This window comes from Methylobacterium sp. 142-1Y (genome assembly GCF_057747795.1).
The window spans coordinates 2832431-2888544 of record NZ_CM173224.1; the positions used below are offsets into that span (position 1 = coordinate 2832431).

At 70.0% G+C, this 56114-nt stretch carries 54 protein-coding genes (2 of these 54 running past the window's edge); 29 read left to right on the plus strand and 25 right to left on the minus strand.

Annotated features, from left to right (window positions below):
- The 5 genes from rfbC to AC3AOF_RS12840 all read left to right on the plus strand — a co-directional run.
- On the plus strand, positions 1-330 hold the 3' portion of the coding sequence (gene rfbC, locus AC3AOF_RS12820) for a dTDP-4-dehydrorhamnose 3,5-epimerase (protein WP_236990434.1). It extends 225 nt beyond the left edge of the window; only the last 330 of its 555 coding nucleotides appear in the window; its start codon lies beyond the left edge, outside the window; it ends in the stop codon at positions 328-330.
- Positions 331-371: 41 nt separating this feature from the next.
- Positions 372-1424 (plus strand): dTDP-glucose 4,6-dehydratase, encoded by a 1053-nt coding sequence (rfbB, locus tag AC3AOF_RS12825; RefSeq protein ID WP_236990433.1) that lies wholly within the window; start codon positions 372-374, stop codon positions 1422-1424.
- A gap of 4 nt (positions 1425-1428) precedes the next feature.
- The gene (rfbD, locus tag AC3AOF_RS12830) at positions 1429-2331 is read left to right on the plus strand and encodes a dTDP-4-dehydrorhamnose reductase (RefSeq protein WP_488348730.1); all 903 of its coding nucleotides are present in this window, start codon (positions 1429-1431) and stop codon (positions 2329-2331) included.
- A gap of 13 nt (positions 2332-2344) precedes the next feature.
- Positions 2345-3232 carry a glucose-1-phosphate thymidylyltransferase RfbA gene (rfbA, locus tag AC3AOF_RS12835; protein WP_203153368.1) on the plus strand — a complete coding sequence of 296 codons (888 nt, stop codon included), beginning with the start codon at positions 2345-2347 and terminating at the stop codon, positions 3230-3232.
- Positions 3233-3442: 210 nt separating this feature from the next.
- Positions 3443-4975: an acyl-CoA carboxylase subunit beta gene (locus AC3AOF_RS12840; RefSeq protein WP_236990431.1), complete on the plus strand. Its 1533-nt coding sequence runs from the start codon at positions 3443-3445 to the stop codon at positions 4973-4975.
- A gap of 234 nt (positions 4976-5209) precedes the next feature.
- Here AC3AOF_RS12840 and mtaB read toward each other — a convergent pair whose 3' ends face one another.
- A complete protein-coding gene (mtaB, locus tag AC3AOF_RS12845) occupies positions 5210-6442 on the minus strand; it encodes a tRNA (N(6)-L-threonylcarbamoyladenosine(37)-C(2))-methylthiotransferase MtaB (RefSeq protein ID WP_488348731.1) in 1233 nt (410 codons plus the stop codon).
- Positions 6442-7326 (minus strand): diaminopimelate epimerase, encoded by an 885-nt coding sequence (gene dapF / locus AC3AOF_RS12850; protein ID WP_488348732.1) that lies wholly within the window; start codon positions 7324-7326, stop codon positions 6442-6444. The genes mtaB and dapF overlap by 1 nt, the downstream gene beginning before the upstream one ends.
- 262 nt (positions 7327-7588) lie before the next feature.
- On the opposite strand from dapF, the gene AC3AOF_RS12855 reads away from it, so the two are divergent.
- Positions 7589-8362 carry a GyrI-like domain-containing protein gene (locus AC3AOF_RS12855; RefSeq protein ID WP_236990428.1) on the plus strand — a complete coding sequence of 258 codons (774 nt, stop codon included), beginning with the start codon at positions 7589-7591 and terminating at the stop codon, positions 8360-8362.
- Between the two features lie 291 nt (positions 8363-8653).
- Here AC3AOF_RS12855 and AC3AOF_RS12860 read toward each other — a convergent pair whose 3' ends face one another.
- From AC3AOF_RS12860 to AC3AOF_RS12870, 3 genes are read right to left on the minus strand one after another with little or no spacing between them, the layout of a single operon-like run.
- Positions 8654-9268, minus strand: coding sequence for a DsbE family thiol:disulfide interchange protein (locus tag AC3AOF_RS12860; RefSeq protein WP_236990427.1), 615 nt, complete (start codon positions 9266-9268; stop codon positions 8654-8656).
- Complete coding sequence (gene ccmD / locus AC3AOF_RS12865) at positions 9265-9447, minus strand: heme exporter protein CcmD (RefSeq protein WP_442919284.1); 183 nt, start codon at positions 9445-9447, stop codon at positions 9265-9267. The genes AC3AOF_RS12860 and ccmD overlap by 4 nt, the downstream gene beginning before the upstream one ends.
- Positions 9448-9449: 2 nt before the next feature.
- The gene (locus tag AC3AOF_RS12870) at positions 9450-10217 is read right to left on the minus strand and encodes a heme ABC transporter permease (protein ID WP_488348985.1); all 768 of its coding nucleotides are present in this window, start codon (positions 10215-10217) and stop codon (positions 9450-9452) included.
- 135 nt (positions 10218-10352) lie between these two features.
- Here AC3AOF_RS12870 and AC3AOF_RS12875 point away from each other — a divergent pair, with 135 nt between their 5' ends.
- The 4 genes from AC3AOF_RS12875 (at position 10353) to AC3AOF_RS12890 (ending at position 11799) form a co-directional block, all read left to right on the plus strand.
- Complete coding sequence (locus AC3AOF_RS12875; RefSeq protein WP_048450062.1) at positions 10353-10526, plus strand: DUF1328 domain-containing protein; 174 nt, start codon at positions 10353-10355, stop codon at positions 10524-10526.
- A gap of 173 nt (positions 10527-10699) precedes the next feature.
- Positions 10700-11236: a GNAT family N-acetyltransferase gene (locus AC3AOF_RS12880; RefSeq protein WP_488348733.1), complete on the plus strand. Its 537-nt coding sequence runs from the start codon at positions 10700-10702 to the stop codon at positions 11234-11236.
- Positions 11217-11492, plus strand: coding sequence for a BrnT family toxin (locus AC3AOF_RS12885; RefSeq protein ID WP_488348734.1), 276 nt, complete (start codon positions 11217-11219; stop codon positions 11490-11492). Before AC3AOF_RS12880 ends, AC3AOF_RS12885 begins: the two co-directional genes overlap by 20 nt.
- Positions 11493-11610: 118 nt before the next feature.
- Positions 11611-11799 carry a BrnA antitoxin family protein gene (locus tag AC3AOF_RS12890; RefSeq protein WP_246775632.1) on the plus strand — a complete coding sequence of 63 codons (189 nt, stop codon included), beginning with the start codon at positions 11611-11613 and terminating at the stop codon, positions 11797-11799.
- 3 nt (positions 11800-11802) lie between these two features.
- Here the strand turns inward: AC3AOF_RS12890 and ccmB are convergent, their stop codons facing one another.
- Both ccmB and ccmA read right to left on the minus strand, forming a co-directional pair.
- Positions 11803-12471 (minus strand): heme exporter protein CcmB, encoded by a 669-nt coding sequence (gene ccmB / locus AC3AOF_RS12895; RefSeq protein ID WP_488348735.1) that lies wholly within the window; start codon positions 12469-12471, stop codon positions 11803-11805.
- On the minus strand, positions 12471-13118 hold the full coding sequence (ccmA, locus tag AC3AOF_RS12900) for a heme ABC exporter ATP-binding protein CcmA (protein WP_488348736.1): 648 nt from the start codon (positions 13116-13118) through the stop codon (positions 12471-12473). Before ccmA ends, ccmB begins: the two co-directional genes overlap by 1 nt.
- Before the next feature lie 377 nt (positions 13119-13495).
- Between ccmA and acnA the strand changes: the two genes are divergently transcribed.
- The 10 genes from acnA (at position 13496) to AC3AOF_RS12950 (ending at position 24055) form a co-directional block, all read left to right on the plus strand.
- Positions 13496-16195, plus strand: a complete 2700-nt coding sequence (gene acnA, locus AC3AOF_RS12905; protein ID WP_488348737.1) for an aconitate hydratase AcnA — start codon at positions 13496-13498, stop codon at positions 16193-16195.
- Between the two features lie 145 nt (positions 16196-16340).
- Positions 16341-16646 carry a hypothetical protein gene (locus AC3AOF_RS12910; protein ID WP_236990421.1) on the plus strand — a complete coding sequence of 102 codons (306 nt, stop codon included), beginning with the start codon at positions 16341-16343 and terminating at the stop codon, positions 16644-16646.
- A 286-nt stretch (positions 16647-16932) separates the two neighbouring features.
- Entirely contained in the window at positions 16933-18135 is a 1203-nt protein-coding gene (locus AC3AOF_RS12915) for a glycosyltransferase (RefSeq protein WP_236990420.1), read from the plus strand.
- Positions 18136-18241: 106 nt separating this feature from the next.
- On the plus strand, positions 18242-18919 hold the full coding sequence (locus AC3AOF_RS12920) for a metal ABC transporter permease (protein ID WP_488348738.1): 678 nt from the start codon (positions 18242-18244) through the stop codon (positions 18917-18919).
- 313 nt (positions 18920-19232) lie between these two features.
- A complete protein-coding gene (locus AC3AOF_RS12925) occupies positions 19233-19445 on the plus strand; it encodes a NepR family anti-sigma factor (RefSeq protein WP_236990418.1) in 213 nt (70 codons plus the stop codon).
- 171 nt (positions 19446-19616) lie between these two features.
- The gene (locus tag AC3AOF_RS12930) at positions 19617-20816 is read left to right on the plus strand and encodes an alpha/beta hydrolase family protein (RefSeq protein WP_488348739.1); all 1200 of its coding nucleotides are present in this window, start codon (positions 19617-19619) and stop codon (positions 20814-20816) included.
- Positions 20817-21069: 253 nt separating this feature from the next.
- Positions 21070-21675 carry a glutathione S-transferase family protein gene (locus AC3AOF_RS12935; RefSeq protein ID WP_488348740.1) on the plus strand — a complete coding sequence of 202 codons (606 nt, stop codon included), beginning with the start codon at positions 21070-21072 and terminating at the stop codon, positions 21673-21675.
- A gap of 153 nt (positions 21676-21828) precedes the next feature.
- Positions 21829-22035 carry a hypothetical protein gene (locus AC3AOF_RS12940; protein WP_236990415.1) on the plus strand — a complete coding sequence of 69 codons (207 nt, stop codon included), beginning with the start codon at positions 21829-21831 and terminating at the stop codon, positions 22033-22035.
- 104 nt (positions 22036-22139) lie between these two features.
- Positions 22140-22928, plus strand: coding sequence for an SDR family NAD(P)-dependent oxidoreductase (locus tag AC3AOF_RS12945; RefSeq protein WP_236990414.1), 789 nt, complete (start codon positions 22140-22142; stop codon positions 22926-22928).
- 239 nt (positions 22929-23167) lie between these two features.
- A complete protein-coding gene (locus AC3AOF_RS12950) occupies positions 23168-24055 on the plus strand; it encodes a DUF3313 domain-containing protein (protein WP_236990413.1) in 888 nt (295 codons plus the stop codon).
- 20 nt (positions 24056-24075) lie between these two features.
- Here the strand turns inward: AC3AOF_RS12950 and AC3AOF_RS12955 are convergent, their stop codons facing one another.
- The 3 genes from AC3AOF_RS12955 to AC3AOF_RS12965 all read right to left on the minus strand — a co-directional run bounded on the left by AC3AOF_RS12955 (position 24076) and on the right by AC3AOF_RS12965 (position 27524).
- Positions 24076-24549, minus strand: coding sequence for a DUF2269 family protein (locus AC3AOF_RS12955; RefSeq protein ID WP_488348741.1), 474 nt, complete (start codon positions 24547-24549; stop codon positions 24076-24078).
- Between the two features lie 3 nt (positions 24550-24552).
- Positions 24553-25848 (minus strand): NAD(P)H-binding protein, encoded by a 1296-nt coding sequence (locus AC3AOF_RS12960; RefSeq protein ID WP_488348742.1) that lies wholly within the window; start codon positions 25846-25848, stop codon positions 24553-24555.
- 491 nt (positions 25849-26339) lie between these two features.
- Entirely contained in the window at positions 26340-27524 is a 1185-nt protein-coding gene (locus AC3AOF_RS12965) for an amidinotransferase (RefSeq protein WP_442919282.1), read from the minus strand.
- Positions 27525-27834: 310 nt separating this feature from the next.
- Here AC3AOF_RS12965 and AC3AOF_RS12970 point away from each other — a divergent pair, with 310 nt between their 5' ends.
- From AC3AOF_RS12970 to AC3AOF_RS12995, 6 genes are all read left to right on the plus strand, one after another.
- On the plus strand, positions 27835-28908 hold the full coding sequence (locus AC3AOF_RS12970; RefSeq protein ID WP_236990410.1) for a lysylphosphatidylglycerol synthase domain-containing protein: 1074 nt from the start codon (positions 27835-27837) through the stop codon (positions 28906-28908).
- A 4-nt stretch (positions 28909-28912) separates the two neighbouring features.
- The gene (locus AC3AOF_RS12975) at positions 28913-29563 is read left to right on the plus strand and encodes an MlaC/ttg2D family ABC transporter substrate-binding protein (RefSeq protein ID WP_488348743.1); all 651 of its coding nucleotides are present in this window, start codon (positions 28913-28915) and stop codon (positions 29561-29563) included.
- 186 nt (positions 29564-29749) lie between these two features.
- Positions 29750-30934, plus strand: a complete 1185-nt coding sequence (hpnI, locus tag AC3AOF_RS12980) for a bacteriohopanetetrol glucosamine biosynthesis glycosyltransferase HpnI (protein WP_236990408.1) — start codon at positions 29750-29752, stop codon at positions 30932-30934.
- 77 nt (positions 30935-31011) lie between these two features.
- Complete coding sequence (gene hpnJ / locus AC3AOF_RS12985) at positions 31012-32448, plus strand: hopanoid biosynthesis associated radical SAM protein HpnJ (protein ID WP_236992806.1); 1437 nt, start codon at positions 31012-31014, stop codon at positions 32446-32448.
- 91 nt (positions 32449-32539) lie between these two features.
- Positions 32540-33394 carry a hopanoid biosynthesis-associated protein HpnK gene (gene hpnK, locus AC3AOF_RS12990; protein ID WP_488348744.1) on the plus strand — a complete coding sequence of 285 codons (855 nt, stop codon included), beginning with the start codon at positions 32540-32542 and terminating at the stop codon, positions 33392-33394.
- Between the two features lie 66 nt (positions 33395-33460).
- On the plus strand, positions 33461-34249 hold the full coding sequence (locus AC3AOF_RS12995; RefSeq protein ID WP_236990406.1) for a molybdate ABC transporter substrate-binding protein: 789 nt from the start codon (positions 33461-33463) through the stop codon (positions 34247-34249).
- Between the two features lie 181 nt (positions 34250-34430).
- On the opposite strand, the gene AC3AOF_RS13000 is transcribed toward AC3AOF_RS12995, so the two are convergent.
- A complete protein-coding gene (locus tag AC3AOF_RS13000) occupies positions 34431-37574 on the minus strand; it encodes an autotransporter family protein (protein ID WP_488348745.1) in 3144 nt (1047 codons plus the stop codon).
- 337 nt (positions 37575-37911) lie between these two features.
- Here AC3AOF_RS13000 and AC3AOF_RS13005 point away from each other — a divergent pair, with 337 nt between their 5' ends.
- On the plus strand, positions 37912-38337 hold the full coding sequence (locus tag AC3AOF_RS13005; RefSeq protein WP_236990404.1) for a DUF2852 domain-containing protein: 426 nt from the start codon (positions 37912-37914) through the stop codon (positions 38335-38337).
- 837 nt (positions 38338-39174) lie between these two features.
- Positions 39175-40479, plus strand: a complete 1305-nt coding sequence (locus tag AC3AOF_RS13010) for a GGDEF domain-containing protein (protein WP_488348746.1) — start codon at positions 39175-39177, stop codon at positions 40477-40479.
- Between the two features lie 22 nt (positions 40480-40501).
- Here the strand turns inward: AC3AOF_RS13010 and AC3AOF_RS13015 are convergent, their stop codons facing one another.
- From AC3AOF_RS13015 to AC3AOF_RS13065, 11 genes are all read right to left on the minus strand, one after another.
- Positions 40502-41080, minus strand: a complete 579-nt coding sequence (locus AC3AOF_RS13015) for an amino acid synthesis family protein (RefSeq protein ID WP_488348747.1) — start codon at positions 41078-41080, stop codon at positions 40502-40504.
- Positions 41077-41931 carry a UPF0280 family protein gene (locus AC3AOF_RS13020; protein WP_488348748.1) on the minus strand — a complete coding sequence of 285 codons (855 nt, stop codon included), beginning with the start codon at positions 41929-41931 and terminating at the stop codon, positions 41077-41079. Before AC3AOF_RS13020 ends, AC3AOF_RS13015 begins: the two co-directional genes overlap by 4 nt.
- Before the next feature lie 3 nt (positions 41932-41934).
- The gene (locus AC3AOF_RS13025) at positions 41935-42435 is read right to left on the minus strand and encodes a MarR family winged helix-turn-helix transcriptional regulator (protein ID WP_236990400.1); all 501 of its coding nucleotides are present in this window, start codon (positions 42433-42435) and stop codon (positions 41935-41937) included.
- The gene (locus tag AC3AOF_RS13030) at positions 42432-43934 is read right to left on the minus strand and encodes a 6-hydroxynicotinate reductase (protein WP_236990399.1); all 1503 of its coding nucleotides are present in this window, start codon (positions 43932-43934) and stop codon (positions 42432-42434) included. Before AC3AOF_RS13030 ends, AC3AOF_RS13025 begins: the two co-directional genes overlap by 4 nt.
- A complete protein-coding gene (locus tag AC3AOF_RS13035; RefSeq protein WP_488348749.1) occupies positions 43931-45619 on the minus strand; it encodes a hydantoinase B/oxoprolinase family protein in 1689 nt (562 codons plus the stop codon). The genes AC3AOF_RS13030 and AC3AOF_RS13035 overlap by 4 nt, the downstream gene beginning before the upstream one ends.
- Positions 45616-47652 (minus strand): hydantoinase/oxoprolinase family protein, encoded by a 2037-nt coding sequence (locus tag AC3AOF_RS13040; protein WP_488348750.1) that lies wholly within the window; start codon positions 47650-47652, stop codon positions 45616-45618. The genes AC3AOF_RS13035 and AC3AOF_RS13040 overlap by 4 nt, the downstream gene beginning before the upstream one ends.
- Positions 47653-47948: 296 nt before the next feature.
- On the minus strand, positions 47949-48659 hold the full coding sequence (locus AC3AOF_RS13045; protein ID WP_048429818.1) for an ABC transporter ATP-binding protein: 711 nt from the start codon (positions 48657-48659) through the stop codon (positions 47949-47951).
- A complete protein-coding gene (locus AC3AOF_RS13050) occupies positions 48656-49438 on the minus strand; it encodes an ABC transporter ATP-binding protein (protein ID WP_488348751.1) in 783 nt (260 codons plus the stop codon). The genes AC3AOF_RS13045 and AC3AOF_RS13050 overlap by 4 nt, the downstream gene beginning before the upstream one ends.
- Positions 49435-51321 (minus strand): ABC transporter permease, encoded by a 1887-nt coding sequence (locus AC3AOF_RS13055; RefSeq protein WP_488348752.1) that lies wholly within the window; start codon positions 51319-51321, stop codon positions 49435-49437. The genes AC3AOF_RS13050 and AC3AOF_RS13055 overlap by 4 nt, the downstream gene beginning before the upstream one ends.
- Positions 51322-51350: 29 nt before the next feature.
- The gene (locus AC3AOF_RS13060; RefSeq protein ID WP_236990393.1) at positions 51351-52598 is read right to left on the minus strand and encodes an ABC transporter substrate-binding protein; all 1248 of its coding nucleotides are present in this window, start codon (positions 52596-52598) and stop codon (positions 51351-51353) included.
- A gap of 169 nt (positions 52599-52767) precedes the next feature.
- A complete protein-coding gene (locus AC3AOF_RS13065) occupies positions 52768-52905 on the minus strand; it encodes a hypothetical protein (RefSeq protein WP_488348753.1) in 138 nt (45 codons plus the stop codon).
- 153 nt (positions 52906-53058) lie between these two features.
- Here AC3AOF_RS13065 and AC3AOF_RS13070 point away from each other — a divergent pair, with 153 nt between their 5' ends.
- Positions 53059-53331 (plus strand): hypothetical protein, encoded by a 273-nt coding sequence (locus AC3AOF_RS13070; RefSeq protein ID WP_236990391.1) that lies wholly within the window; start codon positions 53059-53061, stop codon positions 53329-53331.
- Between the two features lie 62 nt (positions 53332-53393).
- On the opposite strand, the gene AC3AOF_RS13075 is transcribed toward AC3AOF_RS13070, so the two are convergent.
- From AC3AOF_RS13075 to AC3AOF_RS13085, 3 genes are all read right to left on the minus strand, one after another.
- Positions 53394-54434: a PAS domain-containing protein gene (locus AC3AOF_RS13075; RefSeq protein WP_236990390.1), complete on the minus strand. Its 1041-nt coding sequence runs from the start codon at positions 54432-54434 to the stop codon at positions 53394-53396.
- Positions 54435-54533: 99 nt separating this feature from the next.
- Complete coding sequence (locus AC3AOF_RS13080) at positions 54534-55574, minus strand: PAS domain-containing protein (protein ID WP_236990389.1); 1041 nt, start codon at positions 55572-55574, stop codon at positions 54534-54536.
- Between the two features lie 124 nt (positions 55575-55698).
- Positions 55699-56114: the 3' end of a helicase HerA domain-containing protein gene (locus tag AC3AOF_RS13085; protein WP_488348754.1), read on the minus strand. Its footprint extends 2974 nt past the window's final position; only the last 416 of its 3390 coding nucleotides appear in the window; its start codon lies beyond the right edge, outside the window — the gene reads right to left on this strand; its stop codon occupies positions 55699-55701.

Consider the following 56114-nt stretch of genomic DNA (forward strand, 5'->3'; position numbering starts at 1 on the left):
GTCCTCTCCGGGGCGATCCTCGACGTTGCGGTCGACCTGCGCCGGGATTCGCCCACCTACGGCCGGCACGTCGCCGCCCGCCTCGACGCCGAGAACGGCCACCAGCTCTACGTGCCGATCGGCTTCGGCCACGGTTTCTGCACCCTCGAGCCGGACACGATGGTGGCCTACAAGGTCGCCGGCGGCGTCTACAGCCCCGAGCATGACGGCGCCGTGCTGTGGAACGATCCGGACCTCGGCATCGACTGGCCGGTGAGCGAGGCCGAGGCCCAGCTCTCGGCCAAGGACACGATCGCGCCCCGCTTCGCCGACCTGCCCCCGCTGTTCTGACGCCCTGACGGGCACCCACCTTTTCGGAGATCACCCACCCCATGCGCATCCTCGTCACGGGCGGCTGCGGCTTCATCGGCTCGGCCCTGGTCCTGCACCTCGTCCAGGAACTCGGCCACGAGGTCCTGACCCTCGACGCGCTCACCTACGCGGCGAACCCGATCTCGCTGATGCCGCTCAAGGGCGACAACCGGCACCGCTTCGCCGAGGCCGATATCTGCGATCACGAGAAGGTCGGTGCGCTCTTCTCCGAGTTCCGCCCCGAGGCGGTGATGCACCTCGCCGCCGAGAGCCACGTCGACCGCTCGATCACCGGGCCGGGTGCCTTCATCCGCACCAACGTCGTCGGCACCCAGGTGATGCTGGAGGCGGCCCGCGCCTACTACAACACCCTCGAGGGGCCTGAGCGCGACGCCTTCCGCTTCCTCCACGTCTCGACCGACGAGGTCTACGGCTCGCTACCCCCGGGCGGCTTCTTCACCGAGGACAGCCGCTACGACCCGCGCTCGCCCTACTCGGCCTCGAAGGCGGCCTCCGACCACCTGGCCCGGGCCTGGCACGAGACCTACGGCCTGCCGGTGCTGGTGACCAACTGCTCGAACAATTACGGCCCGCGGCACTTCCCCGAGAAGCTGATCCCGCTGATGATCCTCAACGCGCTGGAGGGCAAGAACCTCCCCGTCTACGGCGACGGCCAGAACGAGCGCGACTGGATCCACGTCGAGGACCATGCCCGCGGCCTCGTCGCCGTGCTGGAGAAGGGCCGGGTCGGCGAGACCTACCTGCTCGGCGGCCGCTCGGTGCGCAACAACCTCGACGTGGTCAAGACGCTCTGCGCGATCTTCGACCGTCTCCGTCCCGAGGCCGGCCCGCACGAGCGCCTCATCAAGTTCGTCACCGATCGCCCGGGCCACGACCGGCGCTACGCCATCGACCCGAGCAAGGCCGAGGCCGAGGTCGGCTACAAGCCGAGCCGCACGTTCGAGCAGGCGCTCGAGGACACCGTGCGCTGGTACCTCGACAACGAGTCGTGGTGGCGCCCGATCCGCGAGGGCCGCTATTCCGGCGAGCGCCTCGGCCTGAGCGCGGAGTAAGGCGATGGCGCGGCGGGAGATCTTGGTCCTCGGCGGCGGCGGGCAGGTCGGCACCGAGTTGCAGCGGCAATCCTTCGGGGAGGGCGTGGTGATTCACGCTCCGACCCGGGAGGCGCTGGACATCACCGACGAGGCCGCGGTCGCCCGCGCCGTTGCCGAGCGGCCTTACGCGGCGGTGATCAACACCGCCGCGTACACGGCGGTCGACAAGGCCGAGAGCGACGTGGCGGCGGCCTGGCGGCTCAACGCGCTGAGCGCTGCCTACCTGGCGGCGGAGACGGCGAAGGCCGGCATCCCGCTCATCCACGTCTCGACCGATTACGTCTTCGACGGGACCGGCACGGGGGCCTACGCCGCCGATGCGCCGGTGCACCCGGTCAGCGTCTACGGCGCCAGCAAGGCCGCCGGCGAGATGGCGGTGCGCACCGGCAACCCGCGCCACGCGGTGGTCCGCACGGCCTGGGTGGTGAGCCCGCACCGGGCGAACTTCGTCAAGACGATGCTGCGGCTTTCGGCCGAGCGCGACAAGCTGACGGTGGTCGACGACCAGCGCGGCTGCCCGACCTCGGCCGGCGACCTCGCGGCGGCCCTCGTCGCGATCGCGCTCCGGCTCATCGAGGACGAGGCGGCGCCCGCCGGCACCTATCACTGCGTCAATGCCGGGGCGACGACCTGGTACGACTTCGCCAAGGCCATCATGGCGGGTGCGGCGGCGCGGGGTGCGCGTGCGGTGCCGGTTGAGCCGATCCCGAGCACGGCCTTCAAGACCCCGGTCACCCGGCCGGCCAATTCCGAACTCTCGACCGAGACGCTGACCGCCACGTTCGGCCTCGTGCCGCGCCCGTGGCAGGCGGCCCTCGACGACATCCTGGACCAGCTGATCGGTCCCGCTGCGAAACAAGCCTGAGGAGTTTTCGATCATGAAGGGCATCGTGCTCGCCGGCGGATCCGGCACGCGGCTGCATCCGGCGACGCTGGCGATCAACAAGCAGCTGCTGCCGGTCTACGACAAGCCGATGATCTACTATCCGGTCTCGGTGCTGATGCTGGCCGGCATCCGCGACATCCTGCTGATCTCGTCGCCGGAGCACATCGACAATTACAAGCGCCTGTTCGGCACCGGCGAGCAGTTCGGGATCAACATCTCCTACGCGCTGCAGCCGAAGCCGGAAGGGCTGGCCCAGGCCTTCATCATCGGCCGCGAATTCGTCGGCGACGATTCGGTCGCGCTGGTGCTCGGCGACAACCTGTTCTTCGGCGCCGGCATGCGCCAGCTCCTAGCCAAGGCCAAGGCGCGCGAGACCGGCGCGACGGTCTTCGCCTACCACGTCGACCAGCCCGAGGCCTACGGCGTCGTCACCCTCGACAAGCAGGGGCGCGCCACCAAGCTCGTCGAGAAGCCGAAGAACCCGGAATCGCCCTGGGCGGTGACAGGCCTCTACTTCTACGACAACCAGGTGCTCGACATCGCCGCCGCGGTGAAGCCCTCGCCCCGCGGCGAATTGGAGATCACCGACGTCAACCAGGCCTATCTCGATCGCGGCCAGCTCCACGTCGAGTGCATGTCGCGCGGCTATGCCTGGCTCGATACCGGGACCCACGACAACCTGCTGGAAGCCGGCGAGTTCGTCCGCGTCATCCAGCACCGCCAGGGCATGCAGGTCGCCTGCCTGGAGGAGATCGCCTATCTCCAGGGCTTCATCACCCGCGAGCAGGTGGTGGCCCGCGGCCAGCTCTTCGCCAAGACCAATTACGGCCAGAGCCTGCTGCGGCTCGCCCGTGAGGAGGAGCCGGGCCAGGGCCTCTGATCCCATCCACCCGCCGTCGCATTGAGGGCCGCGCCACCCCCGCGAGGGGAGGGCGCGGCCCTTTGCGTTCCGGGCCGGCGCCGGCGCCGCCGAGACCTGTGCCTCGCCCAAAAAGACCGAGTTTTCGCCCTGCCCCGGCGCATGCTAAGGCCGCATCACGGTCAAGCCTCCCGGCGGGTGCGCGACTCTTCTTCAGGAATGGGCGACAGCATGAAGGACATCCTCGAACGGCTCGACCAGCGGCGTGCGCAGGCCCGGGTCGGTGGCGGCGAGAGCCGGGTGGCGGCGCAGCACAAGCGCGGTAAGCTCACGGCGCGCGAGCGCATCGAACTCCTCCTCGACTCCGGGTCGTTCGAGGAATTCGACATGTTCGTGCAGCACCGCTCGATCGATTTCGGGATGGAGAAGCAGAAGATCCCGGGCGACGGCGTCATCACCGGCTGGGGCACCATCAACGGCCGCGCCGTCTTCGTGTTCTCGAAGGACTTCACGGTCTTCGGCGGGTCGCTCTCCGAGGCGCATGCCCAGAAGATCATCAAGGTCCAGGACATGGCGCTCAAGATGCGCGCGCCGATCATCGGCATCTTCGATGCCGGCGGCGCCCGCATCCAGGAGGGTGTGGCTGCGCTCGGCGGCTACGGCGAGGTGTTCAAGCGCAACGTCACCGCGTCCGGCGTGATCCCGCAGATTTCTGTGATCATGGGACCGTGCGCGGGCGGCGACGTCTACTCGCCGGCGATGACCGACTTCATCTTCATGGTGCGCGACACGAGCTACATGTTCGTGACCGGGCCCGACGTGGTGAAGACCGTGACCAACGAGGTGGTGACGGCGGAAGAGCTCGGCGGCGCCAAGGTCCACACCTCGAAGTCGTCGATCGCCGACGGTTCCTACGAGAACGACGTCGAGGCGCTGCTGCAGATCCGGCGCCTGATGGACTTCCTGCCGGCCAACAACCAGGCCGGCGTGCCGGAGCTGGAGAGCTTCGACGATCCCGCCCGCCTCGACCGCAGCCTCGACACGCTGATCCCCGACAACCCGAACAAGCCCTACGACATGGGCGAGCTGATCCGGCGGGTGGTCGACGAGGGGGACTTCTTCGAGATCCAGTCGGCGTATGCGCGCAACATCATCACGGGCTTTGCCCGGATCGAGGGCCGCACCGTCGGAATCGTCGCCAACCAACCGATGGTGCTGGCCGGCGTGCTCGACTCGGACGCCTCGCGCAAGGCCGCCCGCTTCGTGCGCTTCTGCGACGCCTTCTCGATCCCGATCGTCACCTTCGTCGACGTGCCGGGCTTCCTGCCGGGCACGGCACAGGAATATGGCGGGCTCATCAAGCACGGTGCCAAGCTGCTCTTCGCCTTCAGCCAGGCGACGGTGCCGCTCGTCACCGTCATCACCCGCAAGGCCTTCGGCGGCGCCTACGACGTGATGGCCTCCAAGCATGTCGGCGGCGACGTGAACTACGCCTGGCCGACCGCCCAGATCGCCGTGATGGGCGCCAAGGGCGCGGTCGAGATCATCTTCCGCCAGGATCTCGGCGATCCGGAGAAGATCGCGGCCCGCACGGCCGAATACGAGGAGCGCTTCATGTCGCCCTTCGTCGCCGCCGAGCGCGGCTACATCGACGAGGTGATCATGCCCCACTCGACGCGCCGCCGCGTCGCCCGGGCGCTCGCCATGCTGCGCACCAAGGAGAGCGAGCAGCCCTGGAAAAAGCACGACAACATTCCGTTGTGATACGGAATCCGGAAGATGACTTCCGGATTCCGTATCACTCACACCTAGAGCACTTCACGATCGCGTTGCCATCGCGAAGCTCTCTAGGTTTTTGATTTTGCCGCATTTTCTGCGACGACCCGGCATCCACTTCGTCGGGAAATGCTCTAATCACTTCCGTGACGGCCGTAGCCCCGCGGGGAGAGGAGAGAACCCGCGCTTTTACGTTCTGGACTTGCCTTGCCGCCGCCGGGATCAGGCCGTGTGGAGCATCCGCCCGTCATGACCGGCAATCGACAGGTCGACGAGCGCTCCCGCCTCCATCCCCTCCGGCAGCCGCACCGGCAAGAATCCTTCCGTCCGCCCGATGCCGCCGCGCTCGGCCAGGATCCGTCGGGTCTCGCCGACCTCGCGGTCGAGGCGGCGGACGAAGGCGGTGGCGCCGGCCTCGCGCAGGCGGGTGGCGCGCTCGCGGATCTCGGCGGGCGCGACCTGAGGCATCCGTGCCGCCGGCGTGCCGGGGCGGGCCGAGTAGGGAAAGACGTGGAGCTGGGCGAGGCCGCATTCCTCGACGAGAGCGAGGGAGCGGGCGAACTGCGCCTCGGTCTCGGTCGGAAAACCCGCGATCAGATCGGCGCCGAACACCGCGTCGGGGCGCAAAGCGTGGATCTCGGCGCAGAACCGGATCGCGTCGTCCCGTCCGTGGCGGCGCTTCATGCGCTTGAGGATCAGGTCGTCGCCGGCCTGGAGCGAGAGGTGGAGATGCGGCATCAGCCGCGCTTCCTCGCCGAAGGCCGCCACCAGCTCCGGATCGGCCTCGACGGAATCGATCGAGGACAGGCGGAGCCGATCGAGCTCCGGCACCTCGCGCAGGATCGCCCGCACCAGGGCGCCGAGGGTGAACTCGCCGAGGTCGCGGCCGTAGGCCGTCAGGTCGACGCCGGTCAGCACGACCTCGCGGGTGCCGGCCTCCACCAGGGAGCGGACCTGAGCCACGACACTCGCCGCCGGCACCGAGCGCGAATTACCGCGGCCGAACGGGATGACGCAGAAGGTGCAGCGGTGGTCGCAGCCGTTCTGCACCGGCAGGAAGGCGCGGGTGCGCGCCCGCATCGGCGTCGCGTCGGGGAGCGGATCGGGCCTCTGCGCCATCACGTCGTCGATCCGCACCCGCTCGGGCGAGGGATCGGTCCAGATGCCTGCGTCGAGCTTGCGGCGGTTGCCGAGGATCTCGGCCACTTCCGGCATGGCGGCATAGGCCTCGGTCTCGACCTGCGCGCCGCAGCCGGTCACCACCACCCGCGCCGCCGGATTCGCCCGAATCGCGGCACGGATCGCCTTGCGGGCCTGCCGGCCGGCTTCGACCGTGACCGCGCAGGTATTGACGAGGAGGAGGCCGCTGCGGCCCGCGGCTTCCGCCTGCCGGCGCATCGCCTCCGATTCGGCGGCGTTGAGGCGGCAGCCGAAGCTCAGGACCTCGACGGACATCACGCCGCCCCGAACAGGGCCGGGGCGAAGGTGCCCTCGTGCTCCAATTCGGTCGGGCCGGTCATGCGGACGTGGTCGTCCTGACCCCAAGCGATGCGTAAGGAGCCGCCCGGCAGGGTCACGGTGGCCTCGCGATCGGTCAGGCGCAGGCGCGCGGCCGCGACGAGAGAGGCGCAGGCGGCGGTGCCGCAGGCGCGCGTGAGGCCGGCGCCGCGCTCCCAGACCCGCAGGCGGATGTGGCCGCGGTCGATCACCTGCGCCAGCGAGATGTTGGCCCGGTCCGGGAAGATCGGGTGGCATTCGAGCAGCGGGCCGATCCGGGCGAGGTCGTAGCTATCGGGATCGCGCTCGACGAAGAATACCGCGTGCGGGTTGCCCATGCTGACCGCGCCCGGCGAGTGCAGCACCGGATCGTCGATCGGCCCGATCTGCAATTCGATGCGGCGGGTATCCGGGAACGGCTCGGCGAGCGGAATCTCGTCCCACTTCAGGCGCGGCGCCCCCATGTCGACGGTGAAGTCCACCGGGGACACGCGCACCACCTCGAGAAGGCCGGGGCGGGTTTCGAGCATCAGGTTCTCGCCGAGCGTCGGGCGGGCCATGAGGGAATCGTCCAGCATCGCCCAGGCGACGCAGCGGGTGCCGTTGCCGCAGGCGCCGGCCTCCGAGCCGTCGGTGTTGTAGATCCGCACATAGGCGTCGGTGCCCGGGGTCACGGGGTCGTGCAGCACCATCATCTGGTCGAAGCGCGAGGCTGGATCGGCCGCGATGGCGCGGGCCTCCTCCGGCTGCACCCGCACGTCGCTCCCGCGCAGGTCCAGCACCACGATCTCGTTGCCGAGCCCGTTCATCTTCAGGAAGCGGCGATGGGCGAGGGGGGACACGGGCAGGAGACTCCGGAACGGCACCGCTCAGATGGGGAGCCGGGAGGGTATGGACCAGAACCGGTGCACAGGCGAGCCGACACCGGCCCGCTGGCGAGCCGACACCGGCCCGCTGGCGAGCCGACACCGGCTCGCTGGCGAGCCGGCAGGAGACCCGCCTCCTCACGCATCCGCGATTGGCCCGCAACGGCTTTGCGCTTGACGCGTTCGATCCGTCCGGCGATGCCGGCCCACGCTTGAAGCCCGGAAGGCTGCGCCCGTGATGAAGACCCGTCTCCCGACGATCGCGATCGGCCTCGCGGCCTCCCTGGCCTGCGGGGCCTCGGTACTGGCTCAAGCGCCGGCCCCAGCGCCCGCTCCTGCGCCGGCTCCCTCGCCCGCCGCGCCCCCGGCCTCCACGCCGTCGCCGGCGCAATCGACGCCGCTGCCGACCACCACGGCGCCGGGCCCCGGCCCCGGGACCAACCAGGCACCGACCCCGCCCGCGCCCGAGAAGGCGCTGCCGCCCGCGACCCCGGTGCCGCCGACGGCGGGACGCGCGCCGCTCGTCGCCAACCCGGGCGATCCGTCCGACGTGGACGAGGTGACGCTGCCGGCCAAGCCCGCCGCGATCCTGTCCGGCACTGGGAAATGGGACCAGGCGGTCTCGAGCCTCAAGGACGCGATCGCCAAGGTCGAGGCGGCCTTGGCCGCGGCCGGCATCAAGGCGACCGGAAAGCCGCTCTCGGTCTTCACCCGCACCGACGACGACGGCTTCCAGTACGAGGTGATGGTGCCGGTGGAAGCCGCCCCGAACCCGCGTCCCGCCGGCCTGCCCGACGACCTGCGCTTCGGCTCGACCCCGAGCGGCAAGGCCCTGCGCTTCACCCACAAGGGGCCCTACGAGGGGATCGACCAGACCTACGAGACGGTGACGGCCTATCTCGATGCCAAGGGCATCCTGGTCCAGGACGCTTTTGTCGAGGAATACCTGACCCCGCTCACCAGTCCTTCCGACGACGCGCTGGAGGTCAATATCTACGCACTGCCGAAGTGATCGGCCTGCGAGGGGCTGCTTATTGCCCCGACCGTGTTCACACCCTCCTCGTCATTCCGGGGCCGCGAAAGCGGAACCCGGAATCCAGACACTCAGGTCGTCGAGGAACGAGCGATCAGCATTCCGCTCGATTCTCTTCCATCCGCGGTTCTGGATTCCGGGCTCCGCTACGCGGCCCCGGAATGACGGGGAGGCTTTCAACAAGCTTCATGCAAACCGCATGAAAATCCGAGGAGCCGCAGCGTCCTTGGTTTTCCTGCACGGGCTCGGCTCAAGGGCGCGAGCGCGCTCCTACTTCATCGCCCTCACCCGCGCCAGGAACGCGTCGTAGTTCTCCGGCGTGATGATCCCGACCAGCTTCTCGCGGATCCGCCCGTCCGGCCCGATCACGAAGGTCTCCGGCACGCCGTAGACCCCGAGATCGATGCCGACCCGGCCGGCCTCGTCGGCGCCGACGGCCCGGAACGGATTGCCGTGGCGGCCGAGGTAGCGGCGGCCGTTCTCGGGCTGGTCCTTGTAGTCGATGCCGACGAGGTTCACGCCGTCGCGGGCGAGGCGGACCAGCATCGGGTGCTCGATCTGGCAGGGCGCGCACCACGACGACCAGACGTTCAGCACCGTCACCTTGCCCTTGAGATCGGCGGCGGTCAGGCCCGGCACCGCGGCGCCGTCCCGGGTCAGCCCCGCGACCGGCGGCAGGGTGAAGTCCGGAACCTGGCGGCCGATCAGGGCCGAGGGCACGGCCGAAGGGTCGTAACCGGTGGTGAGCAGCTTGCCGAGGAAGATGCCGGCGAGCGCGGCGAAGGCCAGGAGCGGCAGCAGGAACAGCAGCCGGGAGCGCCGCGGCGCCTCCTCGGCCTCCTCGATCGCGCCCTCTTGGACCGGCTGCACGGGGGCGTCGCTCACCGGCGGCTCCCCTGTGCGTCGTGCCTCTGCGGCTCCTGTGCGAGCCGGGCGAGCGCCCGCTCCTGCGCCCGCCGGTCGAGGATCGCGTGGGCGACGAGGCCGGCCACCACCAGGGCGGTGAAGCCGTAGGCGCCGAGGATGAAGGCGGCGTGCGGTCCGAGGTCCATGCCGAGGTTCATGGTCAGGCCGCCTGCGGTGCCATCAGCGCGGCATCGAGCCGCTCGGCTTCGAGGATGGTGAGCGTGCGCACGCGGCGGCGCAGGATCTCGGTTCGCATCGCCTGGAGGTGGAGCGCGATGCCGAGCACCGAGGCGGCGGCGATCATCACCAGCAGGGGATAGAGCATCGAGGCGTAGATGGTCGGCCCGCCCATCCGCAGGATCGAGGCCGGCTGGTGCAGGGTCGACCACCAGTTCACCGAGAACTTGATGATCGGCAGGTTGATGGCGCCGACGAGCGTCAGGATCGCGACCGCCCGCGCGGCCCGGTTCGGGTCCTCGATCGTGCGCCACAGGGCGAGAAGCCCGCAATAGATCAGGAACAGCACCAGCATCGAGGTCAGGCGCGCATCCCAGACCCAGTAGGTGCCCCACATCGGCTTGCCCCAGAGCGAGCCGGTGACGAGGCAGATCAGCGTGAAGGCCGCGCCGATCGGCGCCGCGGCACGCTGCGCCACGTCGGCGAGCGGATGGCGCCAGATCAGGGTGCCGAGCGCCGAGACCGCCATGGCGCCGTAGAAGAACACCGCCATCCAGGCCGCCGGCACGTGGATGTACATGATCCGCACCGTCTCGCCCTGCTGGTAGTCGGGCGGGGCCACGAACCAGGTCAGGTACTGGCCGACGGCCAGCAGCACGACCGCGAGGCCGGCGACCCAGGGCAGGAGAGCCCGAGACCAGCGCATGAAGTGGCCGGGCTGCGCCAGCCGGGTGAGGAGACCCATCGCCATGGCGCCGGTGTAGCGCGCGGGCGCCCGCTCGGGCAATGCGGACGAACGGCGCAGAGGGCTGTGGGGACCCCGGAACGAAGCGTGGCGGTGGCGGTTACCCACGCGACTTTTTTCGGCGACCGGAGTGCTCCCGCCATGTTGAAATGGGCGATCATCTTCTTCGTGATCTCGCTGGTGGCCGGTGCGCTCGGCTTCACCAACGTGGCGTCGGGCGCGCGCGGCATCGCGCGGCTGCTGTTCGGCCTGTTCCTGGTGATCGCGGTGGTGATCGTGATCGCGGCGGTGCTGCTGGGCCAGGCGGTGTTCTAAGCAGATTTCGCCGAAGTGGTTACCGGTTCGGCGCCAAAAATCTGCGACAGACAAGAACCTAAGCAGACTTGCGTTGGCCTGCCAACGCAAGTCTGCTTAGGTTCTTGTCTGTCGCCCTCCCCGGCGCGCGGCGCCGGGGAGGGGTGGCGATGGTCTGCGCGATACGCTTGGGCATGACGGACGATGCGGCAGAAATAAGCCGCGTCGTCCTCTCTGCGTTGCACGAGAGCAATGCGCGCGATTACGGTCCGGCGACCATCGCCCGCGTCGCCCGGGGCTTATCACCGGACGGGATCGCAGCGCAGATCGCGACGCGGCAGGTCTTCGTGGTGGTGGAAGGGGGCCGCATCCTCGGCACGGCGAGTCGCGATGGCGGTATCGTTCGCGCCATCTTCGTGGCTCCGGACGCGCAGGGACGCGGCATCGGCCGAGCACTGATGACCGAGATCGAGCGGGCGGCCGTGGCCGCAGGCATCCCGATGCTGACTCTGCAATCGTCTCTGGCCGCAGTGGGCTTCTATGGCAGCCTCGGGTTCCGGACGGTGCGGGAGCACCATCACGGCGAGGAACGGACGATCGTCATGGAATGTCCGATAGGGTCGCTGCGGCCGGAGCTTCGCGTGGTGGATCGTTGCGCCGCGTTGCCATTCTGGTATTTCTGTATATACTTATATCCTGAGGTCGAGGGCCATGAGGTTCATGTGGGGTGAACCGAAACGGCAGGCGAACCTTAAGAAGCATGGCTTCGACTTGGCGGCTTTCGAGGAGGCGTTCAGCTTCGAGCGATTCGTCACCCTTGATGCTGAACCGAGCAAGACCGGTCGAGCCCGGTTCAAGCTGATCGGCTCTTGGTACGATGAAGTCGTTGTCGTCGCGATCGTGTCCCCACTTGGATCGGAGGCGATCGACATCGTCAGCGTCCGTCCCGCCAACAAAAGCGAGAGGGCTCTCTATGCCATCCACTGAACATGCGCCCGGATACGTCCCGAACCCTTTGTACTCTCAGGAGGATTGGGATGAGGTATCCGACAACCCACCACTGACGGACGAGGAGTTGGCTCGCGCGCGTCCGGGAACCGGGAACATGCCCCCCGAGATGGCCGCTGCGTTCACGAGCCGCGCTGGACGGCCGAAGGCGGACGCCAAGCGTATACCGATCTCGCTGCGGATCGATCCGGACGTTCTGGAGACATTCAAGGCGACGGGTCCCGGCTGGCAGACGCGCATGCACGATGCTCTGGCCGAGGCGGCCCGGAAGCTGAAGGCCGCCTGAGCCCTACTCCCCCCACCGCAACGCCGCCGCCGCCGCCAGTGTCCCGACCACCCCGGCGACGAGGCTCAACGCCCCCAGGATCGCCAGCGGCGTCGCGAACGGCACGGTCCCAGCCAGCGCCGCATCCGCCGCCGAGACGCCGAAGATCAGGGTCGGCACCATCAGGGGCAGCACCACCACGGCGAGGATCAGGCCGCCGCGGCGGATCGAGGCGGTGAGGGCCGCGCCGACGGCGCCGATGAAGGTCAGCGCCGGGGTGCCGACCAGCAGCGTCAGGCTGGTCGCCGCCATGCCGGTGGGACTCAAGGCGACCAACAGCCCGAACAAGGGCGTGGCGAGCGCCAGCGGCAGGCCGGTGGTGAGCCAGTGCGCCGTGACCTTGGCGAGCACCAGCAGTTCGAGCGGGGCTGGCGCGCCGGTGAGGAGGTCGAGGGACCCGTCCTCCTCGTCGGCCTGGAACAGCCGGTCGAGGCCGATCAGCGTCGCCAGCACCGCGGCGATCCACAGGATGCCGGGGCCGATCCGGGCGAGCAGGTTCAGGTCGGGCCCGAGGCCGAACGGCACCAGGGCGACGATCATCAGGAAGAACACCAGGGACAGGGCCCCCGAGCCGCCGATGCGGCCGGCGAGCCGCAGGTCGCGGGCGACCACCGCCAGGAAGGCGCGACCCATCAGACCACCTCCGCGAAAGGATCGGCGGCGATGTCGGCGCGCCCGGTGCGGAAGGCTTCCACGGACAGGTCCCGGGCGTTGTCCAGACCGAGCGCCTGGTGGGTGGCGGCGATGACGAGGCCGCCCTGCGCCAGGTGCGCGCGCATCAGCCCGGCGAGCGCGGCTTGCGAGGCGACGTCGAGGGCGGCGGTGGGTTCGTCGAGGAGCCAGAGCGGCCGGCGGCAGACGAGGAGCCGGGCGAGCGCCACCCGCCGCCTCTGGCCGGCCGAGAGGTAGCCCACCGGCAGCCCCGCGGCATGGGCGAGGCCGAGCCGGGCGAGCGCATCGCGAGGCCTGAGATCGGCGTCGCCCAGAAGGGCGCGGGCGAAGGCGAGGTTCTCCTCGGCGGTGAGTGCGCCTTTGAGCCCGTCGCGGTGGCCGACGACGTGGAGGCATTCGGGAATGGTGCGCTCCCCGACCTCCTCGGCCCTGAGCCGTCCGGCCTCGGGCCGCAGCCGCCCGGCGAGGATGGCGAGCAGCGACGATTTGCCGGCCCCGTTGCGGCCGGTGACGGTCAGCGCCTCGCCGGCCCCCAGGGTGAAGGAGAGCCCGGCAAAGATGCGGCGGCCGGAGCGCCGGCAGGCGAGGTCCTCGGCGATGAGGCGCAAGGGCAGGGGGCTCCAGCGAGGGGGTGAAGCGGGGAGGGCGGTTTCCGCGTTTACGCGATGCCTGCCCCGGCGAGAATGACCGATTGCGCGGCCGACAGACCCGTAGCGGCCAGTTTCGAAGTGTTCTATACGCATCCCCGGCTGCGCCGCGCGACCTTCAGAGGCGTCCAAACCGTCCTTCGCGCATCCCAGTCCGGGCACCCCCGGGGCGGCGCGCGCACCGTTCGATTCTCGGCCGGCAAGGCGAGGGCGGGCGGCAGACGGGCGCGTTCCTTGCGTCGAGCAGGACCGACCCCGCAGCGCATCCGGCCGAACACTTACGTGTGGCGCAGGCCCTGCCTGTGCCGTGTTCGACAACCCCTCGCGAGGACCACGCCGTGGCATCCATCGACAGCTTCAAGGCCCGCCAGACCCTCCAGGCTGGGCAGAAGACCTACACGATCTACGCGATCCCCCAGGCCGAGAAGAACGGCCTGCCGGATGCGAGCCGCCTGCCCTTCTCGATGAAGGTGCTGCTCGAGAACCTGCTGCGCTACGAGGACGACCGCTCGGTCAAGAAGGCCGACATCGAGGCCGTGGTCGGCTGGCTCGAGAACCGCGGCAAGACCGAGGTCGAGATCGCCTTCCGCCCCGCTCGCGTGCTGATGCAGGACTTCACCGGCGTGCCGGCGGTGGTCGATCTGGCGGCGATGCGCGACGCCATGGTGGCGCTCGGCGGCGACCCGCAGAAGATCAACCCGCTCGTCCCGGTCGATCTCGTCATCGACCACTCGGTCATCGTCGACGAGTTCGGCACCCCGAAGGCGCTGGCCGACAACGTCGCGCTCGAATACGAGCGCAACGGCGAGCGCTACACCTTCCTCAAGTGGGGCCAGTCGGCCTTCGACAATTTCTCCGTCGTGCCCCCGGGCACCGGCATCTGCCACCAGGTCAACCTCGAATACCTGTCGCAGACGGTGTGGACCAAGCCCTTCGAGGGCCATGAGGTCGCCTACCCGGATTCGCTCGTCGGCACCGATTCGCACACCACGATGGTCAACGGCCTCGCGGTGCTGGGCTGGGGCGTCGGCGGCATCGAGGCCGAGGCCGCGATGCTCGGCCAGCCGCTGTCGATGCTGATCCCCGAAGTCGTCGGCTTCAAGCTGTCGGGCAAGCTGCCCGAGGGTACCACCGCCACCGACCTCGTGCTCACCGTCACCCAGATGCTGCGCAAGAAGGGCGTGGTCGGCAAGTTCGTGGAGTTCTACGGCCCCGGCCTCGACGACATGTCGGTCGCCGACCGCGCCACGATCTCCAACATGGCGCCGGAATACGGCGCGACCTGCGGCTTCTTCCCGGTCGACCAGAAGACCATCGACTTCCTCAAGGTCACCGGCCGCGCCGACGACCGTATCGCGCTGGTCGAGGCCTATGCCAAGGCGCAAGGGATGTGGCGCGACGCGACCACCCCGGACCCGGTCTTCACCGACACGCTCGCCCTCGACATGGGCGACGTGAAGCCCTCGCTCGCCGGCCCGAAGCGTCCCCAGGACCGGGTGCTGCTCGACGGCGCCAAGCCCGGCTTCGCCCAGTCGATGGAGACCGAGTTCAAGAAGGCATCCGACATCGCCAAGCGCTATCCGGTCGAGGGCGCGAACTTCGACATCGGCCATGGCGACGTGGTGATCGCCGCGATCACGAGCTGCACCAACACCTCGAACCCGAGCGTGATGATCGGTGCAGGCCTGCTCGCCCGCAACGCGGTGGCCAAGGGCCTGCGCTCGAAGCCCTGGGTGAAGACCTCGCTCGCCCCCGGCTCGCAGGTCGTCGCCGAGTACCTGGAGAAGGCCGGCCTGCAATCGAGCCTCGACGCGCTCGGCTTCAACCTCGTCGGCTTCGGTTGCACCACCTGCATCGGCAATTCCGGCCCGCTGCCGGCGGCGATCTCGAAGTCGATCAACGACAACGACGTCGTGGCCGCCGCGGTGCTCTCGGGCAACCGCAACTTCGAGGGCCGGGTGAACCCCGACGTGCGGGCGAACTACCTCGCCTCGCCGCCGCTCGTCGTCGCCTACGCGCTGGCCGGCTCGATGCAGATCGACATCACCACCGAGCCCCTCGGCACCGGCTCGGACGGCAAGCCGGTCTACCTGAAGGACATCTGGCCCTCGACGGCCGAGGTCCAGGAGTTCATCGAGGCCAACATCACCTCGACCCTGTTCAAGTCGCGCTACGCCGACGTGTTCGGCGGTGACCAGAACTGGAAGAATGTCGAGGTCACCGAGGCCGAGACCTTCGCGTGGAACGGCGGCTCGACCTACGTCCAGAACCCACCCTACTTCGTCGGCATGGAGAAGACCCCCAAGCCCGTGGAGGACGTGGTCAATGCCCGCATCCTCGGCCTGTTCCTCGACTCGATCACCACCGACCACATCTCGCCGGCCGGCAACATCCGGGCGGCGTCTCCGGCGGGTCACTACCTGCAGGAGCATCAGGTCCGGGTGCAGGACTTCAACCAGTACGGCACCCGCCGCGGCAACCACGAAGTCATGATGCGGGGCACCTTCGCCAACATCCGCATCAAGAACCAGATGGTGCGCGACGAGTCCGGCACCGTGGTCGAGGGCGGCTACACCCTGTACCAGCCGTCGGGCGAGCGGATGTTCATCTACGACGCCGCGATGCGCTACGAGCAGGAGGGCACCCCGCTGGTGGTGTTCGCCGGCAAGGAATACGGCACCGGCTCCTCGCGCGACTGGGCGGCGAAGGGCACCAAGCTGCTCGGCGTCCGCGCCGTGATCGCCGAGAGCTTCGAGCGCATCCACCGCTCGAACCTCGTCGGCATGGGCGTGGTGCCGCTGGTGTTCCAGGGCGACGCCTCCTGGGCCTCGCTCGGCCTCAAGGGCGACGAGACCGTGACGATCGAGGGCCTGGCCGGCGAGCTGAAGCCGCGCCAGACGCTCACCGCCAAGATCACGTCGGCCGATGGCTCGGTGAAGGAGGTCCCGCTGACCTGCCGCATCGATACGCTCGACGAGCTCGAGTACTTCCGCAACGGCGGCATCCTGCCTTACGTCCTGCGCCAGCTCGCGGCGTAAGGATTGGTCCTCTCCCCTCGGATGACAGCCGGAGGGAGAGCTTTTGGACACCCGGGAGCCCGTGACAGGCTCCCCGGGCACCGCCACGACGACGGGGGCCTTTCCGACGGGAAGGGCCCCCTTCCTGTTCTCGGGAGAGCCTGCGATGAGCCCGGACGACAAGATCAACGGCCTGACGACGCTCTCGGCCCGCCATGGCGAGATGATCGCCCGTCTCTCTGAGGCGCAATCCGACGTCGCCGCCAAGCAGGTGGCATTGCAGATGGCGGTGCGCTTCGTCGCCGGCATCCTGCGGGGGATCGATTCCGACCATTACCGCCACCAGCTCGGCGGCTTCCTCGCCATGCTGGAGGATGCGCTGACCCGCGAGGACCCGGATTCCGACCTCGCCCGGCGGGTGCTCGACACCGTCAAGGCGACGCTGGAGCCTGAGGAGGCGGAGGAGGAGTAGGGGGTCCGCTGCCGTTGGGCGCAGGACACGACGCAGCAGGCTGCCTGGATGCGGGGGCGACGGGCGCGACGCCGAGCCCTCCACCGCAGAGGGGGAGGATTCTTGCGCGGCGGCCGCCGCTCCCATCCGGTGACGTACAAGTACCGAGCCGGTCCCGGAAGATCAGCATGGAAATCCGGCGATCCGTGCATCACACTCGGATTGAGCAGGCCTGCGCCCGGCTTGGATCGTGCTACCTGCGCCCGCAGACATCGGATCCTATCCTGTACCCTTCGCGAGGCCTGTCGTGAGTCTTCCGGAAATCGTCGTCATCGGCCGCAGCGAATTCGAGATCAAAAGTCCCGGTCCCGATATCGACGTCGAAACGCGGCAATTGAACTGCTCGTTCTATCCGGACGACCATGATCTCGAACGCATCCTCATCGCGAAAAGGCCGCATGTGATCGCGACCTTCGGCGAGGAGGCGAAATTCCAGAATCTGATGCACGCCCCCTACGAGGTGCGCAAACGCTGGATCAATTTCGCGGGCCCTGTCGATGCCGACGAGGTCGGGCGGCAGATCTTCTACTGTTTCCTGGACAACGCGACGACGTTTCGCCGCTCACGCCCGCTGGTGAGCGTCTTCACGCCGGCCTATCGGTCGGGCCACCGGATCCTGCGCCCGTTCCATTCGCTGCGGTCCCAGACCTACGTCGATTGGGAGTGGATCATCGTCGACGATTCGGACGATGACGGCGCGACGTTCTCCGAACTGAACGCCCTGGCGGCACAGGACCACCGGATTCGCGTCTATCGCCCGCACCGCCCCTCGGGCCGCATCGGAGACGTGAAGCAGACGGCCTGCCGGCTCGCCGGCGGCGACATCCTCCTCGAACTCGACCACGACGACGAATTGACCTCGTTCGGCCTGGATGCGGTCGTGGGGGCGTTTCTCCAGCATCCCGAAGCCGGTTTTCTCTACACGGACTGGGCCGAGGTCTTCGAGGACGGGCGCAACGCGACCTACGGCCCGGATTGGGCCTTCTTCTACGGGCGGGACCGGGTCGAAAACTACAACGGCCGGGATTACATCGTCCACGAGGCGCCGAGGATCAATGCCAAGACGATCCGGCACATCGTCTCGGCCCCGAACCACATCAGGGCCTGGCGCAAGGATTTCTATCACAGCATCGGCGGGCACAATCCGGATCTGGCCGCGGCCGACGATTACGAGCTATGCGTGAGAACCTTTCTCCATACCCGCATGATCCTGCTGCGGAAATTCTGCTACATCCAATATTATAACGAAGCGGGAAATACGCAGAGGCTGCGCAACAGGGATATCCAGAGGCTCACCCGCACCGTCAGCGAGAAATACGACGCGCGAATCCATCAGCGCTTCGTCGATCTCGGGGTGTACGACTTTACCTGGGATGCCGGCCGCAACGCCACCGATTGGTCGCGCGCCAACCCGGTCATCGAGCCGCATTGCAGCCTGGTCGTCGGATAGGTCCGGGCCCTGGTTCACGTCTGCGCGAGACGAATGTCCGGCGCGGCGGGGCGAACCATAACGGGCGGGGCTCGGACCCTCGAGCCCTGGTTTTCGGAGTGTCACCATGCCCTTTCTCAGGACGATCGCGGCCGCCGGCCTGATGCTGGCCGCAGGCGGTTCCCTCGGCGCCGCCCTCGCCGCGCCGCAGGTCGAGCGCCTGCGCGGCACGATCGAGCGCGTCGAGGCGGACGCGGTCACCATCCGCACCCGTACGGGCACGGTCGAGACCGTCCGCCTCGGCTCCGGCACGCGGGTGGGGCAGCTGGCGCCCGCGAGTCTCGACCAGGTCAAGGACGGCAGCTTCATCGGCACCGCCGCCAAGCCCGGCGAAAAGCCCGGCGACCCGCCGGTCGCCCTCGAAGTGCTGATCTTCCCCGAGGCGATGCGCGGCGCCGGGGAGGGGCATTATCCCTGGGATCGGCTGCCCGACGGCGCCGGCCCGGCCGAGACGAGCATGACCAACGGCACGGTCAAGACGCCCGAGGTCGAGACCAGCATGACCAACGGCACGGTGGCGGGCGGCTCCGTGATCGGCAACGGCCGCACCCTCACGGTGTCGTACAAGGGCCAGAGCCTCGCGGTCGCCGTGCCGCCGGGCACGCCGGTCGTGATGCTGGAGCCGGCCGACCGGGCGGTGCTGGTGCCGGGCGCCAAGGTCTTCGCCTCGGCAGTCCGTGACGGGGATAAGCTCGAAGCGCGCAGCATCTCGGTCGGCAAGGACGGGCTGACGCCGCCGATGTAGGGCGGCGTCCGGACGGCCATCGTCATGGTTGATGAGGCTTAAACGACGCGGCCTGCGACGAAATCCGTCGCGGCCGCGTGCTCCCGCGCACGGGATCGCGTTCGGCCGGGCGGGTTGCTCGAAAATCGCGCGCAACTGCCCTCTCGGAAGCGCGTTGTTCATGGCGAGCCGACCTTCCGCCGCCCCGGATCGACCGCGAGCCATCGACCACAAGTCATCGACCGACCATCATCACCGCTCGTGTGCCGATTCTCGTCCCCGACCTCGCCCTTGTCCTCGCTGGAGCCGGGAACCCCGTTCCCGTCATCGTGCCATGAAGTTGATCCCGAGCAATCACGCTGCGATCTACGGACAGTCGCACTCGACTGCGTCGTCCCTGGCCGATGCGCTGCTGCTCGCCAAGCTCGGGCAGGACTTGCGGGCGATGTATACCGATGTCACCGACGAGCCGGTACCGCGGGAACTCGATACCCTGATCGGCCGGCTTCACACGGTGCTTGGGAACGAGCCGGGGGACGGCAACTAGAACTTGCCGCGAAACGACCCGGAACCCCGCTTCTGCTCTCCGAATCGCGAGCGTGACTGTACCGCGGAAGCGACAAGCCTCAGAACGGTCGGCCTCGCGCGCGATCACGCCTTGAGTGCGGGCGCGAAACAGTGTGGGGTGCGCCTCCCGAGCCGCCAGCCCCCCAGCCTCATGCCTCCGCTCTCCCGCCTCCACCTCGTCCTTCCGCTCGCCCTCGCCCTCGCGGTCGTCAGTGGCGCGTCCGGTGTGAGCGCCGCCACGCCGCCCGCCCAGCCGAAGGAGGGGCCGGGAGGCCAGGCCTACCTCGCCGCGAGCGTGGTGAAGCGGGTGCTCGGCCGGGCCGGCGCGGTGACCTTCGCCTATTACGGCAACGGCCCGGCCCCGGCCGAGGGGCGGCCGGTGGCGGTGCTGCTGCATGCCTGGGGGGCGGTGAACCCGCAGGCCTACGGGGCCTGGATCGAGCACCTGGCACGCTCCGGCTACCTCGTGCTGTTCCCGCGCTTCCAGGAAGTGGGCCGCACCCGGCCGGTCGATGCGAGCGGCAATGCGGCGACCCTGGTCAAGGAGGCGCTCGCCGAGCTCGCCGGCGACCAGGAGGTGAAGCCCGACACGAGCCGCGTGGCGCTGATCGGCCACCTCGCCGGCGTGCCGCTGGCGGCCAACCTCGCGGCCCGCGCCAAGGCGAACGGCCTGCCGGTGCCGCGGCTGATCTTCGGCGCCGTGCCGGGCGGCATCGCCCGGGACGACAAGGCCCGCGGCATCGCCCTCCACGACCTCAACGACATCGACCCCGCGACGCTGATCGTCACGGTGATCGGCGATCGGGACGCCCGCGCCGCCGACATCGCCGCAAGGCGCGTGATGCGGGAGGCCACCGCCGTGCCGACCGACCACAAGCTGATGGTCCGCGCACTCTCCGACGATCACGGCTTCCCGGCTCTCTCCGCCACCCTGGCGGCTCCCGCCGGCGGCAACCCGGCCTACGATGTGGCGCAGCTGAAGCTGCCGACCGCCGACCCGAAGCAGAAGCCGGCTCCATTCAAGTGGTCGGCCGACATGACGCTCACCGGCGAGCAGACCGTGCTCGTCGGGCAGATCAACGCCGCCGGCACCGACAGCCTCGACTACCTCGCCTTCTGGAAGACCTTCGACATGGCGGCGGCCGCCGCCTTCTCGGGCCAGAATGCCACCAGCCTGAAGAGCAACCCGCGCTTCATCGACATGGAGCGCTGGAGCGACGGCTGGCCGGTGCGCCGCCTCAGCGTCGAGACCCCGCGCCCGCCGGCGCCCCCGAAGCCCGCGGCGCCGGGCGCCGCGCCGGCCGTCGCGAAGCCTGCCGCGAAGCCGACGGCGTCCGGGCGGGGGCAGTGAGCAGGTACCATGGATCGGTGACGACGGCCTGTGATGCGAGCGGCACCCTCGTCCCATCCAGAACCGCATCCTGAGATGTTGGCGATCGCAGATCGCACGCGATCGAAGATCGACCAACCTCGAAAGGAGGGCTCCAGATGCGGCTTCGATCCCTGGAGCCCTCCTTCGAGGCTCGGCGATCCTCGAATCGCCCGTACCTCAGGGTGAGGTCGCGGAATGGATGATCGGTAACCAAAACAACAGGAGGAACCCCATGAAGCTCTTCTACGCCAAGACGTCTCCCTTCGTCCGCAAGGTGCTGGTCGTCGCCCACGAGCTCGGGCTGTTCGATAAGCTCGAACTGCTGCCGGCGGCCGCCCACCCGATCAACCGCGACGCGACCATCCGGGCACAGAACCCCCTCGGGCAGGTGCCGACCCTGCTCCTCGACGACGGCACGGCGCTCGCCGACAGCCGGGTGATCTGCGAGTACCTCGACCATCTGGGTTCGGGCGGGTTCTTCCCGGCGCCCGGCCCGGCGCGCTGGACGGCGCTCGCCGCCCAATCGACCGGCGACGGCCTGCTCGATGCGGCGCTGCTCTGCGTCTACGAGACCCGGGTGCGCCAGGAGACCGAGCGGTCGCCGGCCTGGGTCGCCGGGCAGCGTGAAAAGATCGTCGACGCGCTGGCGCGGATCGAGGCGGCGGCGCCCGGCTTCGGCGAGCGGGTCGACATCGCCACCATCACGTATGGCTGCTGCCTCGGCTATCTCGACCTGCGCCTGCCCGATCTCGGCTGGCGCGAGCGCGCCCCGGCGGCGGCGGAATGGTACGCGCGCGTCAGCGAGCGCCCGTCGATGCAGGCGACGCGGCCGGAGTGAGGACGGCGCGCGACGAGACACCGGCGGTCTGGCGCGGCTCTTGCTGAGCCTTCCGGGCAGACAGGCTTCGGGCAAGCTTGCCCGGGTCTGATGGTCGCGCCGCCGGCCCGCGGGACCCGGCGGTCGCATCCTCGCCCGCGGGGGATCTCGCTCATGAACGACTTCGTCGCGCTCCTGCTTGCCGCCCTGACCTTCTGTCTCGGCTACTGGGCGGCCGGATGGGCCGTGCGCTTCGCCGTGCGGCTCGATCTCGGCCACGCCCATCTGGGCGAGGGGAGCACGGCCCAGCTCTGCCTCGCGCTGGCGGTCGCCGTCGCGGCCTGGCGCCTCGCCAGGGGGCCTGCGCCCGTCCGGGCTTAGAACTCGCCCATCCATGCGGGCGGCTTCTGGCCGCCCTGCTCTGCCGCCCGTTGCGCGGGACGGGCCTTTTTCGCGACTCTCCGTCGAGGGACGGAGGTCGGGCCATGTCGACACGCCTGCTGCACAAGATCGCGATCGTGTTCGGGGCGGGCTCCGCCGGCACCGGCTGGGGCAACGGCAAGGCGGTGGCGGTCGCCTTCGCCCGGGAGGGCGCCCGGGTGATCTGCGTCGACCGCGGGCTCGCCGCCGCCGAGGAGACGGCCCAGATCATCGCCGAGGAGGGCAACGAGGCCGAGGCCTTGTGCGCCGACGTTACCGATTACGACGCGGTGGCGCGGGCGGTGGCCGCCGGCGAGACGCGGTTCGGCCGCATCGACATCCTGCACAACAATGTCGGCCTGCCGGAGGCCGGCGGCCCGGAGGACCTCGACGAGGAGACCTGGCGCCGGGCGATCGAGGTCAATGTCGGCGGGGTCTGGCGCACCTGCAAGGCGGTGCTGCCGGGCATGCGGGCCCGCCGGTCGGGGGCGGTGGTCAACATCTCGTCGGTCGCCTCCCGGCGCTGGACCGGCACGCCGGCCTTCGCCTACGCGGCCGCCAAGGCGGCGGTGAACCAGGCGACCGTGTCGGTGGCGATGCAATATGCCCGCGACGGCATCCGCGCCAACGCGATCCTGCCGGGCCTCCTCGACACGACGCTCGCCGACGAATGCCGGGGCGCCGGCACCCCGGAATCCGGCCGCGACCGCCGGGTGCCGCTCGGCCGTCTCGGCGAGGCCTGGGACATCGCCCATGCGGCGGTCTTCCTCGCCTCCGACGAGGCCCGCTTCATCACCGGCGTGTGCCTGCCGGTGGATGGCGGGCAGAGCTGCAGCATGGCGGCCCTCGCCTGATGGATTCCCATGGGGACCTGACCTTCGGAAACAATGTGGCCGAAGCGTTACAGCCGGGGCCGAAGCGACGGTCGCCGCCACGCTCGGCTTCCCCCTCCTCGCGGCGACGGCTAGGCTTCACGGCATAACGGCGCGGCGAGCCCGGACGGGCCCGGCCTTGCGCCGCCTGGAGCCGGCCTCCGGGAATCCCATCGGGGTTTCCGGTCGACCGGCTTCGCGTGATCCGGGAAAGCGACCGAATGCGGACGACAATCGAGGCTGCCTTGACCACGCGGGCCGCCCGCCGCGTCGCGGCCGTGGCGACCCTGGCCCTTCTCGCGGGCTGCGCCACGCCGGTGCTGACCCAGACCGGCCTGCTCACGCGCTACGACCACCTGACCTCGAGCGAGGCCACCGCGACGAAGTCGCGGATCTTCCTCGACAAGGCCGCGATGGCCCGGGTGCGCACGGTGCGCATCATCCCCACCACCTTCTCGGCGGCGGTGTCCGGCCCCGACGTGACCGAGCAGGAGCGCCGGGTCGTCGCCAACGCGGCGGACCGGGCGATGTGCTACGAGCTGTCCCTGCGCTACGACGTGGTCTCGTCCGGCCCCGCCGACCTGACCGTGCGCTCGACCATCACCCGGGCGAGCCTCACCAACGTGCCGGCCTCCGGCGTCGCGGTCGGCGCCTCGGCGGCGATCACCATCGCCGCGCAGGTCGGCGTCGGCTTCGCCGACACGATCGGCAAGGTGCCGGTGCCGCGCCTGCCGATCGGGCTCGGCGACCTCACGATCGAGGCCGAGGCCCTGGATGCCCGCCGCCAGCAGCGCGCCGCGATGGTGTGGGCCGGAGGCGCCAACTCCTTCACCAACCAGGCCCGGTTCTCCCCGGTCGCCGACATCTACGACCTCGCCGGCGATTTCGGCCAGGATTTCGGCTCGTATCTCGCCACCGGCGAGGACCCGTTCGAGTCCGAGCTCACCATCCCGACCTACGAGCGCATCCGCGTGACGATGCTGGGCGAGATGCCCCGCGATCCCGACTGCCAGGCCTTCGGCCGGGCGCCCGGCGTCGATGGCATCATCGGCGATTCCTTCGGCCTGCCGCCGGACTGGACCGACAAGGGGCCGACCGCCGGGCGCTGAGCGGGGCGGGGTGGGGTGGCTTAACAGAAAGATGGCTTGGCGGTCATGAGCCAGAGGATCGCCAGCATCGCCGCGAAGGCCGGCCAGCCGCAGGCGAACCAGACCCGGAACAGCCGGTCGTAGGTCGTCGGCAGCGTCCGCCCCTCGGCGGTCGCCGCCCGTGCCAGGTCGCGCATCCGCAGCTGGATCGCCACCACCGGCAGCCAGAACAGGCCGACGACGACGTAGAGCCCGATCGAGGCCAGGAGCCAGCCCTGGTTCAGCGGCCAGCCGGCGAGACGGGCAAGCGCCAGTCCGGTCACAGGCTGCATCACCGCGGCGGTCGCCGTGAACAGGGCGTCGGCGATCACCACCGTGCCGGCGACATGCGCGACGAGACGGGGATCGCGGGTCCGGTGCGCCACCAGCATGAAGAAGGCGATGCCGGCCCCGGTGCCGAACAAGACCGTCGCGCCGATCACGTGCAGCCAGCGCAAGAGGTCGATCCACGGCATCGCTCAGCGCTCCGCGGCGAGCGCAAGGGCGACCAGCGCCAGGAGCGCGGCGGGTAGCGTCTTCACGTAAACGCCAAGGGGATCGACCCAGAGATCGGGGGCGAGCCACGTCCCGGCCGCCCAATAGGCCAGCGTGCCGCCGATCATCCCCGAAGCGGCGAGCGGCATCAGACGCCGTACCAGCATCGCGGCTCCGAGGACCAGATCGAGGACGATGCCGGCCGCGACCGCGGCACCGGCGGCGGCCGGTCCGACGCCCCGATCGGTCAGGATCGTCGCCGCGGCATCGAACCGCACGAGGCCGACGAGGCCCGAGACCAGCCAGAACAACGCGAGACCGCCGATGACGGCCGGCTTCAGGAGCCAGAGCCGGCCGAACCAGCGCTCCTGGACGGTGGAGGGCAGGCGGCGCAGGCTGGCGCGCAAGCCCGTCGGTGCCGGGCCGCCGGCGCGCCGCCAGGGGCCGGGATCGCCGGTGACGCCCTCGGTGACCTGCACGAGGGCGGTCCTGCGCAGCGGCGAGCGCCAGCCGAGCCGCCCGAGCCCGTCGCAGAAGGCGACCGCCGGCCGGACGAGGAATCGCGGGACCGCCACGAGCCGGGCCGGGGGATGGCCGAGCCAGGCCCTGAACGCGGCGACGACCTCGGCCAGGCAGTGGGCCTCGTCCTCGACGAGGTCGTAGGCCGCTCGCGGCCGCACCCGCCCCTCGACGGCGAGGCGCACGGCCTCGGCGACGTCGTCGACATGCACGGTCTGGATCGGCCCGGCGCCGCCGACCAGGGCCATGACCAGCGGCATCGAGGCGAGCGCCCGAAGGAGGGCGGTGCCGCCATAGGCGGTGGGGGCCAGCACCAGGCCCGGACGCAGGATCGTCCAGTCGAGGTCGAGTTGCGCCAGCGCGGCATCGGCCGCGTCCTTGGTGCGCATGAAGGCGGTCCGCGCGTCGGCGGAGGCACCGACGGCGGAGATCTGCACGATCTTGGCGATCCCGGCCTCGGCGCAGGCCCGGAACAGCGCCCGCATGGCGATGTCCTGTACGGCGCGCACGTCGTCGCCGGGTCCATCCTGAAGCACGCCGGCGCAGTTCACCACCGCGTCGCAGCCGGCGATCACCGGGTGCCAGGCGGCCGGCTCGCTCAACGCCGCGATGTCGCGGGCGATCCAGGTCGCTTCCGGGAAACGCCGTCGCGCCGCCGTGACGTCGCGCCCGAGGGCGACCATCTCGTGACCGGCCTCGAGCAGCCGCGCGAGTACCGCGGCGCCGATCAGGCCGTAGCCGCCGAGTACCAGGATCCTCATCGGGCGACGGCTTTCGGGTGGCGGACGGCCCTGTGCCGCGTCACGCGCCGGCCCTCAGCATGGCCGATGGATGGTGAGGAAAGTGCGAATGGGGCAGGGGGCGTCGGAGGCGCTCGGCCTCCCGCTACGGCAGAAACACCGTCGCGATGACGAGTTTCGTCGGGAAAACAGAGGATTCGAGGAACGCCCCGGCACAAGAACGAGACGCGGGCTTTCCCCTCTCCCCGCGGGCGGGGAGAGGGCCGTGTCTCTGTTCAAGAGACGCGGCAAGCGGAGGCGGAGCCGGAGCGAGGGTGAGGGGGTGCTTCCGGAGGAGCCTCACTCGTCGAGACCCCCTCACCCTCGCCCTGCGGGCTTGCTGTGTCCCCGGCAAGGGGGACACAGCCCTCTCCCCGCCCGCGGGGAGAGGAGAAAGCCCGCGCCATTCCTGCTCCCGAACCGCCCCGCCGTAGGCGACGAGGGGAAGAGGTATCGACGACGCCGAACGCCGCCTAGAAATAGGACTTCAGCGGCCCACGCCGGCGCACGTCCAGCGTGGCGCAGTGGAACGAGCCGCCGAACGGGCCGTAGGACAGGAACGGCGTCGGGATCGGGTCGAAGCCCCAGTCCTTGAGCGCCTTGATCAGCGTCGGCTGGCTCGCATCGACCACGATCTTCTTCTCGTCGATGGCCAGCACGTTGATCGAGGTCCAGGGCGAGCACATCGAGATCTTGCTCATGAAGCCCTCGACGGGGTCGGGGCGGGGCGCGATCAGCACGTCCCACTTCTTGAGCACCGCCGGCAGCTTCTCGACGTCGATGTAGTCGGGATTGACCAGCACCTTGCCGGGGGCGAGCGGCATGAACGACGAATCGATGTGCATCGGCTGCGGGCAGCGGCTCTCGATCTCGTGGATCCGGAAGCCCGGGCCGAGATGGCGGCGCAGCCACTCGATGCCCATCAGGTTGGTCACGTTGGAGCGGGTGACGAACAGGTCGCGGCCGCAGCGCACGAAGTCGGCCGCGTCGAAGACCGGCTCGAACTCGTTGACCGTGAACTGCATCGGTTCGCCGGCCTTCAGGTTCGGCACCCGGTAGTCGTAATTGTACAGCTCGTCGGTGAGCTGGGGCCGCGGCGCCGAGGTCCAGCGCGCGCCGGCCCGGAAATACTCCTTGAACAGCGAGCGGTAGGCGTCGCCCTCGAAGTAGCGCGAGCGCCAGCACATCGGGCTCTCGATGATCTCGTCGCCGATCACCAGGTACGGATCGCGCGGGCAGGCGACGCAGAAGCCGCGCGACGACCAGCGCGGCGCACGGAACTTCTTCGAGAAATCCACGGAATCGGGACGGCGGATCTTCACGCCCTCGCCGGCCAGGATCTTGATGAAGCCGTCCAGCTCCTGTTGAGCCAGCTTCTTCATGAAGCCGGGATACTTCCAGCCGGAGGCGAGCCGGTAGAACGGCTGGGCGGCCCGCGGCAGGTTGAAGATCACCGTCAGGTGGTGGGTCGGGATCGTGGCGCCGTCGAGCGAGCCGACGATCACCTCCTCCAGCGGGTCCCACTCGTTCCAGGCCATGACGGGCGATTGCGGCGACGGGGCGCGGCCGGGCGCCTCGCCCCCGAGGGCCGTCAGGTCGTGCGCGGTCGTGTCGTCGAGCGCGCCGCGCTCGGCCTCGAAGGTCGTCTCCCGATCCATGCTGTTCGTCCCCTGGCGGCCGTCACGAGCGGCCTTCTTTCGCGTATCCGGCCCCCGCCAGCCGGAGCTGGGGCGGGGAGAACGATGCGCCGTAAAGTGAGCTTGCGGCGATGCTGGGGCGGCCTTGCTTGTGCCGAAAAGCCGCGCCGGTAGTGAGTGCCGGTTTCGCCGGCACTGTGTCCGGGCGGTGATAGACAGCGCCCATCAAAGCTGCAACGTGCCGGGGTGCAACGGCGCTGCTTTGTTTCGACTCCGTTGCCGGAATGGCGCGCCCCCTCGAGGCCGCCGCCGCTGCGACAGAAAGAGGGTCATGAAGCGACTGACGACACTGGGCCTGATCGCCGGCCTCTGCACCGTGATCGGCCTGTTCGTCTCCTCGGGACCGGAGGCGGTCGCGGCGGCCCTGTGGGCGTCCGGCTGGGGCGCCGTGCTGGTCGTGGTGGCGCGCGTCGTGGCCGTCGCCTGGGCGGGCCTCGGCTGGTGGATCGTGTTTCCCCGCGGCGAGAGGCCGCTGCTGCGCGCCTGCGTCAGCGTGCGCTTCGTGCGCGAGGGGGTGAACACCCTGCTGCCCGTCGCGCAGGTCGGCGGCGACCTGATCGGCGCCAGGCTCCTGACCCTGCACCGGGTGCCCGGATCCCTGTCGGGCGCCAGCACCCTCGTCGACCTGATGATCCAGGCGCTCACGCAATTCCTGTTCACCGTGGCCGGTCTCGGCATCCTGGTGGCGCTCGGGGGCGACGGGCCGATCGTGCATTACGTGGGCCTGGGCCTCGTGGTGGCGGCACCGGCCCTCGTCGCCTTCTACCTGGTGCAGCGCCGCTTCGGCCAGAGCCTGCTCCAGGCCGCCATCAACCGCTTCGCGGGCGGCCGCGAGTGGCGGATCTTCGGCGCGGTCGACGTGCTGTTCGAGCGCCTGCGCGGCCTCTACGCCGCCCGCGGCCGCATCGTCGCCGCCATCGGCACGCATCTGTTCGGCTGGGTGATCGGCACCTTCGAGGTCTGGATCGCGCTGCGCTTCATGGGCTACGAGGTCGGCTTCCTCGAGGCGATCGTGATCGAGAGCCTGGCGCAGGCCGTGCGCGGCGCCGCCTTCGCGGTACCCGGCGCGCTCGGCGCCCAGGAAGGCGGCCTGATCGCGCTCTGCGCGGTGTTCGGCATTCCGGCCGAGGCGGCTTTGGCCCTGTCGCTGATCAAGCGGCTGGCCGACCTCGCGGTCGGGCTGCCGAGCCTGATGCTCTGGCACGCCATGGAAAACGAAGCCGATCAGGGCCGCTCCCCCGCGGCCGGGATCGGCGCGGCCCTGCGGACATGGCTTCGTCCGCGGCAGGCCCATGTGGCCGCCTACGGCTACGCCGCGGCGCCCGTCGACGGCAAAGGAGAGTAACCTGGTGCAGACCCGACGCGAGACCCTGCGCAACCTGGTGATCGCAGGCCTCCTGATGCCGGCGCTGCCGGCCCTGGCCCAGAATGCCGCCGCTCCCGCCGCGCCTGCGGCCGGGGAGGGCGATCCGGCGGTCGCCACCGTGCGGCGCATGACCGATGCCCTCGAGGCGGCGCTGAAGGCCGCCGACGTGCGCGCCCGCGCCGAGACCCTGGCCGGCCCGATGAAGGAGAATTTCGACCTGCCGGAGATGCTGCGCCTCGGCGTCGGCACCCGCTGGAAGGAGATCCCGGCCGACAAGCAGCAGGCGCTGGTCGCCGCCTTCGAGCCCTACCTGGCGGCGACCTACGCCACCCGGCTCGGGGCCGCCAGTGGCAGCACCTTCGCCATCGACCCGAAGAGCGAGCCGCGCGGCAAGGGCCGCATCGTCCACGTCACGGTGACCGACGGCAGCGGCGACACCTCCCCGGTCGATTACGTGCTGAACGCCGACAACAAGATCACCGACGTCTTCCTTCAGGGCACGGTGAGCGAGGCGGGCACCCTGCGCACCGGCTTCACCGAGCCGCTGCAGGAGGGGCGAGCCGACGCCCTGCTGGCCCACCTGAAGAAATCGACCGAGACGATGCTCGCCGCCCCGGCGCCCAAGGCCAAGTAGCCTCGGCCAAGTAGCCTCGGCCACCTAGCCCCGTCCGACCAGCTTCGCCCAAGCCGCATCGGCCAGACTGCTTCGGAAAGTTGACGACCGACGAATACCGGCCGTCAACCCTTCGATCGCACCCTCAACAACATTGCCCGCCGCGCCCCCCGCGCCGCCAACTCCTCCCAGGGATCGCCCCTCGCCATGGAATGGACCTGGATCTCCGCCCCCCTGATCGTCCTGGCGCTCGCCGGGTGCGTGTACGGCCTGACCACCGCGTGGCTCGCTGGGCGCCTCGCCCGGCGCCCGGTGCCGCGCCTGCCCGCCGGCTCGGCCCGCCCCTCCGTGACCCTGCTCAAGCCGCTCTGCGGCGACGAGCCGAACCTGCACGCCAACCTCACCACCTTCTGCGCCCAGGCCTATGCGGGCGCCGTGCAGGTGATCTTCGGGGTGCAGAACGCCGCCGATCCGGCGATCGCCGTGGTGCACCGGCTCCAGGCCGAGCACCCCTCCTTACGCATCGACCTCGTCATCGATGCCCGCCAGCACGGCTCGAACCGCAAGGTCTCGAACCTCATCAACATGGCGGGGCTCATCGCCCACGAGGTGGTGGTGCTGGCCGACAGCGACATGGTGGTGGCGCCGGACTATCTCGAGCGCATCGTCGCCGAACTGGCCCAGCCGGGCGTGTCGGGCGTCACCTGCCTCTATCACGGCGTGCCGGCCAATCGCGGCGCCTTCGCGCATCTCTCGGCGCTCGCCATCGACACCCAGTTCCTGCCCAACGTCCTGATGGGGACGGGGCTTGGTCTCGCCGATCCCTGCTTCGGCTCCACCATCGCCTTCCGCACCGAGGTGCTCGCCCGAATCGGCGGCTTCGAGGCGATCCGCAACGATCTGGCCGACGACTACACCCTCGGGGCGGCGCTCCGGGCCCAGGGCGGGATCGTGGCGATCCCGAACTTCACCATCGGGCACACTTGCGTCGATACCTCGCTCGCTGGCCTGTGGCGGCACGAGACCCGCTGGAACCGCACGATCCGCAACGTCGATCCGGTGGGATATGCCGGCACGCTCGTCACCCACGCCTTCCCGCTGGCGCTGATCGCGGCTTTGCTGCCCGATTCGGGTCCCTACACGCTCGCCGCCGCCGCCCTGGCGCTCGCCTGCCGGATCGTGCTGTGCATGCGGGTCGAGCGGGCCTTCGGCCTCGAGCCGCACCCCTACTGGCTGCTGCCGATCCGCGACCTCCTGTCCTTCGCCGGCTTCGCCTGGTGCTTCATGTCCGGCGCCGTGACTTGGAAAGGTCATGATTATCGGGTCGTTGCGGATGGCACGCTGATCCCGGATTCCGGCCTCGCCCGCGAGTCCGGCGCTCCCTCGACTTAAAAGACATCTCATCGGGCCGCCCGGCGGCCTCTCCGGCCGCCGATGCGGCTCCCCTCTGTTGAGACACCTTCCCGATGATGCGGACCCTCTTCCTCCAGGCCCCCACCTTCGACGGCTTCGACGGCGGCGCCGGCTCGCGCTACCAGGCCAAGCGCGAGATCAAGTCGTTCTGGTACCCGACCTGGCTCGCCCAGCCCGCCGCGCTCGTGCCGAACTCCAAGCTGATCGACGCGCCGCCGCACGACATCAAGCTGCCGGAGATCGTGGCCCAGGCCAACGACTTCGACCTCGTGGTGCTGCACACCTCGGTGCCGTCCTTCAAGTCGGACGTGAAGACGATCGAGGCGCTGAAGGCCAAGAACCCGAAGCTGATCGCCGGCCTGATCGGCGCCAAGGTCGCGGTCGATGCCGCCGGCTCGATGGCCCAGGCCCCTTCGGTCGATTTCTGCGCCCGCAACGAGTTCGACTTCACCGTCAAGGAGGTCGCCGAGGGCGTGCCGATGGCGGAGATCAAGGGTCTCTCCTACCGCAACGCCGACGGTGTCGTGGTCCACAATCCGGACCGCGAGATCATGACCGACATGGACCAGCTGCCGTTCGTGACCTCGGTCTACAAGCGCGACCTGCAGATGGAGAAGTACTTCATCGGCTATCTCAAGCACCCCTACATCTCGTTCTATTCGGGCCGGGGCTGCAAGTCGCGCTGCACCTTCTGCCTGTGGCCGCAGACGGTCGGCGGCCACACCTACCGCACCCGCTCGGTCGCTCACGTGATCGAGGAGATCAAGTACTGCCTGAAGGAATTCCCGCAGACCAAGGAGTTCTTCTTCGACGACGACACCTTCACGGACAATCTTCCGCGCGCGGAAGAGATCGCCCGCGAGCTCGGCAAGCTCGGCGTGACCTGGTCGTGCAACGCCAAGGCCAACGTGCCGCGCGAGACCCTGAAGGTCCTGAAGGAGAACGGCCTGCGCCTGCTGCTGGTCGGCTACGAGTCGGGCAACCAGCAGATCCTGCACAACATCAAGAAGGGCATGCGGGTCGAGGTCGCGGAGAAGTTCACCCAGGATTGCCACGACCTCGGCATCGCGATCCACGGCACCTTCATCCTCGGCCTGCCGGGCGAGACCAAGGAGACGATCCAGGAGACGATCGCCTTCGCCAAGCGGATCAACCCGCACACCATCCAGGTCTCGCTCGCAGCACCCTATCCGGGCACCTTCCTGTACAAGCAGGCGGTGGAGAACGGCTGGCTCGACAAGGACAACGCCGAGCTCGTCGACGAGAACGGCGTGCAGATCGCGCCGCTGCACTATCCCCACCTGTCCCACACCGAGATCTTCAACTCGGTGGAGGAGTTCTACAAGAAGTTCTACTTCCGCGCCCCGAAGATCGCCTCGATCGTCAGCGAGATGGTGCGCTCGCCCGACATGATGAAGCGCCGCCTGCGCGAGGGCGTCGAGTTCTGGCACTTCCTGCGCGAGCGCCAGGGCGTGTCCAAGAAGGCGGCGTAAGCCCCGCAACCGACCGTCCCGCCTGATGGCGGGTGCGAGCCTCCCCGTCCCGCCGGACGGGGAGGCTCTTTCACGTCGAGAGACCGAGCCCATGCCCAAGCCCGCCAAGCGCCTCGTCGTCACCTCCGACGATTTCGGCCTCTCGACCCAGGTGAACGAGGCGGTGGAGCGGGCCCACCGCGACGGCATCCTCACCGCCGCGAGCCTGATGGTGTCGGCGCCCGGCGCCGCGGATGCGGTGGCGCGTGCCCGCGCGATGCCGTCGCTGCGGGTGGGCCTGCACCTCGTGATGGTCGAGGCCTGGCCGACCCTGCCGGCTGCCGACCTGCCCGATCTCGTGGACGCCGCCGGGCTGATACGGGCCGACCAGGGGCGGCTCGGGCTCGATCTGGCGCTGAAACGGAGCGCCCGCCACCAGCTCGCCGCCGAGATCCGGGCGCAGTTCGAGGCGTTTCGCGCGACCGGGCTGCCCCTCGACCACGTCAACGCGCACAAGCACTTCCACATCCACCCGATCATCGCCGGAATGGTTTTGGCGATCGGACGCGATTACGGGATGCGGGCGATCCGGGTGCCGCGGGAATCGCGCGAGGCCTTGCGCCGCGCCGAGCCCGGCGCCGATCCGGGCCTCGCCCTCGACACGGCGCCCTGGGCGGCCCTGCTGCGTTCCCGGGCCCGGCGCGCCGGTCTGCTCACCCCCGACGGCGTGCTCGGCCTCGCCTGGTCGGGCGCCATGAATCCGGCCAGGGTCGAGGGCCTGCTGCGCCACCTGCCGGACGGGCTGACCGAGCTCTACCTGCACCCCGCCACCGCGGGCGGCTTCCCGGGCGAGGCCCCGGGCTACGCCTATGCCGACGAACTCGCCGCCCTGACGGCGCCGGCGAGCCGGGCGGCGCTCGCGGCCTCGGGTGCGGCGACGGGCGGCTTCTCGGATTTCGCTCGCTGAAGCGCGTAGGCATCGGCTAACGGTGGGGGAGGGCCGGGCACGCGGCCTCCGTCCCGGGAGCCCGACATGCGCCGACTGACGACCTTGATCCGAGGCCTGCGCCGCGCGGGCGGCGGAGCCTCCCTCATCCTCGCCCTCGGCGCGCCAGCGCAGGCGGCGGAGATCACGCTGCTGACCACGGGGGCGTACAAGCCCGTCGCGGCGGTTCTGGTGCCGCGTTTCGAGCAGCGCACCGGCCACAAGGTCACGATGCGCAACGACACTGCCGGAGCGATCGCGCAGGCGATCCGCGGCGGCGCCCGGGCCGACCTCGTCATTCTGACGCTGGATGTCCTCTCCGACTTGATCCGCGAGGCCCGCCTCGCCGGCGCGCCGCCGGTGCCGCTCGCCAAGGTCGGGATCGGTGTCGCGGTCCGGGACGGGGCGCCGCTGCCGGACATCGCCACCCCGGCGGCTTTCCGCGAGGCGCTGCTGCGGGCGCGGGCCGTCGCCATGGTGGATCCGGCCTCCGGCGGATCGAGCGGGATCTACCTCGCGGGGCTCTTCGAGCGCCTCGGCATCGCGGACCGGATGAAGGACAAGCTCGTGCTGGTGCGCGGCGGCCTCGCGGCGTCGCGCCTCGTCTCGGGTGAGGCCGACCTCGCGCTGCAGCAGACGAGCGAGCTGCTGGCCGTCGCCGGCACACGCCTCGTCGGCCCGCTTCCGGCGGAGGTGCAGAACGTCACGACCTATGCGGGCAAGATCCCGGCGGGGGCCGAACAGGCTGAGGCCGCATCGGCGCTCCTGCGCGACCTTGCCGGCCCCGATGCCGCGCCGATCCTGGAGGAGAAGGGGATGGCGCCGCCGGGACGATGAGGCGGGGTGATGCGGTCGGCCAGGGGCCCGTCCGGCTCGTTCTGGAAAAAAGCACCATCCGCTTCGTCGGCCCAGGTTCGTTGCCGGTCCCGCCTCCCCGGTGGGGGCGACACCGCGAGCGCCCATTCACGATGAAAGGACGCGGCTCGCGCCACGCCCCCTTTCCCACCTGTGCCGAGGCTCAGAACCGGTAGGTGAAGGTCCCCTTCACCGCGTGGTCCTCGGCCCGCGAACCCACCTGGCCGGTATACGACACCCCGATCGTCGCCGCCCGCGACACCCGCAGATCCATCCCCGCCGAGGCCACCAGCGCGTCCCGGGTGATCGGGATCCCCGCCGTCACGAAGCTCGGGCCCGTCCCGAAGGCCAGCAACGCCGTCGGGATCACGTCCCCGAAGGCGCGCCGGTAGCCCACCAGCCCGTGCAGCGACACCGGGGCGCCGAAGCCCAGATCGACCTCCGTCTGCCCGCGCACGCCCGCCGTCAGCGTCGGGATCTCCGACAACCGCGAGGCGCCGCTCAGGGCCGCGACGCCACCCGTCTCGGCGAACCGGTCGCGATCGATGCCGACATAGGCCCCGCCCACGAACGGCTCGAGATACGAGCCCGGCGAGGCCTTGCCGAGCACGCCTGCTCCAAGCGCGATCCGGTAGCCGATCTCGCCGAAGCCCTGCACCGTCGAACCGCCGTAGCGGGCGCTCTCGGTCTCCGAGACACCGGGGAAGACCACGCTGCGGCGCAGGCGCAGGCTGTTGTCGGCATACACCGCGCCGAGCCGCAGGGCGAAGGGGCCGGCCTCGGTGCCGCCATAGACGCCGCCGAACCCGCTCTCGATCGTCCCGCTCGCCGTCTGGCCGGGCGCGTCGAGGGTGGTGCGGGTGTAGCCGCCGGCCACACCGAGCGTGATGCCGCTCTCCAGCCGCAGATCGGCGCCGAGCACGAAGCCGGCGGTGTCGCGGTCGAGGGTGACGGCGTTGCCATCGCTGCGGGCCTGGCCGAAGCTGCCGAAGCCCTGGCCCCACAGGCCGAACACGCGGGGATCGAGCACCCGCACCGGCACCGGGGCGACCGGGGCGGCGCGGCCGGGCAGGTCGGCGGTGTAGGTGGCGGGCAGGCTGCCGTAGTCGCGGTTGGCCTCGCCCGACCAGCGCAGCCGGTCGAGGATCGCCTCGCGGACGAAGAAGGCGGTCTCGTATGCGGCCGAGACCGAGCTGGCATGGATGTCGCCGGTGAGCGCCTGGAAGGCGGTGACGGCCTCCGGCGTGGTGAGGCCGACGGTCCGGTTGTAGAGGCCCGCGCCCGACCCGGCACCCTGGACGGCGTTGGCGACCGCCGCCTGGTTGCGGGACTGGGCGATGGTGGCGAAGGCGACGTCGTTGCGGGTGAGAGTGAGGTCGACTTCCGCCGGCTGGTAGCGGAGCGTCGGGGTGAGGAAGGCGAGGTTGGAGGAGACACCCGCGAAGGTGCCGGTGACGCCGCCGTTGGCCGACAGGATGGTGTAGCCGGTGCGGGGGTTGTAGCTGCCGTTTTGCGCCAGCACCTGGACGGTGCCGCCCTGGAGGGTTGCGGCGCCGGTGACGGCGAGGCGGTCGGACTGGCCGCTCGCATTGGCCTCGACCTGGAGCGTGGAGCCGGGTGCGAAGGCGGCGTTGCCGGCGACCGACAGGGTGCCGATGGAGTTGCCGGGGGCGACCGTGGCGCCGGATTGCGCCACGATCCCACCGACCGTGCCGGTGCCGCCGAGCAGGCCGCCGGCGCCGACCGTGACCTGGCCGGTGATGGAGCCGTTGGCGAAGAGTGCGCCGGTATTCCCGATGGCGACGTCGGTGGTCAGCCGGTCGGTGGCGGTCATCTGCAGGGTGCCGATGACGTTGCCGAAATAGCCGGCGGCCGAATACAGGTCGACGCGGCTCCAGTAGCTGAGCGGCGTGCCGTAGAGGGCGGTGAGCGCGGGCGACTCAGTGTTGACGACGATCTGGTTGATCGTGTCCGTGGCCAGCGTGCCGGAGAGCCCGCCATTCGGGGCGATCCGCTGGGCCGCCGCGGAGCTGCCGCCGTAGATCGGGGCGAGCAGGATCGAGGCATCGGGCCCGCCCGCGGGGGCCGTTTCGCGCGGTCCTTGAGCGAAGCTCAGGGTCGGCAGGCCGAAGCTCTGGCGCTGCTGGTAGAGGGCCTGGTTCGCCGCCGACGGCAGGTAGGGGTTGTTCGCGGCGACCCCCGCGCAGGCCGCCACCGAGGCGCCGCACTGGGCCGCGAGATAGATCTGCATCTGGCTCGAAGCCTGGTTGTACAGGCTCGGCAGGTCGATGGCGGTGCCGGTGGTCGCGGCGTTGTTGATGTAGAGCGGGTTGGTGAGACCTTGCGCCAGGTCGTAGGTCGCCAGCGCCCGGCCGCCGATGATGTCGAGCGGGTAGTGCACCCCGAGCACGATGCGGCTCTCGCCGTATTCGGAGGCCCGCATCAGCATGGACTGGTAGGCCTGCGGCGTGGTCATCGCCAGCAGGATGCCGTCGGTGAAGGCGTAGGTGGTGTGGCCGCTCGGGAAGGACGGGTTGGTACTGATGCCGTTCAGCGCCGTCGGGTCGAAGATATTGTAGCGGCCCTGCGCGACCTGGATCGGGCGCGACGAGCCGTAGACGTCCTGGCCTGCTTGCGTGTTGGTCACGCCGTAGGCCAAGTCGTAGACGCTGTCGCGGGTATTGGGCAGGCCGTTGAAGGTCGGCACGCTGTAGCCGGCCGGCGCGACGGCCGGGACCGGCACGTAGTTCGGCGGCGTCGTGCTCGGGTTGGTGGCCGCACCGTTGGCGAAGTAGTTCTTGGCGACGCCGAGATCGTTGCCGGTGAAGCCGTAGGCGCGCGCGAGCAGGTTCACCACGCTGCCGAGGGGGCCGTTCGTCCCCGCGGCGGTGCCGGCGACGTAGATCGGGCCGAGCACCGGGCCGAGGCCGCCGACCGGCTGCTGCGGCACGATGCCGTTGACGACGGTCTGGGCCGGCAGGCCGCCGGCCAGGTTGGCGCCGGCGCCGTAGGTGCCGAGGCCCGCCGACGACAGGGTGTTGGTGGCCGAGCCGAGCAGGTTCTTGTCGCTGATCGCGAGCTGCTGCTGCCGCAAGGTCGCGGTGTTGTTGGTGAAGACGGCCCGGTCGAGGTTCGCTTGCAGCGTCGCCCGGCCGGTCGCCGTGGCGTTCAGGCTCAGGAACGGGCTGAGCAGGTTCAGCACGTTGGCGCCGGTCGGCGCGATGGTGGCGGTCTGGGCACTGGCGCCCTCGGCCGAGAGCGCGGCCGCGGCGAGCGCGATGAGCGAGACGCTGTATCTGAAGAGCATGGCGCGAGATCCCCCAGGCGGCCGGCCGTCCGGCTCCCCCGCCCGTGCCGCACGCTTAAGAAATCGCTACGCTTCGCGCATATTCATAATCTCGTCACAATTTAAATTGCGGGCGTCTGTTGTCGCGACGGCACATTTTGTTTCTTGCTTGTACAAAAGTCATTTCTTGTTGCGCTGTCGGCTAAACGACTTTGCCGGCAACGGTCCCGGGCGCCACGGCCACGGACCCCGCCCGCCGCACCGTCCCGATTTTTAGCTGCGTGCTCCTCCTTGAAACCGCCGCGGCGACCCCGCATGTAAATGTCGTTCACATTCACATCCTGCGGGAGATCGTGACGTGTCGTATTCCTCTGCCCCCTGGTCGAGCGGCCGCGGCTGCCGCAATGGCCCCTTCCCGCGCCGCTCGCTCGAGATCGGCGCGATCGTCATCGGTTTCATCTATGCGTGGCCGTTGGCCGCGGCCTACGTGGTGTGGAAGCTCATGGGTTATCCGGCTCTCAACGAGATGAAGTCCTTCGCCGAGCGCTCCTTCCGCAACGGGTTCTCGGGCTTCTCCGGCTTCAGTGCGGCCCGCCACGACAGCGGCAACTGGGCCTTCGAGGAGTATCGCCGCAAGGAGATCGAGCGCCTCGAAGAGGAGCGCCGCCGCCTCGAGGAGGAGAGCCGGGCCTTCACCGAGTTCGTGGACGAGCTGAAGCGCGCCCGCGACCGCGAGCAGTTCGACGCCTTCATGGCCCGCCGCCGCGCCGGCTCGAACTACTGAGCCTCGAACGGCCGAACGAGGGGGCGCCGCGGCCTGGATGACGGGTCGGCGGCGCCCTCGGAGAAGATCGACCGAAAAGATGACGGGCCGCAGCGCGCTCCAGGCTTCGATCCTGGAGCGCGCTGCGGCCTTTTGCATGGGCGACGTTGCCCCGATCGTTCATGGCCTCCCTCGGATTGGCGGCGAAGGTCGCCTGCCTGGGGCCGCGGCAGGAGAGGGCGGTCCTGCCGGACGAGGCGGTGCCGGGATGAGCTTCTCGAGACGTCGGATCGATTCGCACCCGTCGCCCGGCGCCGGTCGTGCCGCGGCTTCCGGATTCCAGGCGGCGAGAAGGCGCGGCGGCTCGGCCGGGACGCAAGCGTGCCTTTCCGCCCACGATGCACGCTCAATCGAACCGGAGCGGTAGAATTCGCTTGAGCCGGCGACGCGTTCGCAGGAATGGAACGCAGTAAGTTGCGCACGTCCGTTCCGGTCGCTTTGCGTCGAGGCGGGCCGTTCCGGCCCGCACGCTCGGCCTGCCGCAGCGGAGGAGTCCGTTCGTATGGGTGGGATTTAGGAATTTATAGCTATGATGCGGCAGCCTCGGCGCTTAACCGGATCTTGAATGTCGGCCCCGAGTCTAACAGACTTGCGTGCGTCGGACAGGGCGGAGACAGACATGGGAACGGGACGCTGCCGTCTGCGGCTATGCACGACCGTCCTGTCCGTATCCGTCCTGCGGGTTCGCCTCGCCCGGAGCCTCGCCTAGGGCATGGCGATCCTTCGCTCGATCCGCAGGATCTTCGCCGCCGGCCCGCCGGCCCGCCGGCCCGGGACCCGGCGCTCGCCGGCCGTCTGATGCGGATGATCTTCGGCTGCTACATCGTGGTGGCCGTCGGCCTCACGGCCGTGCAGATGCTCGTGGCCTACCGGGCGGCGAGCCAGCGCCTGCAGGACGACGTGGCGGCGCTCCAGCGCACCTTCAGCCCCGGTATCGAGGACGCGATGTGGCGCTACAACGCCGAGGTGCTGCGGGGCATCCTGGCGGGCATGAAGGAGATCCCGGCGGTGGTGGGCGTCGAGGTCCGCGACGAGGCCGGCCGGCGGGTCCAGGCCACCGGCACCTTCACCGACGAAGCCGGCAAGATCCGGCATATCGGCCGCAACGACGAGATGCCGGCGACACGCAGCTTCGGCACCCCGTTCAGCCGCACCTTCCCGGTCGTGCATACCGACGAGAACGGCCGCCTCTATCCGATCGGATCCTGGACCGTCCATTCCGACGACAGCATCGCGATCGACCAGGTCAAGAACACGCTCTACGTGATCCTGATCAACTCGGCGATCAAGTCGCTGATGTTGTGGTTCATCTTCTATCTGGTCATCCGCACCATGGTGGGCCGGCCGCTCGACCAGATCCGCTCCTACCTCGCCCGGATCGACGCCGACACCCTGGCGGCGCCGCCGCTCACGATCGAGGCCGGCGGGCGCAACGAGCTGCATGCGCTCGCCAACGCGCTCAACACCATGCGCGACCGGCTGCGGCGCTCCTTCGAGGAGAACGCCGCCCTGATGCGCGACCTGCGCGAGATGAACGCGACGCTGCAGGACCGGATCGCCGAGCGCACCCGCGATCTCGAGGCCCTGGCCCATACCGACCTGCTGACCGGCCTGTTCAACCGGCGCAAGCTCGACGAGGCCCTGGCCGAGGCGGCGGAGCGGGCGGCCTCGAGCGGCGCGCCTTTGTCGCTGGTCCTCGGCGACGTCGACAACTTCAAGTCGGTCAACGACCGGCACGGCCACAAGGTCGGCGATCAGGTGCTGGTCGCCTTCGCGGCGCTCCTGCGCGACGCGGTGCGGCCCGCCGACATCCTCGGCCGCTGGGGCGGCGAGGAGTTCATGCTGCTCTGCCCGGACGCCGACCTCGCGGCGGCCTCGGTGATCGCCGAGCGACTGCGCCTGCGCGTCGAGGCGACGTCCCTGCCGGAGGTCGGCTCCCGTACCTGCTCCTTCGGTGTCGCGACGCTGATCCCCGGCGAGAGTACCGACAGCCTCGTCGCCCGGGCCGACGCCGCGCTCTACCGCTGCAAGCGCAACGGCCGCAACCGCGTCGAGGCGAGTTCCGGGCCGTGGCCGGAGGCCGTGGAGCGCGGGGCGGCCTGACGCCCCCGCGCGGCTCGTCCGTTCAACGCTGCCCGTCCCACTTCCCGATCGCGTCCTTCGTCAGCCCGCCGACCCGGGCATGCGGGCGCCCGCCGGTGGTCATCGCCAGCGCGAACAGGATCTCGTCGGCGCGCGGACCGTCCGCCACCGCCACGGTGACGCCGTCGAAATGCGAGCGGACATAGGCCGCGTCCTTGTGGTGGATCGGCACGTCGAGGGAGGCGCCCATCGGCCCGACCTTGGTCATCGACGGGACGATGGCGAGCGCCTGGCCCAGCAATTCGCGCATCGCGTAGCCGCCGGGCACATGCCACAAAGCCCCGTGCTCCAGCTCGCCGGACGCTCCCACCAGCGAGCCCTTGCCGTAGGCCTCGATCCGGCCGGGATCGCCGCCGAGCGCGTCGAGGAGCTTGCGGGCGCATTCGACGCCGAGCGGCTTCAACGCCTCCATCATCGGGGTGATCTCGGGCTCGTAGCGCCCGGCGAAGGGGTTCTTCACCAGGCAGGCGACGGCGCCCTTGAGGATGGGGTGGGCGAGGGCGGGGCCGCCGTCGTGGCAGACCTCCTCGACGGTGACGACGATCTTGCGGACCTCGATCATGGGCGGATCTCCCTTCTGTCCTCGAGAATGACGGAGCGGCCCTGGAGCATCAGGGCGGCGGAGCGGATCAGGCCGGCGGCGCGCATCGATGACGCTCGCTGCAGGCCGGCCGCGAGGGCGTCGTCGATCTCTCGTCCCGAGAGCGCCGGCACCGCAACGGTGACGAGGCGGGAGCCCAGATCGGAATCCGGGTCGAGATCGGTGGCGGGGACGCGCCGGACACCCGGATGACCGGGCAGGTCGACCGCGTTGGCGATCAGCGTCGCGGCGGCGTCGGCGCCGGCGGCGTCGCGGGCGAGCACCGTCACCGAATCGGCGAGCCCGAGGGAGAAGGAACGGCCCTGCCGCCCGGAGGTGGCGATGCCGCCGATGCCGTCTTCGTAGCGCAAGGTGACCCGGCCGTTCATCGCCGGCACCGGGCCGCGGGAGAAATCCGCCGCCACGCCCACCGCCAGGGTCTCGCCCTCGGTGAGGTGCAGCGCGATGTCGCCGCCATCGTTGACGAAGGCCTTGTCGAGGGGAGCGGCCTTGCACATCGCCGCCAGGATCTCGTCGGCCACCGCGCCGGCCACCGCGGCCATGGGCGTGACGAACGCCTTGTGCGGCCGGCACGCGGCGACCATCCGGCGGGCGATTCGACCCTCGACCCGGGGGTGCTCGCTCATGCCTTTGCGCAATTCCGGCAATTCGCCGACCAGCTCGCCCAGGACCGTCGCGAAGCGGGCGATGGCCGCATGGTGCGCCTCGGCGACCGCGGCGTCCACCCCGTAGGCGCGCAGCACCAGATCGATCGGGCCGTGCTGGAGGTGCAGCCGCCCATCCGCCAGGACCTGGTGCGCCGGGCCGTCCATCGCTCAGCCGAGCCGGGCAAGCAGGCGGGTCAGCTCGGCGGCCTCCGTGGCGGAGAGGGGCGCGAGCGTGCGGGCCGTCACCTCGGCGCCGCGGCTCTTCATCGCCTCGATCACCCCGATCCCCTCCGCGGTCAGGGTCAGCAGCACCAGCCGGGCATCGGATTCGTCGGAGGTCGGCCGCACCAGGCCGCGGGTGGTGAGGCGGCGGGCGACGCCGAACATCGTCGCCGGATCGACGCCGACGAGGCGCCCGACCTGGTTCTGCGAGGTCGCTCCGAGATCGTGCAGCTTGCACATCACGGCGTACTGCACCGGCGTGACGGAAAAGTCCCGCATCACCGTCTCGAAGATCGCCGAGGCGCGCTGATGCGCCCGGCGGATCAGGTAGCCGATCTGATCCTCGACCCTGTAGGTGCGGATCGCCTCGGGGTCGATCTCCGGATCGGGCAAGGATGCGGGCAAGGATGCGGGCAAGGGCGCGGCGCTCGCGCGAGGCGCGCTCATGCGACCGCCCCGGCGGGCCAGGGATGATCGGGATTCCAGCCGTCGATCCGGGCGGCCGGCCCGACCTCGCGCAGGACGTCCGTCATCGCCACCACGTCGCCGTCGTGCCCCCCCAAGCGGGCATAGAGATCGCGCGGCAGGGTGAATTCGATCGGAGCCACGATCGCCGGGGTCGGCACGGAGCCGAAGGCGTTCTTCGGCAGCCGGGTCACGTCGGCCATCACCGTGATGCCGCCGCCGGGCCAGACCGTGACCGGCGCGCCGCCCATCGTCACCCGGGTCTCGCCGGCGGCGACCGAGCGGGTGAGCAGCACCGGGTTCTCGGTGACCCCGGCCCGCAGGGAACCGCCGGCCCCGGCCATGAACAGCACGGTGCAGAGCGAGGGCTCGCAATTCTCGCCGATGCGGTCGACCACGGCCTGCACCGGGGCCGGCATCTCGGCCGGCACGGGCTTCAGGTCGTCGTCGAGGACGAGCCAGAGGGCGTGTTCCCCAGTGGTCGAGGTCATGAGGAGGCGCAGGCCCGGCCAGGCGGTGGCGGGATCGATCGCCTGGATGATGCCGAGGGGGTCGGCGATGTCGGTGCCGCCCCAGCCGATGCCGGGATTGGCGACCTGGAAGTAGCGTCCCGGCGTCGAGCGCCGGCCCTTCACCCGGATGCCGGCCGGGCGCATGCCCAGCACCTTGCCGGCCTGGTGCTCGGTGAGCACGCCGGTGATGTGGTCGTCGACGACGATCACCTCGTCGGCGTGTCCCAGCCATTGCTTCGCGAAGATGCCGACCGTCGCCGAGCCGCAGCCGACGCGCATGCGCTGTTCCGGCACCCCGTCGACGATCGGCGCGTGACCGGCCTGGACCACGACCTCGTGGCCGTTCTCGATCGTCATCGTCACGGGCTCGCCCGCGCACAGGCGGAGCAGCGTGTCGCAGGTGACGGTGCCCTCCTTCTTCGAGCCGCCGGTGAGGTGGCGCACGCCGCCGACCGACAGCATCTGCGAGCCGTATTCGGCGGTGGTGACGTGGCCGACCTCCTCGCCGTTGACCCGGATGGCGGCGCGCTCAGGGCCGAGATGGCGGTCGGTGTCGATCTTCACCTTCACGCCGCAATAGCTGAAGATGCCCTCGGTCACGACCGTGACGGTCTCGACGCCCGCGTGCTCGCTCGCCACGATGAAGGGAGCGGGCTTGTAGTCCGGATAGGTGGTGCCGGCGCCGATGCCGGTGACGAAGGTGCGCGAAGGATCGAGCACCCGCCCGTCCCATTCCGCCGCCCCGAACGGCACCAGCTTCCGGCCGGATTCCGCCGCGTCGTGCAGCAGCACGACCGGGTCGGTGCGCACGAGGTGGCCGTCCTCGTTGGCGTAGCGCGAGCAGGCGCCGGAGCGGCCGGGCCGGATCCGGCACAGGACCGGGCAGGCATCGCAGCGCACGATGCCGTCGGCCTCCTGCGCGCCGAATTTCTTGGAGCGGGCTTCCGTGGAGAGGCTGTCGGCGCTCATGATCGGCTCTCCCTCGGGTCGTTCGCCGCGTCGTCACGGTAATAGCCCCGGCGCAGGTCGCGGGCGACGAGGGCGGGGTCGCGGGTCTCAGGATTGCCGTAGCCGCCGCCGCCCGGGGTCATCACCTCGACCCGGTCGCCGGCCTTGATGGCGATGTTCTGGTCCTTCGACAGGTGGAGCGGGACGATCGTCTCCCCGTCGCGGTGGATCCGCACCACGTTCGGCGCCCCGTCCCCGCCGCCGAGCACCCCCGGCGGGCCGAAGCGGCCGTGATCCATCACGAAGGAGGCCCGGGCCTCGCCGCGCAGCAATTCCACCTCGTAATGCACGCCGAAGCCGCCCCGATGGGCGCCGGCTCCGCCGGAACCCTCGCGCAGCGCGAAGCGGCGGAAGAGGACGGGGTAGTATTGCTCCATCACCTCGACCGGGGCGGTCTTCGAGATGCCGATGGTCGAGCAGCCGTTCGACAGCCCGTCATGGGCGGCGTTGCCGCCATAGCCGCCGCCGGTGATCTGGTACATCACGTAAGGCGCGTTCTTCGCCGGATCGAAGCCGCCGAGCGCGAAATTGCCCGAGGTGCCGGCCGGCGCCGCCGTCACCTTGCCGGGAATGGCCTGGACGAGGGCCAGGAACACGGCCTCGGCGATACGCTGGCTGACTTCCGCGGCGCAGCCCGAGACGGGCCGCGGGTAGCGCGCATCGAGGAAGGTGCCCTCCGGCCGATGGATCGTCAGCGGCTCGAAGGTGCCGGCATTGATCGGCACGTCCGGGAAGACGTGCTTCACCGCGAGGTAGACCGACGAATAGGTCGTCGCCACCACCGAGTTCATCGGGCCGCGGCAGGGCGGTGACGAGCCCGAGAAGTCGAAGGTGAGGCCGTCGCCGGCCTTGGTCAGGTTGAGGGCGATGCGCAGGGGCTCGTTCACCACGCCGTCGGAATCGACGAAGGCCTCGGACGTGTAGGTCCCGTCCGGGATCTGGCGGATCTCGGCCCGCATCCGCTCGGCCGAGCGGGCGCGGATCTCCTTGATCGCCGCGTCGAGCGTGTCGGGGCCGTATTTCTTGAGCAGGTCGGTGAGCCGGCTCTCGCCGACCATCAGGGCTGCCGCTTGCGCCTTGATGTCGCCGATGCGCTGGTCGGCGACGCGGATGTTGGAGGCGATGATGGAAAAGATCTCCTGGTCCATCGTGCCGCGCTTGAACAGCTTGACCGGCGGCAGGCGCAATCCCTCCTGCTCGACCTCCGTCGCATGGGCCGAGAAGCCGCCCGGCACCATGCCGCCGATATCGGGCCAGTGGCCGGTATTCTGGAGCCAGCAGAACAGTTTTTCTTCGACGAAGACCGGCTTGACGAACCGCACGTCCATCAGGTGCGTGCCGCCGAGATAGGGATCGTTGACGATGTAGATGTCGCCGGGCTCCGGCGCTCCGACCCGGCCCTCGCGGATCAGCCGGATCAGCTCCCCGGTCGAATACTGCATCGTGCCGACGAAGACCGGCAACCCGTACTCGCCCTGCGAGATCAGCGCGCCGGTGTCGCGGTCGTAGATCCCGTCCGAGCGGTCGTCGGCCTCGGCGATCACCGGGGAGAAGGCCGAGCGCGAGAAGGCGATGTCCATCTCGTTGCAGACCTGCTGCAACCCGGCCTGGATCACCGCCAGGGTGAGGGCATCGAGACTGCTCATACCCGGATCCTCACATTGCCGATGGCATCGACCCGCGCCGTGGCGCCGGGCTCGATCACGGTCGTGGCGTCGATCTGCTGGATGACGGCCGGCCCGACGATCTCGGCGCCGAGCGGCAGGGCCTCGCGGGTGTAGATCGCGGCCTCGTGCCAGGCGCCGCCGGCATAGACCGGGCGGGTGCCCAGGCGGGCACCCGCCAGATCGGTACGACCCGCCTCGTCGATCAATGCCGCGAGCGGGAAGGGCTTTCGCCGTCCGATCACCGAGGTGACGAGGTTGACCAGAACCGCCCGGATCTCCGGCAGCCGGACCTGGAAGCGGCGGAAATACGCCGCCTCGAACAACTCCTGGAGCGTCGCGCGGTCGATCTCCGGGGAGGGCAGGGCGACGCGGATCAGGTGGGTCTGGCCGCGGAACTGCATGTCGGCCCCGTAGGTGACCGTGGTCTCCTCTATCTCGGCCTGCTCCTCGGCCACCATCGCGAGGGCCTCCGCCGCCTGCTCCTCGAGGACTGCGCGAAGATCCGCCATGTCGAGCCCGTCGAGGGGCCGGTTGAGGGTGCGGACCCGGTCCTGGCGTAAGTCGGCGACGAGGCAGCCGAGCGCGTTGGTGAGGCCGGGCCGGGCCGGCACCAGCACTTCCGGGATGCCGAGTTCCCGGGCGAGCGCCACGGCGTGGAGCGGACCGGCGCCGCCGAAGGCGAAGAGCACGAAGTCGCGCGGGTCGTAGCCGCGCGACAGGGACACCATGCGGATGGCGCCGCTCATATGGACGTTGCCCAGGCGGATCACCGCCTCCGCCGCTTCCTCGACGCTCATCCCGAGGGGCCCGGCGAGGTCGCGGGCGAAGGCCTCGCGGATCGTCTCGATCGAGACTCCCGCCCGCACGGCGGTGAGCCGGGCCGGATCGAGGCGGCCGAGGACCAGGTTGGCGTCGGTGATGGTCGGCCGGGTGCCGCCGCGGCCGTAGCCGATCGGGCCCGGCTCGGAGCCGGCGCTCTCGGGGCCGACCTGCAGCATCCCGGCCCGGTTGACGGAGGCGATCGAGCCGCCGCCGGCCCCGACGGTGTGCACGTCGACCATCGGCAGGTGGATCGGCAGGCCGTAATCGATGGTGAGTTCGGCCGAAACCTCCGGGACGCCGCCGGCGATCAGCGCCACGTCGGTCGAGGTCCCGCCCATGTCGTAGGTGATGGCGTTCGTGAGCCCCGACTGGGCGAGGGTGGCCGCCGCCGCCATCACCCCGGAGGCCGGGCCCGACATCACGGTCTTGGCCGCCGCCTCGACGACGAGCCCCGCCGGCACGGTGCCGCCATTGCCGTTCATCACCAGCAGGTCGCGGGAAAAGCCCTGGGCGCGCAGGTCGTCCTGGAGCCGGCGGATGTAGCGGTCGAGGATCGGCTGCACCGCGGCGTTGACCGAGGCGGTGGTGCCGCGCTCGTATTCGCGGAACTCCGACAGCAGCGCGTGGCCCAGCGTGATGTAGGCGTTCGGCCAGATCTCCCGGGCGATGGCGCCGGCGCGCAGCTCGTGGTCCGGATTCGCGTAGGCGTGCAGGAAGTGGATCACCAGGGCCTCGCAGCCCTCTGCCAGCAGGGCGCGCACGGCCTCGGCCACCGCCGCTTCGTCGAGGGGGGTACGGACCGCGCCGTCCGCCATGATCCGCTCCGGCACCTCGCGGCGCCACTCGCGCGGGATCAGCGGCTCGAAGGTGCCGAACAATCCGTAGGGCTTGGGCCGGGTGCGGCGCCCGAGCTCGAGGACATCGCGAAAGCCTTCCGTGGTGATGAGGCCGACCTTGGCGGTCTTGCGCTCCAGCACCGCGTTGGTGGTCGCGGTGGTGCCGTGGATGACGAGGTCGAGGGTGCTCGGCGCCACCTCGGCGGCGTGAATGGCCGCCAGCACGCCCTCGGCCTGGTTGCGGATCGTCGTCGGCACCTTGGCGAGGCGCACGCGCACGCCGGACTTGTCCGCCTCCGTCAGGAGAAGGTCGGTGAAGGTGCCGCCGACATCGATGCCTGCCACGCGTCTCACGTCACACCTCGATCATTCGCCTACGAACGGTTTCGTTGGGTGGCCGGCGTGGGCCGGCGCTGTGTCGATGCACTACCCTTTGAAAGTAGCGCGCCTCTCCTCCCCCTTGTGGGGAGGAGCTGGAGGTGGGGGTGGTGCCGGATAAAGCGCTGCGCTCTACGCGGCACCACCCCCACGCGGGATCTTCGATCCCCATAGCCCCTCCCCACAAGGGGGAGGGGAAAGCGCCCGCATTTATAACGGGTTAGTCTACTGGACGTGGGAGAGGGGATCCCGCGCCATCTCCGGAAAACCCCTCACACCGTCAGGTACGCTTCCCGCACCGCCTCATCCGCCTCCAACGCCGCCATCGTCCCCTCGAAATGGATCGCGCCCTTCTCGATCACGTAGGCCCGGTCCGAGACCGCGCCGGCAAAGCTCAAATTCTGTTCCGAGAGCAGGACCGCGATGCCCTCGCGCTTCATCCGGAGCACGGCGTCGGCCATCTGCTCGACGATGACCGGCGCCAGACCCTCCGAGGGCTCGTCGAGCAGCACCGCGTGAGGATTGCCCATCAGGGTCCGGGCGATGGTGAGCATCTGCTGCTCGCCGCCCGACATCGCGGCGGCGCGGCGGCCCCGCATCTCGGCGAGGTTGGGGAAGATCGAGAACAGTTTTTCGGGCGTCCAGGCCGCGCGGCCGTCCGCCGGCACCTTCCGGCCGACCTCCAGGTTCTCCATAACCGTGAGGTCGGTGAAGATGCGACGCTCCTCCGGCACGTAGCCGAGGCCGAGGCGGGCGACGCGAAACGGCTCCCAACCGGTGACCGCCCGGCCCTCGAACCACACCGTGCCGCCGGTCGGCGGCAGCACCCCCATGATGGCCTTGAGCGTCGTCGACTTGCCGGCGCCGTTGCGGCCCATCAGTGCCACGACCTCGCCGGGGCGCAGGCGCAGGGTCACGCCGAACAGCACCTGGGCCCGGCCGTACGACGCCGTCAGGCCCGAGACGTCGAGAAGAGCGTTCATGCCACCGCCTTCCGGCGCGCGCGCATCGCCGCCTCGGTGCCGGCCTCGCCGAGATAGACCTGCTTGACCCGCGGGTTCGCCCGGATCTCCTCCGGCGTGCCGGCGGCGATGATCTCGCCGCGCACCAGCACCAGCACCCGGTCGGCATGGGCGAAGACCGCCTCCATGTCGTGCTCGGTGTAGAGAACGCCGATGCCGCGCGTCCGCGCCACCTCGGCGGTGAGCGCCATCAGCCCCGAGCGCTCCCGCGGCGCCATGCCGGCAGTGGGCTCGTCCATCAGCAGCAGCTTGGGCCGGGAGGCGAGGGCCACCGCCAGTTCGACCCGCTTCACGTCGCCATAGGCCAGTTCCGAGACCGGGCGCTCGGCGTCCGTCCGCATCCCGACCCCGGCGAGCAGGGACAACGCCTCGTCGCGGTAGAGGGCGCCGGCGTCCCGGAACAGGCCGCGCGAGCGGCCGTGATGCGACAGGAGCGCCATCTGGACGTTCTCGGCCACCGTCATCGACACGAAGGTCTGGGCGACCTGGAAGGTGCGCCCGACCCCCGCCTTCCAGATCGCGCGGGCCGGCAGGCCGGCGATCGAGGCGCCGTCGAGGGTGATGGAGCCGGAATCGGGCCTGAGCTGCCCGCCCACCATGTTGAAGGTGGTGGACTTGCCGGCGCCGTTCGGCCCGATGATCGCCAGCATCTCGCCGGCCGCCAGGGTGAACGACACGTCCTTGGCGGCGGCGACGCCGCCGAAGCGCTTGGTCAGGCCCGCGACGACGAGGAGCGTCATGCCGAGGCCTCCACCGGTTTGGGGGCGATCTTGCGGCCGCGCAGGGCTTCCGCCGCACCGGCGAGCCCGCGCGGGAAGGCGAGCACGGTCGCGATGATGGCGATCCCCAGGAGAAGCCGCCAGAACTCGGTCAGCGGCATCACCGCGTCCTTGAGGGCGTGGAAGAAGGCGGCGCCGACGAGCGGGCCCATCACGGTCTGGATGCCGCCGACCAGCACCATCACCAGGAAGTCGATCGAGAGCGGGATGCCGGTCAGCGTCGGGTCGATCGAGCCCTTCATGAAGGCGTAGAGCCCTCCGGCGAGCCCGGCCGCGGCGCCCGCGAGCGTGAAGGCGAGCCAGCGATGGGTGCGCACGTCGAGGCCGATCGCCTCGGCCCGGGTGGCGGAATCGCGCGCCGCCCGCAAGGTGTAGCCGAAGGGCGCGTAGATCACCCGTCGCAAGAGCACGATCGCGGTGAGCGACAGGGCTGCGACGAGGTAGAAGTAGGTATTGCGGCCCGAAGCCCAGGAGGACGGCCAGACGCCGACGACGCCGTTGTCGCCCCCCGTCACCTCGACCCACTGGAAGCAGACCGCGTAGACGATCTGCCCGAAGGCGAGCGTCAGCATGGCGAGGTAGATGCCCGACAGCTGCACGATGAAGAAGCCGAACAGGGCCGCGCCGATGCCGGCGGCAAGCGGCGCCGCAACGAGGGCCAGCTCCATCGGCGCCTTGAACGGCCCGGTGACGAGGAGCCCCGCCGCGTAGGCGCCGAGCCCAAAGTAGGCCGCGTGCCCGAACGAGACGAGCCCGCCGACCCCGACCAGGAATTGCAGCGAGAAGGCGGCGAGCGCGAAGATCAGGATCTCGGTCGCGACCTTGACCTTGTAGGCGTCGCCGACGAGCGGCACCGCCAGCAGGGCGAGGATGGCGAGGCATGCCAGCGCGGTTTCGGCCGGGCGGAAGCGGCGTAAGGCGGGAATTCCCTCCGGCGGCATCACCCGGCCCGAGGCGGCTTCCGGCCGGCCGAACAGTCCCCAGGGCTTGACCACCAGCACCACCGCCATCAGGGCGAAGACGAGGACCAGCGTCACCTTCGGAAAGATCAGGATGCCGAAGGCCTGGAGCTGGCCGATGATGAGCGCCGCCACGAAGGCGCCCGGCACCGAGCCCATCCCGCCGATCACCGTGACCACGAAGGCATCGGTGATGACCGAGAGGTCCATATGGGCGTTGGCGGGGATGCGCGGGATCTGGAGCGCGCCGCCGAGCCCCGCGAGGCTGGCCCCGAGGAACAGCGTCAGGGTGAAGAGCCGGGCCTGGTTGACGCCGAGCGCGCCGACCATCTCGCGGTCCTGCGTCGCCGCCCGGATCAGCACCCCGAAGCGGGTGCGGTGCATGAGGAGCCAGAGGAGCCCCAGCACCAGGGGACCGACCGCGATCAGCACCAGCTCGTAGGCGGGGAAGCGTTGCCCTAAGATCTCGACGCCGTGGCGGAGCGAGGGCGCGCGGGGGCCGGCGATGTCGACCGGGCCCCAGACCTTCAGAACCAGGTCCTCGACGATCAGCACGACGCCGAAGGTGGCGAGAAGCTGGAAGAGTTCCGGCACCCGGTAGATGCGGCGGAGCAGCAGCACCTCGATCGCGACGCCGATCAGCCCGACGAGGAGGGCCGAGAGCAGCACCCCGAGGAAGAACGCGGCCGGTGAATACGACAGGTCGAGGAGCCGCGGCACGATCGTGACCGCGATGTAGGCCCCCAGCATGTAGAACGAGCCGTGGGCGAAGTTCACGATCCGGGTGACGCCGAACACGATCGTCAGCCCGGAGGCGATCACGAACAGCGACGAGGCGCTGGCGAGACCGGACAGGGCCTGGAGGACGAGGAAGGACGGGTCCATGGGGCCTTGTGCTCCGGCTCTTCGACGGGTCAGGCCTTGCGGGCCGCCTTCACCTCGGCCTCGGGGAACATGTAGTTCGCCCCGTCGGCGTAGCGGACGTTCTTCATCGTGCCCTGGCGGCCATTGAGCGCCGTCTCGCCGATCCAGGCCCCCAACGTCGACTGGTGGTCGAGCGCCCGCATCGTCACCGGGCCGGCGATGGTCTGGGAGGTCAGGCCTTCCAGCGCCGAAATCATCGCCTCGGTCTCGGTCGAGCCGGCTTTCTCCAGCATGTCGCGGATCATGCCGACGACGACGTAGCCGAGCAGCGAGCCGAGGCGCGGGGTGTCGTTGAACCGGGCCCGGTAGGCGGCGACGAATTCCTTGTGGCCGTTGGTGTCGATGGTCTCCCACGGATAGCCCGTGGTGATCCAGCCTTCCGGCGTCTCGTCGCCGAGCGGGATCATGTATTCCGGCTCGCCGGTGAGCAGGCTCGCGACCTTGCGCTTCTCGAACAGCCCGCGGGTGTTGCCCTCGCGCACGAAGGCGGTGAGGTCGGCGCCGAACAGCACGTTGAACAGACCGTCGGCCTTCATCTGCGACAGGGCGCCGACGGTGGCGCCGGCATCGACCTTGCCCAAGGCCGGGAACTGCTCGCCCACCACCTCGAAGCCCGGCACCGCGGCGGCCATCAGCTTCTTGAAGTTGGCGGCGGCCGACTGGCCGTACTCGTAGTTCGGCGCCACGATCGCCCAGCGCTTGACGCCGCTGCCCTTCACCGCGTCCACCAGCATGCGGGTCTGCATGTAGGTGTTGGGCCGCACCCGGAAGGTGTAGCGGTTGCCGCTGCCCATGGTGAGCGCGTCGGTCAGGGGCTCGGTGGCGAGGAAGAGCGCCTTGCGCTGGTTGGCGAAATCCGCGACCGCCAAGCCGACATTGGACAGGAAGGTGCCGCACAGGAAGGCGACGTTCTCGCGGGTCAGCAATTCCTCGGCGACCCGGGTCGCGTCGCCCGGGGTCGAGCCGTCGTCGCGAAAGACGATCTCGATCGGGCGGCCGCCGAGGGCCTTGATGCCGCCGGCCTTGTTGACGGCGTCCTGCGCGAGCTGCATGGCATTGCGGTAGGGCACCGCGAAGGCGGCCATGCGGCCATAGGAGTTCAGCTCGCCGATCCGGATCGGCCCTGTTCCTTGTTGCGCGACCGCCCGGGACGCCGCGAGCCCGAGCGGAGCGGCTGCGAGGCCACCCAGGACGGTGCGGCGGGACAGGGGACGAAACGTCTCGTCGCGGGTCGACATGGCGCGAACCTCCGGCCCATCCCGGCGCGACTTCGGCGACCGGAATGCAAACTCGTTCGTAGGCAAACGATACTGTGCCGGAGACGAGACGCAAGGCCCAAGTCTGAGGAAATTCAGGGCGCCACTTGTCGCCGAAATGCGCAACGTGGCGCTTTCGGAAGTCGGCTCCTCAGAATCCCGCCTCGCGGGCGAGCCAGGCATCGAGGGCGCGCTCGCGCTCCGCCTCGATCATCGCGGCGACCCAGGCCGCCTGCTCGATGCGCGTGGTCTCGGCCGGGTCGTCGTCGCGTTCGGGCGTCTGCTGCATGGCCTGTCCTCCGTTCTCATCCGTCGTCTCGATGAGAACAAATTAGGAACATGCCTCCGCGATGGCAAGTCGGGCCGCTTGTGGAAAATCGGGATCTTGGCCGGTCGGCTGCGCGTTGGGGCCTCACGATACCTCGGAGACGGAAAACACCCCATGCGCACGACGATCCTCGCCCTCGCCGCCACCTTCGCCCTCACGGGCGCCGCCCTGGCCCAGACCGGCGTGCCCGGCTCGGCCGAGAACAACATGAACAATCCGGGCAGCGTGAAGAGCAACGCCGAGAAGGGTATGCCGGGCCGCGAGATGCCCGCCACCACCGGCACCGTGACGCCGATGGCGCCCGGCGCCGCCACCCGCACCGACGACCTGCCGAGCCACAGCGGCGGCAACGCCGCGGCGACGAGCCCGGCCAACCGAGCCCGCTGAGCCCGGGCCCGCCGAATCCTTGCCACGGCGCGGGCGGGTCGCTCCCGCCCGCGCCTTTCGTCTCAGGTCTTCGCCACCGCCAGGGTGCCGTCATCCATCGCGATGAAGCGGATCCCGGCCCGGCGCAGGGCATCCATGGCCTTGTGGCGCGAGCGGGCGCCCTGACCCTCGGCATCCTCCTCGAGGCGCCGCACCGTCGAGAGCGACAGGCCGCTCGCCTGGGCGAGTGTCCCCCGCGACCAGTCGAGCAGGCCTCTCGCCGCCCGCAGGTGATCCGCCCGCACGGTCTGGTCGAGGGCGCGCCGGACCCGTCGGCTCGCGGGAATGTCGGCCGTCCGGATCGTCGCCGCCGAGAGATGGATCGGGTACTTCATGCCGGCCCGACCGTTGTAGCGCCCCGCCTCGTCCCAGACCGGCACACCGATGATGCGGAACTGCCAGACCTCGCCGTTGGCGAGGCGCTCGCGCGCCTTGCCCACAAAACGCACTTGCGGAGTGTGGACGGCCATGGCGCGCTCGCGGAACGCCGTGCGTTCCTCGGGCACGACCATGACGAAGGGGTCCAGGCTGATCTCCTGCAGGGACAGGCCATGCACCTGCGCCATCTCGGGCGGGAAATCGTGCGTCCGATCCACCCCCACCGCATAGGCCGTCGCGTAGGTCGTCCGGTAGAGCGCCCGGCCGCGCCGCTGCTCGGCGGCCTGCGCCTGACGCAACTGCTCGCGGTCGGTGACGTCGAGGGCGACCCCGCTCAAGGATAAAGGCCGGCCCTCCGGCGAGACGCGCAGTTCCGACAGGACCGACAGAATGCGCAGCTCGCCGGAGGGCCGGATCAGCCGAACGGTCGCGCGCGGCGAGACGTGGCCCTGAACCGCCTCAGACGGGCTTGCCAGCTGCACCCGGTCGTCGGGATGCAGAAGTTCGACGAAGAGGTCGTAGCTGGCGGTGGCGATGGACGGGTCCAGGCCGAGGAGCCGGAAGAAGCTCGGCGACCACCGCTGCTCATCCGACGCGAACGTCCAGCGCCAGCCTCCCACGAGGCCGTAGTCTTCGATCGTGCGCAGGAAGATGTCGGAACATGAGGTGAGGTCGGCAGCGTCCATGCGCACAGCGTTCAGTGGCGAATTTTCATCATTTTTAAAGCCGACACCATGGCCGCGATGTCAAGGCCGTCGCCACGTTCTCCGTCCGGACTTTCGTCATCAGACCCTGGCCACCGCGATCGCGCCGTCATCCATCGCGATGAAGCGGATTCCGGCCTGGCGAAGCGCGGTCACGGCCTTGTAGCGCGAGCGGGCGCCCTGGCCTTCGAGGTTGTCCTCAAGGCGCCGCACCGTCGAGAGCGACAGGCCGCCGGCCGCCGCGAGCGTCGCCATCGACCAGTCGAGCAGCCCGCGGGCCGCCCGCAGGTGATGGCCTCGCACGGCCTGTTCGAGGGCGCGCCGCAGGGCGGGATCCTCGGGGGTGTCGGCGCGGCCCGCTGGCGCGCCGGATTCGTGGACCGGATACTTCATGCCGGTCCAGCCGCGATACTCGCCCGCCGCACTCCACACCGGCACGCCGACGAGGCGGAACTTGACCACCTCGCCGCTGGCCAGGCGCTCGCGCGGCATTCCCTGGAAGCGCATGTGGCGATCGTGCATCTCCCAGCCCCGGTTCCGAAAGGCCGCGCGCTCCTCCGGCACCAGCATCAGGAACGGATCGACCTGAATCTCCTCCAGGGACAACCCGTGCACCTGCGCGACTTCGGCAGGGAAATGATGCACGAGGTCGAGGCCGAGGGAATAGGTCGCCGTGTAGGAGGTCAGGTAGAGCGCCTGGCGGCGGCGCTGCTCGGCGGCCTGCGCCTGACGCAGCCGCTCGCGATCGGTGACGTCGAGGACGACCCCGCTCAAGGATAAAGGCCGCCCCTCCGCCGAGACGCGCAGTTCCGACAGGACCGACAGGACGCGCAACTCGCCGCCTGGCCTGATCAGCCGGACGGTCGCGCGCGGCGAGACATGGCCCTGAACGACCTCCGACGGGCTTGCCAGCTGCACCCGGTCGTCGGGATGCAGGAGCTCGACGAACAGATCGTAGCGGGCGGTGACGACGGAAGGATCGAGGCCGAGGAGCCGGAAGAAACCCGGCGACCAACGCTGCTCACCCGACGTGAACGTCCAATGCCACCCTCCCGCGAGGCCGTAATCCTCGATCGTGCGCAGGAAAACATCGGAACATGACGTAAGATCGGCAGCGTCCATGCACCCGTCATTCAGAAAAACACATTCTTGTTGTAGCTATGGGATTCGCATGGCCGGCTCAAGCCGGATGAAATGGCATCACGGTTAGGCCGGGCCGGCCCGGGATGAGATCGCCCGTGCCGGCTCACCCACCGCGCTTGTCCTCCATCCCGGCGGCGGACGCCCTGGCCCGGGCGATCACCTGCTCGGGCGTCGGCGGGTTGGCCGGGTGGTGGCTGAGGCAGAGCGGCGTGCGGAGCTTCGCCGGCCGCCCCGAGCCCTCGGTGGCAAAGTAGAACTCGCCCGCCCCGAGCCGGCCGATATCGGGGGCCGCCCCGCCGCTCGCCGCCATGATCTCCTGGGCGGCCGCGATGGTCGCGGGGGCGCTCTGGCGGCCGAAGAACTGCGTCGTGCAGTTCGAGACGACCTGGTTGTGGATGCCCCGCGGCACCTGCGTCGCCACGATCATCCCCAGCCCGTATTTGCGCCCCTGCGCCACCAGCTTGATCCCGCTGCCGAGGCTCGGCGGCGTGCGCCCCGAGGGCAGGAAGGTCTGGGCCT

Coding starts and splice junctions, on each gene's coding strand:
- AC3AOF_RS13030 (WP_236990399.1), bottom strand. CDS start 43,934: ATGAGCGCCGACAGCCTCTCCACGGAAGCCCGCTCCAAGAAATTCGGC.
- AC3AOF_RS13055 (WP_488348752.1), bottom strand. CDS start 51,321: ATGGACCCGTCCTTCCTCGTCCTCCAGGCCCTGTCCGGTCTCGCCAGC.
- AC3AOF_RS13035 (WP_488348749.1), bottom strand. CDS start 45,619: ATGAGCAGTCTCGATGCCCTCACCCTGGCGGTGATCCAGGCCGGGTTG.
- AC3AOF_RS12840 (WP_236990431.1), top strand. CDS start 3,443: ATGAAGGACATCCTCGAACGGCTCGACCAGCGGCGTGCGCAGGCCCGG.
- AC3AOF_RS12920 (WP_488348738.1), top strand. CDS start 18,242: ATGCCCTTTCTCAGGACGATCGCGGCCGCCGGCCTGATGCTGGCCGCA.
- AC3AOF_RS13015 (WP_488348747.1), bottom strand. CDS start 41,080: ATGATCGAGGTCCGCAAGATCGTCGTCACCGTCGAGGAGGTCTGCCAC.
- AC3AOF_RS12855 (WP_236990428.1), top strand. CDS start 7,589: ATGAAGACCCGTCTCCCGACGATCGCGATCGGCCTCGCGGCCTCCCTG.
- AC3AOF_RS12910 (WP_236990421.1), top strand. CDS start 16,341: ATGAGCCCGGACGACAAGATCAACGGCCTGACGACGCTCTCGGCCCGC.
- AC3AOF_RS12880 (WP_488348733.1), top strand. CDS start 10,700: ATGACGGACGATGCGGCAGAAATAAGCCGCGTCGTCCTCTCTGCGTTG.
- AC3AOF_RS13025 (WP_236990400.1), bottom strand. CDS start 42,435: ATGAGCGCGCCTCGCGCGAGCGCCGCGCCCTTGCCCGCATCCTTGCCC.
- AC3AOF_RS12955 (WP_488348741.1), bottom strand. CDS start 24,549: ATGCCGTGGATCGACCTCTTGCGCTGGCTGCACGTGATCGGCGCGACG.
- AC3AOF_RS13010 (WP_488348746.1), top strand. CDS start 39,175: ATGCGGATGATCTTCGGCTGCTACATCGTGGTGGCCGTCGGCCTCACG.
- AC3AOF_RS12965 (WP_442919282.1), bottom strand. CDS start 27,524: ATGGATCGGGAGACGACCTTCGAGGCCGAGCGCGGCGCGCTCGACGAC.
- AC3AOF_RS13020 (WP_488348748.1), bottom strand. CDS start 41,931: ATGGACGGCCCGGCGCACCAGGTCCTGGCGGATGGGCGGCTGCACCTC.
- rfbA (WP_203153368.1), top strand. CDS start 2,345: ATGAAGGGCATCGTGCTCGCCGGCGGATCCGGCACGCGGCTGCATCCG.
- AC3AOF_RS13065 (WP_488348753.1), bottom strand. CDS start 52,905: ATGCAGCAGACGCCCGAACGCGACGACGACCCGGCCGAGACCACGCGC.
- rfbB (WP_236990433.1), top strand. CDS start 372: ATGCGCATCCTCGTCACGGGCGGCTGCGGCTTCATCGGCTCGGCCCTG.
- AC3AOF_RS13080 (WP_236990389.1), bottom strand. CDS start 55,574: ATGGACGCTGCCGATCTTACGTCATGTTCCGATGTTTTCCTGCGCACG.
- hpnK (WP_488348744.1), top strand. CDS start 32,540: ATGCCCAAGCCCGCCAAGCGCCTCGTCGTCACCTCCGACGATTTCGGC.
- mtaB (WP_488348731.1), bottom strand. CDS start 6,442: ATGTCCGTCGAGGTCCTGAGCTTCGGCTGCCGCCTCAACGCCGCCGAA.
- hpnJ (WP_236992806.1), top strand. CDS start 31,012: ATGCGGACCCTCTTCCTCCAGGCCCCCACCTTCGACGGCTTCGACGGC.
- AC3AOF_RS12885 (WP_488348734.1), top strand. CDS start 11,217: ATGAGGTTCATGTGGGGTGAACCGAAACGGCAGGCGAACCTTAAGAAG.
- AC3AOF_RS12875 (WP_048450062.1), top strand. CDS start 10,353: ATGTTGAAATGGGCGATCATCTTCTTCGTGATCTCGCTGGTGGCCGGT.
- ccmD (WP_442919284.1), bottom strand. CDS start 9,447: ATGAACCTCGGCATGGACCTCGGACCGCACGCCGCCTTCATCCTCGGC.
- AC3AOF_RS12930 (WP_488348739.1), top strand. CDS start 19,617: ATGCCTCCGCTCTCCCGCCTCCACCTCGTCCTTCCGCTCGCCCTCGCC.
- AC3AOF_RS13050 (WP_488348751.1), bottom strand. CDS start 49,438: ATGACGCTCCTCGTCGTCGCGGGCCTGACCAAGCGCTTCGGCGGCGTC.
- AC3AOF_RS13075 (WP_236990390.1), bottom strand. CDS start 54,434: ATGGACGCTGCCGACCTCACCTCATGTTCCGACATCTTCCTGCGCACG.
- AC3AOF_RS13045 (WP_048429818.1), bottom strand. CDS start 48,659: ATGAACGCTCTTCTCGACGTCTCGGGCCTGACGGCGTCGTACGGCCGG.
- AC3AOF_RS13000 (WP_488348745.1), bottom strand. CDS start 37,574: ATGCTCTTCAGATACAGCGTCTCGCTCATCGCGCTCGCCGCGGCCGCG.
- rfbD (WP_488348730.1), top strand. CDS start 1,429: ATGGCGCGGCGGGAGATCTTGGTCCTCGGCGGCGGCGGGCAGGTCGGC.
- AC3AOF_RS13070 (WP_236990391.1), top strand. CDS start 53,059: ATGCGCACGACGATCCTCGCCCTCGCCGCCACCTTCGCCCTCACGGGC.
- AC3AOF_RS12960 (WP_488348742.1), bottom strand. CDS start 25,848: ATGAGGATCCTGGTACTCGGCGGCTACGGCCTGATCGGCGCCGCGGTA.
- AC3AOF_RS12945 (WP_236990414.1), top strand. CDS start 22,140: ATGTCGACACGCCTGCTGCACAAGATCGCGATCGTGTTCGGGGCGGGC.
- AC3AOF_RS12950 (WP_236990413.1), top strand. CDS start 23,168: ATGCGGACGACAATCGAGGCTGCCTTGACCACGCGGGCCGCCCGCCGC.
- AC3AOF_RS12925 (WP_236990418.1), top strand. CDS start 19,233: ATGAAGTTGATCCCGAGCAATCACGCTGCGATCTACGGACAGTCGCAC.
- AC3AOF_RS12870 (WP_488348985.1), bottom strand. CDS start 10,217: ATGGCGATGGGTCTCCTCACCCGGCTGGCGCAGCCCGGCCACTTCATG.
- AC3AOF_RS13060 (WP_236990393.1), bottom strand. CDS start 52,598: ATGTCGACCCGCGACGAGACGTTTCGTCCCCTGTCCCGCCGCACCGTC.
- AC3AOF_RS12935 (WP_488348740.1), top strand. CDS start 21,070: ATGAAGCTCTTCTACGCCAAGACGTCTCCCTTCGTCCGCAAGGTGCTG.
- ccmB (WP_488348735.1), bottom strand. CDS start 12,471: ATGGGTCGCGCCTTCCTGGCGGTGGTCGCCCGCGACCTGCGGCTCGCC.
- AC3AOF_RS12940 (WP_236990415.1), top strand. CDS start 21,829: ATGAACGACTTCGTCGCGCTCCTGCTTGCCGCCCTGACCTTCTGTCTC.
- AC3AOF_RS12890 (WP_246775632.1), top strand. CDS start 11,611: ATGCCCCCCGAGATGGCCGCTGCGTTCACGAGCCGCGCTGGACGGCCG.
- AC3AOF_RS12970 (WP_236990410.1), top strand. CDS start 27,835: ATGAAGCGACTGACGACACTGGGCCTGATCGCCGGCCTCTGCACCGTG.
- hpnI (WP_236990408.1), top strand. CDS start 29,750: ATGGAATGGACCTGGATCTCCGCCCCCCTGATCGTCCTGGCGCTCGCC.
- AC3AOF_RS12995 (WP_236990406.1), top strand. CDS start 33,461: ATGCGCCGACTGACGACCTTGATCCGAGGCCTGCGCCGCGCGGGCGGC.